Genomic DNA, 46,626 nt, shown 5'->3' with positions numbered 1-46,626 from the left:
TAAAATTATAACCAGGTGCTGTTGCATCTACTGCAAGAGTTACTGTCTCTCCGTACTTGTACTCTGCCTCTTCTGGAAGGACTGTTGCTCCTGCTGGTACTGGATCATTTGTGTAGCTGTAGGTTACCTTGAAGCTCTTTCTGTTATAGTACAGCTTTACTACAAGACTTCCATCTCCCTGTACTATTGCTGCATCAAGTTCATCCTCTCCTGCAAAGTATCTGTTTCCGCCTTCGACGTATTCAAATCCGTCTACTGTCTTTACAAGTCCTGCAAGAGTTTCTGCGCTCAGTTCTGTATCTGTTGTTCCTTTGTTTCCTGTCGTTGTATATGTGCTATCAATCTCATATACTTCTTCATCTTCAAGTGTCTGGAAGTAATGCTCTACTGTGTACTCTACATCTTCTCTTGCCTTAAAATAACCCACTAATTTTACATTCTTGGCTGGCATCTCAAATGTATCGCTGATAGTTCCTTCAATATCATCAGATGTCCATCCCTCAAATGTATAGCCAGCTGGAATAGTCTCTACAGAAAGAACCTGAACTGTATCGCCTTCCAGATATTCATCTTCATCTGTAGGAGCTACTGCACCATGCGCATCTCCCGTGATCTCGTAGGTTACTGTATAAGTTGGAAGCTTTTCCCATACAGCATATAGTGCATGGTATGGCTGTTTCTCATCAGCTGCTACCTTCTGTACACTCTTATTGTTTGCTGCTGGATCATAATAGCCTCTTTCTGCATCATAACCAATCCAAAGAGTTTCAGACTCTGTAGTTGTTTGTACTTCGCCATCTACAACTTCTACTTCTCTTGCCCATCCAAGGAATTTATATCCCTTTCTAGATGGAATAGTCTCACCCTCTCCTAATCCGTAAATAGGAACTTCCTTGTTTACTTCTAATGGGTCATATGACGCATATACTCCGCCATCATAGTTATTATAGAATGTGATGTGTGTCGGAACTGGTTTCTCAACCTTTACATATTCTGCACGAAGCCGAACAGTATAAGTCTTATTAGGCACACCATTTGTCATACCTGGTGCATCTTCCACTCGCGCATCTGCCTTTAAAACCTTAAAAGTAGCGCCAGGAAGGACTGTTGTAGTTGTATCTACAAACTTACTCTGAGCAGAATCCCACTTCTGTACTACCCAGTGTGAGAAACGTGACTCATAAGTATTTCCGTTCTCTGTTATAGCCGGTGTTGTTGTAGGTGCAGCGCCTGCAGATGCCATTGCTTTATCAGCATATAGATTTGTATCAGTAGGTGCTGGGCTTCCACCATTTGCGTCATATATGAGACCTATACCCTTAGCTCCTGTAGTAGTCTCACGCCAATTTGCGTAAAGGTCAAGTTTTCTGGTGATCCAGAAGCGGTCTTCACCATTATTTCCTGTTATATCAGAGTTAGTTGTTGCATTAGCATTGCCCCACTTATCTGATGGATCAGTAAAATCTTTGGTCTTATCATATTCTGCAGTAACTGTTTGATCATTTAGAACAAATGCATCTTTGTTAAATCCATTCTTTCCTTCAGGATCTGTACTCCAACCCGCAAACTCATATCCATTTCTTCTTCCTGAAGGAGTACTTACCTTTCCACCGTAAGAAACACGGAAGTTTGTTTGCTGTGTAGCAGAACCCCAATCAAGAGTATTATCTCCATCTGCCATAGAATGGAGGAATACACGGTACTGTATCTGACGCCACCTAGCGTAGACTGTGATACCATCCTTAGGCATCTTGTCGAATTCATACTTTGATGTACAAGCATCGTCTACATACCATCCTTCAAAAACGTATCCTGCCGGAGTATTTGAAGGTTTGTAGTTGTTAAATGAAGATACATTTGCCTGATATGAAATATTTGGCTCTTCGTGTATCTGTCCAGAACTTACCTCAGAAGTAATCCTATTATCATTACCATCATAGTAGGAACCATCCATAAAGTTGATGGTATACATCTTACGGGTATAGTAGCAGCTAACATTTGCTGCTCCGCCACTGCCCCACGCGTTACTTGGTGAATAACCAGCTTTTTCAAATCCTGGAAGCTCTAAATAATCTTCGGCCTGAGTGAAGAAATAATAATTACACTGTAAGGATTTGTAAATAACATAGGTCTTTCCATTGTAAGAGTAAGTAGTTTCTGTTGTGCCTGGAAGTGCTTCCACATAGTAAGTAATTGTTTTGTAATTATCAGCGCCCGGTCCACCATTATCTATGTGGAATGTAACATCCGCATCGGGCATAATATCAATATATGACAAAACTTCATTATATGGTGTGTTACTCTGTGGGTCCCATCTTGCTGCAGTATAAGTAACACCATTTGTTCCAACTATAGGGAACTGGTCACTAATGGACTGTCCAAAAAGGGCTGTTATTACCTTAACAGTCGTGTAACTTGAAGCAATGTAAATTGGGCCATCATATCTGTTGGAATAATTATATCCAAAAATCCAACTGCCTGTACGCGTTCTATAAAACGCACCTTCATGATAATAGACTCTTACATATCTACCATTATAATATCCATATTTATCAGGATTATCATCATTATCACCAGTCACTTCCTCATATGATTGTCCTGGAACCTGGAATTTTAATGTATGCTGATTTCTATCGAAATATACATTTACTACGGTGTTTCCCTCAGGAGCAATTTTCTTTTGTGCCTGGTCATTACTTACGAAATGGAATCCTTCATAACGCTTTTGACCTGTAACACCAGTTATTGTTATATAGGCATCATTTCCAGACCCATGAGTTACTACAGTATTTACTGTTGAACCAACTCTACCGGTAAGCTGTATGGATTCCTCAAAATCATAGCCATTTCCGGCAAGGTTCTGTCTCCAAATCAGAATTGTATATTCTGCATCATTTTTTGATATCCACTTCGCATAGATAGTTGTCAGGTCAGAAAGTGTACCACCAAACTCGAACTCCTGTCCGAGTTCGACTGTTACATTTCCATCATCATCCTTAACCTCAGTTCCATAATACCAGCCACCAAATGTATAGCCATTGCGAACCATCTCTGAGTCATCGCATGGTGGCTCTGTTGTAAAACCGGATTTTACAAACTGTGGTGCATTATAAGTAGCACCTTTTCCGTTTTCATTGAAAACCAACCAGTGGCCAGCTGGCAAATCAACCGAAAGGATAACGTTACCCTTTATCTCGATTTCTGTATCAACTGGATAGCTTTTACCTTCTGTATATCCTTTAACTACATCTTTTCCTTGGCTAACAAGCCAGCCTTCAAACTTATGCTCGTTATCGGCAGGCGTGAACTGCATATCAATGGTATATTTCTGGTACTCTGCTGGGGCGTCTGCGCGGAACAGCACCTCACTTGATCCTAAAGATGCACCGAGGTCGTCAATATAGGATACTGTGTATGCCTTAAACAGCATTGCGTAATATATCAGTTCATCACCTTCAGTGACACCATTATTTAACTTTGCTCTGATCTGCTCACGGATATCATCAATAGTCAATGCTGGTGTTGAAGTTGTATAAGCGGCATCTGTTGTCCAGCCTCTGAACATGACGCCGTCTCCAAGATTCCCAACACCTGGATCGTAGATAATATCATTGAAATGGCTTGCTGTTTCACCAGATCCCGGATTAAGATCGTTCTCTTTTACATTAAGAGTAACAATCTCAGCATTGCCGTTCATAAACTTAACAGCTAATCTGGCATCCGTTCCCTCTTCTACTACGATAAATACTGAGAACTGGTTAGAATCAAATTCAACTGCCTCAGCATTACCCTGAGAATTAGAACTTACGCTGGCATCAATCTTTTCAACATCATCACCATGATCATGAAGAACTGTAAGATTTTCTGTAGCGATTGTCTCTTCGATATCAAGTTTTACGTGAACATACTTATTATTTGCAGGCTGAATCTCATTTCCTTCAAATACGAAAGAAATGTCAACGCCCTTTGCTTTATTTACTTCTTTTCCAAGAGTCTCTTCTGCAGTAGCAACGGCCTGCTCATCAGAGATTGCGCTGATCTTTAATTCTGTACCAGCTGGGAAAAGACCTTCCTCAGCCTGAACAGAAACGATAAGGCCGCCTGCGTGCACTTCATTTGCCTCTATTGAAGGCATTGTCTCAGAGATATCTTCGGCAGCTACAAAGTTAGCTGTGAATTCTGCATCCTCTTCAATTCCTGAAGGCACGAAAGTAGCATCTGTAGATACCTGATTACCATCCGCATCAGTCCAGTCTACAAATGTATATTTATCATTCCAGGCTGTGGCTGTTGAGCCCTCAAACTTGGAATCCTTGTCATTAATATCAACAGTCTCTTTATTAGAAGAAACTCTACCACCCTTGGTAGCCTTGTATCTTACTGTTACAAGTTTTTCTTCTACGACTGCTTCTGAAGTTGCAGCTGTAGCTGCCTCTTCAACTACTTCCTCTGAGCTTGCATTAGTTGCAGCATCTTCTGAGGAACTCTCAGTAGAAGCATCTGTCGCCACTTCTTCTGTAGAACTTTCAGTTGTGGCCTCTGCTGCCGTTGTTGCCTCCGTCGTCGCTGCATCTTCCCCTGCAGCGCCAGACTCTTCAGCAGCCTGATCAGTTACTTCAGTAACTTCTTCAGGTACAGTCTCTTCTTGAGACTGTTCTTCCTGAACTGGCTCTTCTCCTTCCTGTGGAATCTGCTCCCATTCAGCAGTCTGAATTTCATTTTCCAGCTGTGCAAGTTCCTCTTCGCTTTCAACAGCGAAAGCTCTTGTACTGGCAATATCACTACCAAATGTAGTTGTTACCAATGCAAAAGCTAAAATAACTGCCAGCAATCTGTTCCATTTCTTCAACATCTCTATCTCTCCCTCCGTTAGAAAATATTTTTGAAATCGAATGGATTCTGTTTTCTGCAATATGGATTAGAAGACTTGTTTCCTATATTTTGTATTATAAAAAACGAGCAATCATAAACCCTATCATATTTTGCAGAATTTGTGAACTTTTTTTCACAATTTCTTGTTATAATTATAAACTTTATTTCACTGTATTTACAGACTTAATTAAGTTTATATTATAAATTTTTTCTTAAGCTTATAACCAAAAAATAACGAGAAACCACATATTGTAGTTTCCCGTTATCTATTAACTAAATATACTAATCACTGATTTTTTATTTCAAATCAGTTTTCTTCATTCTCCTCTTTCTTTTTCCCTGCAAAGAGAAGTGCTACTGTAGCAGCTACTGATACAAGGATTACAAGGACTCTTGATGCATCATTGGTTGTATCTTCTGTTCTTGCTCTTCTTGCTCCGAGTACTGCCTGTCCACTAGTTTCCTCACGTCTTGCTCCGAGAACTGCCTGAGCTGGTGCTGGAGGTGTAGTTGTAGGAACATCCGGAGGAGTAGGTGGTGTTGGAGGTCCTGGTGGTGGAGGTGTAGGTGGTCCAGGAGGCGTTGTGCTCTCTGTGATTGTAAGGATTCCAGGATTGGTCTCGAAGGTATAATTTGTATACTTCGTTTCAAGGTCATCCTTATTCTCTTTTGTTCTGATCTGATACTGGGCACCAACTGTTTCGCCTGGATCTCTTTCATAGGTGAGGTCAATCGTATCTGTACCCTGAAGACCTGTGATAGTTGATGTAAACTCAGGATCGCTAGCACCTACAGTCTTAGTCTTATCATCTACATTGATAATTACATGAACTTGTGTAATAGAAAGCGTTCCAAGTTTATTCTCTTCGTTCTCTGATAATACGAAGAGCTCTGTTACATCTACCCTGTCTTCACCCTGACCATGATAGATTGCGTATCCATCTGCCAGTTTAAACGGTTCTTTTCCAACATCTTTTCTTGTAGCAGTAGCCTTGATGTTTTCAACCTCGTAAGTTTCAGTACCGATACTAAATGTTGTATCGAAATCGCCCGCCATAGCTACAATACCAAACAACCTCTTGAACATGCTGTACATACGTTGTGGGATTGTTGCTGATCTAGGTTCAATTACAGGCGGAAGTGGCACTGAGGAAATTTTAACTGGCATATTGAAGGTCTGTGGTTCGCCGTTATATGGAGATGTTACATCATCTGATTTGATATACAGAGTTACTCCCATCTCTGAATAAATCCTAAGCTCTCCATCCTCTACACTGGATTCTTCCTCGTCAAGCTCAAAATTATCATCCTCGACTGTAAACATTGCAAACTTAAGACCCATGTTATAGGTGGCTGGTAATATACCTTCTGCGTGTGCATTTGTATCATCAAAGGTTATCTTATCCCAACTAAAGAGATTCTCAGCATCACCTTCAAGTTCTTCTACCACACCTGCTTCGGCTTTTTCGAGACCATCTACAAACTGCTTACTGCCATTAAATTCTACATTGGCTTTATTTCCTGCTACATCAATCTTAACTTTACGAGGAGTGATAACCAGGACAATCTCTCCGCTCACATCCCAGATAATATCGCCATCAATTTCACGGGTTATTGTGAACATGTCCTCTGTAAGAGTTATTGGATATCTTCCAACATTTGTTCCACTTACCTTTATTAGAGAATTGCCTTCTTCATCACGCACTGGAACAACATCGCTTGATGTAAGTCCATCTACTACGTCTTCGGGATCTGATGTTACTGTAATGGTATAAGCAAGTGGTTCTTCAGATCCTTTTATTTCCAGTATCTGCTCGTTTCCATTATATGGACGCTCAACCTCTGATCCTTCAGTAGATACTCTGATAGTTATTGTATATGTAGTTTCCTGCTCCCACTGTGCATAAAGTGTATTGGCCTTACTATTTGTTTCTGCAGGGTTATCAAGGTTATCTGCTGCTATAAATGGCTTATCAAGCTCAATTTCAAGTCCGGATCCATCTGGCATTGTATTCCAGGAAACCATCTTCCAGCCATCTGCTGAATAGATTTCTCCAAGGGCTGTAACCTTTTCATTTCGTTTAAGTTCCGAAATCTTAACCTGCTTTCCTACTATTGTTTCTTTGTCTGATGCAGGTGAATAGTCAAGAACTGCAGTCTCTGCCTGCTGACCTGGATCATAAATGATAAATGTCTTTTCTGTTGATGGATTCTCGCTTTTCTTCTCATAAACAGCATCCAATACTACTGTATTGGCATCCGAGATTGCTTCGTCTTTGATCTTGGCTTTTGCATTAGGAACATAAGTATCTGTATCTGTTCCCTTATGGAACTTCCATCCCATAAAGATATACTCTTCGTTTACCTTTGTAGGAGGCGCTGCCATTACAAATTCAGAATTGCTTGCATAGTCAAATCCATCTGAATGTGTTGTTCCATCGTCAAATTCGCCGTATGGTGCATCTGTAGGAGCTGCATCAAATATTACCTTAACAGCTTCAAGCCTACGCCAATCAGCCTTTAATATTATGTCTCGATGAATCTTTCCATAGAGGAATGTTTTTCCTGCATCTGGATCTTCATCGTCATAGTAGTAACCTGTAAAGGTATAACCTTCTTTCTCAAAGAGCCCTACTATACCAGATTCAAGAATCTCTGTATCTGGGTCTACATAGAAGAATGGATTACCATCGGTATCAAAATCTTCATCAGGATTCCATCCTGACTGAGGCACGAACTCACCGCCATTTGCTTTCAATGTAACCTTATACTGAACAGGTTTCCAAATTCCATATACCGCCTTGTTACTTGCAGGCATCTTGGAGCTGAAATTAAATGGAACAGTACCAGTCTTGTCTTCATACCATCCGTCAAAGATGTATCCTTCATGTGTCTTAGGATTTGTCTGTGATGCATAAGAAGCTAATGGAGCTTCGTATTGGACTTTTATAGCATCAATAGCATTCTGCTCTGTATTATCTGTAGGATCTACGTCAATAAACTGAAGGTCATAGCTAAGTCTCTTATAATATATCTCAAGTGCTGTACCATTTATCGAGATAGTAGTATTAAGAGTAGCATTACGTCTGCCACTACCATGATCATATTGATAGAGTTCAAATCCATTGTACTTATTGGTCAGATGGAAATTAGAATTCCATGGTACATTAGTCTCATTAGCCTGAGTATATCCGTTTTCTTCACCAACATTTTGTTTGTGGAATCCTACATGAACACTTCCACCCTCAACATCATTTCCATAGAATGTTATAGTCTCAAGAAATGCATCAAGGAAAGTAGTATGTGTTCCTGTTCCTGTTCCTGAATTATTATGACCATTATACCAGTCTGCACTTGTTGGCCATGTGTATCCGGCATCTAAAAGAGTCTGGCCATAAAGGCCTTTTATTTCCTCTACAACATACCACTCATTTGCAGCGCCAGCTACTGTTTTATATCTGGCACCTGTATAAACATCTCCACTAGGCCCAACCCAGCTAGTTTCTGTATTCACATTTCTATTTATAACTCTGTAACCACCGTCAATATACCCATAATAGGTAATGTTTCTTGAATAATCTTTTATTTCTCTATATCTTCTGCTTCTATACTCGTATACAGTACCGGTATATGGCTGACTATTATATGTAAATGAGTATGTTGTAGTAGTCTTCTTAGAGATTTTAAAGAAGCTTTCACCACCATCATCTGTTCCATAGTACTGTGTTCCAGGGTTATCCTCTACTGTCTCATAGTACTGAGAAGCAGGTATGCCATATCTGGTAAATGTAATTGTCATAACCTTTCGGTCATAATACACATTTACAACAGTATTGCCACGAGGCTCAGCTACTGTAGTCTCACTATCAGTGTGAGTATCAAAAACTGTATATGTCCTGTACTCAAAGCCCTCGTCGCCATGAGTCTTGTAATTTACTGATAATTTTTCATTTAGGAATGCATCTGTAATCTCTGTTCCAGTATCAACGTCCTTTATTACATAGCTGTCCTTATAATCATAGGTTCGTTTTGCTTCTTCTGTATCCCAGGAATCTGTGATCTTCTGCTGCCAGAATACTACGCTTACAGTGGTCTTACCCTCAGGAGTCCATACAGCATAGAGTCTGAGAACTTTCTCAGCATCAACCTGCTCAATCTCCTCAATCTTAAGAGATGCAAGTTCAGCTTCTGTCATAGCTTCGCCGTTTGCTGTAAGAGACCATCCTGCAAATTCGTAGCCGTCACGGGTTGCCGTAATATCTTTTACCTTAGAAAGGGTATCACCCTTTACAAGATATGTAGGCTCTACATAGGAAGCACCTGATCCGTTTCCTTCAAAGTGGATCCAGTATGCTTCTACAATAACAGCATAGAGATTTCTGTTCTCTGGCTTGGTTACATCTGCATAGTTCTTGGTTCCGTTGTCCTGTACGTATGGTCTTGTTCCCTTAGGAGTCGCATTAGATGTAGACCAGCCATCGAAAGCATTGCCGCTATCAGCTTTCAGATAGTACTCATCAACAGTATTTACATACTTATCTTCTTCTGGACTTTCGTCCGTGAGGACATAGTCTTTTACTAAAGCTATCTCATCATCCAGTCCATGGTACTGGATATAATATGTTGTCTGTATTACCGGAATAATATTTACAACATCAGGTGTTTCTGCGGTGATTCCGGAGATGGTCTCGTATTTAACATCTTCTCCTTCCTCTGTTTCCCACTTGATAAACACCTGATTTTCCGCATTAGATATAGAAAGCGGAACACCCGGATTTGAAAGAGAGTCGCCATTTTTAACAAGCTGAACGTTGAATGGTTCGCCTGTCATTTCTCTATTATCATAGAATCTGAATTCTACAACCTTTTTCTCTGATGCAGAAGGATCATCTTCTTCTGCAATAATGAAGATCGAGAACTGATTTGCGTCAAAAGATACAGCGTCAACGTTGCCTTCTGCATTTGTACTTACATTTGCATCAAGGGTTTCAACATTTCCTTCATGATCATGAAGAACGCTGACATTTTCAAATTCAGTTGTGTCTTCTAGTGCAAGGGTTACATGAACATATTTGCTATCTGCAGGCTGAATAACATTTCCTTCGAATACAAAAGAAATGTCAACGCCCTTGGCTGCTGATACCTTATCGCCAAGCTCTCCTCTTGCTGTAGCAAGGGCATCATCTTCGGGAACTGCGCTGATCTTAAGTTCTGTACCAGCCGGGAAAAGACCTTCCTCAGCATTTACAGATACGATCATGCCGCCCTCATGGACGCCATCAGCGATAATAGCAGGCATCTTTTCTTCAATATTTTCTACTGCCTTAAAGTTGGCTGTGAAGGTAGCGTCTGCTTTAACATCTGCAGGAACAAAAGTAGCTTCTTCGCAAACTACATTACCTTCTGCGTCGGTCCAGTTCACGAATGTATACTCATCGTTCCAGGCAGCTGCTGTTGCACCAACAAATTTAGCAGATTCATCATTAAGGTTTATTGTTTCTTCTTTATTAGAAACACTTCCGCCTTTTGTAGATCTGTAACTAACAGTTACCAGATTTTCTTTTACTTCCTCTTTGTTTTCCTCAGAAGAAGCTTCTGTAGCAGCTTCAACTGATGTCTCTGACGTAGCTTCTACTGCTGCTTCTCCTGTAGAACCTTCAGTTGCTGCTTCTTCTGATGTTTTTTCTTCTGTCGCTGATCCACCTGTAGCTGCTGCATCATCTCCTGCAACATCTGCTAAAGTGGCAGCTTCGTCAGTAACCTCAGGCTGTACCTCTGGTTCTGACTTCTCTGGTTCTTCAGGAACTTCTTCCTGAACTTCCTCAGGTTGCTGCTCCTGTGGCTCTTCCACAGTTTCAGTTGCTGGCTCTGCGCTTTCCACCTGCAAAGTCGGCTCTTCACCCTCTTCGGCAAAGGCTCTTACACTTGCAAAGTCGCTACCAAGCATGGTAAAGACTAGCGCAAATGCCAAAAGAATTGACAGTGCTTTGTTACATTTCTTCAACATCTTATCTCTCCCTCCGTTAAGAATGTTTATGAAACTGAGTTCTGTGTCTTTCTTTCGCTGTCTTTCTGTGCCTGCTCAAGTGCGTCGTTCATCAGCTGCACCATTTCCAGTGCGCTTCTGAAATTAACCTTTTTGTTTTCTTCAGCCCAAGTGATCTTTCCCTGCCAGGTATTGTTCTGGCAGTATTCCACTTTTACGATAAAAGTTCCCTTTTTTTTATCGCCTGAAGAGTTTCCTTCATTTTGCTTATGTTTTTTATTCATAATGCTCACCCTCACACTTGTGATTATAGGAAACTATCTATCATAAAAGTAATCATATTTAGGATAATTTGTGAACTTTTTTTCAAGAATTGCACTTATAATTTTAAATTAAATTTCAGTTGTTGAATATATTTTAATGACGCAAAACTGATTAACTTTTCATAAAATACCGGTAATTGCACTTGTGCTCTATATTTCGTTGGAAGTTTTATGCGGAAACGCATACTGATGTTTAGAATCATTTTATAAATAAAACGGCACTGGTAAGGAAACCAATGCCGTTCATAATTTGTTTACAATTAATTAAAAGAATGGTTACTCAGAATCATCTTTTGGACACATCCTCTTGTTAATATAATATTGTCAGATGAGTTAAGACAATACCAATTTTAAAAAACTTTTTCATAATATGCCAGGTAAGGAAGCTTACCTGGCATCCTCCCTTTTATAGGGACTTTTTTTAATTAATCGTTCTTACCCTGAAGAAAGTTCTCAAGATCTGCTACTGCTGCCTCTTCGTCAGCACCTTCAGCGATAACTGTAACATTTTCTCCAGACTCAAGTGTGAGCGTCATCATACCCATGATGCTCTTGGCGTTGACCTTTTTGGACTGAGCCTCAATGTGAAGAGTGCTGTCATACTTGCTTGCAAGCTGAACAAGCTCTGCAACGGGTCTAGCTTCCAGGCCTCTAGGCAACTTGATTTCGATAGATTTTGTAATCATAATTCCCCTCCTAAATCTTAATCGGTTACTATCCTTTTATCTTGTCTGCTAACTCGCTTAATTTCCTAAGTCTATGATTAACTCCTGACTTGCCAACTGGAGGATCAAGGAATTGTCCCAGCTCCATAAGCGTTGCGTCAGGATGTTCCAGCCTTACTTCTGCCATTTCCCTGAGGTTAACATGAAGATTCTCAAATCCATAGTGGTCTCTTAAATATGTTATATCTTCTATCTGCTTGGTAGCTGCATTTACAGTCTTGGTAATATTGGCTACCTCGCAGTTAACCCTTCTGTTGATGGAGTTACGCATCTCTTTAACAATTCGGAGATTTTCAAGATTCATAAGACTCACTGGCGCTTCCATTATATTAAGAAGATCCACAATTCCGGATCCTTCCTTGATATAAAGGACAAAGTACTTCTTACGACGAACGATCATAGCCTTGATATCAAAGCTCTCAATCATCTCCTGAAGTCCCTCTGCCTGCGACTGTGTTGTACAGACAAACTCCAGATGATATCCCTTATTAGGATCGCTGATGGAACCTATGCACATAAATGAATCTCTAAGGAACGCTCTCTTACAGCAGGAATTTCTGGTAACCTGACGACTAATTCCATCTGAAATATCTCGAATAATGCTATCCTGATCTATCATCCTGATGGCACCCAAAACTGAGTGGATCGCCTTCTGATCTGTCACTACCGGCCTATATATTCTGCCGTTTTCCTTAATGTTGGGAACGCCCTCCAAAATGCTAGTTCCTATATTAAATGCTTTTTTTAATAATGTAAAGAACTTTCTAACTACTAGGGTATTGTCATCCTGCAGATACAGCGTAATCTCGCCGTTTTCAGCCTTTCTGATGTAGCCTGCCCCGTCAATTATGGCAGCAATTTCTGCAAGCCTACAGTGCCTCGATGAACCTATGTGTTTAGAAAGCTCCTCTTTTACTTCAAGAGAAAAAGACATGTCTCACCTTGCCTGTTTAACATCCCTGTGGGAAATCTTGATACCATAGTTGCCACCTGCTTCCTTGAGCCTTTTATAAAGCTCATTGGCAATTGTGACACTTCTGTGCTGTCCGCCAGTGCAGCCAATTCCTACAACCAGCTGATATTTACCTTCCTGAACATAGCCAGGTATCAAAAACTGTAGCATATCTGTGAGTTTATCAAGAAATTCTCCACAAGCAGGAAAACTTTTTACATAGTCCTGAACGCCCTTATCATTACCAGTCTGATGCTTGAGTTCATCGATATAATAAGGGTTTGGAAGGAATCTTACATCAAAGACAAGGTCTGCGTCTGAAGGTATTCCATACTTAAAGCCAAAGGAAAGTATTGTTACCATCAGTGAATTGTACCCTTCGTTCTTAACGAAGATCCTGTCAAGTTCCTCTTTAAGTTCTCTTGTAAGAAGCTGGGATGAATCAATGACATAGTCTGCTCTCTTTTTGACTTCTGCCAGCACAGCTCGTTCCTTGGCTATTCCATCCTCAATTCTCTTTCCAGTATCGTTGACATTCATAGGATGTACACGTCTGGTTTCTTTGTACCTTTTTATAAGTACCTGATCACTGCAGTCCATAAATAGGACTTCTACAGGAATTCCTCTTTCCTTGAGAGAATCGATCATGCCTGCTACTTCTTCTACAGCCTGACCAGCTCTTGCATCTATTCCAAGAACTACCTTGTCGATCTCATTTTCTGGCATTGTGATAAGGTCTGCAAATTTCTCAATAAGTGATACTGGAAGATTATCAACGCAGTAAAAACCTGCATCCTCCAACATATGTATTGCTGTGGCCTTTCCACCGCCGCTCATTCCTGTAACAATGACGAATCTCATATCCTGTCCTTCTCGATACCTTACGTATCGCCAACTGATAAAAATGACTTTTAATATAGTTAGAACTTGCCAAGCATGATAACTTCCGGCTCAAGCTTAACACCAAAGTCATCATAGACTTTCTTTTGAACATCACAAATAAGCTTATAGATGTCTGAAGATGTAGCATTTCCTTTGTTGATCACAAAGCCGCAGTGTTTCTCTGATACCTGTGCTCCGCCGACTGAATATCCTCTAAGGCCTGCATCCTCGATAAGTTTGCCAGCAAAGTAACCTTCTGGCCTCTTAAATGTAGAGCCAGCACTTGGATACTCAAGAGGCTGCTTATCTTTCCTCTTAAGAGCCAGTTCCTGCATCCTTGATGTTATCGCCTCTTTGTCCCCTTTTTCAAGTTCCAAAAGAGCTGACACAACCACAAATTCCTTGCCCTTTAAGGCGCTTGTTCTGTAGCCAAATTGAAGTGAATTGTTATCAAGTCTGATAACTTCTCCCTGTGGAGAAAGAGCTCTCACTTCTTTTGTTACAAGCTTCATCTCTCCATCGTACGCTCCTGCGTTCATGATCATTGCACCACCGATGGTTCCTGGTATTCCAGCAGCAAACTCAAAACCGGTCAAAGAGTTATCCCTTGCAAAGGCTGCAATCCTGGAATTCATAGCCCCCGCTTCGGCATATATCTTGTTTTCGTCTTCTAAATGTATATCGGCTAATTTATCAGTTGAAATAATAGCTCCATCAAAGCCCTTGTCTGAGACCAGCAGATTACTTCCATTTCCTAAGATAAAATAAGGAGTTTCTGCTCTTCTTAAGATAGAAATTGCTCCCTTTAATTCATCAAGGTTTGCTGGTCTTATAAACAAGCTTACAGGCCCACCAGTTTTAAACGTGGTGTGCCTGCTCATTTTTTCATTTTTATTTAGTTCCAGACCTGGAGCGATCTGGCGTATAGCATCAATAATATCCTGATTCAAAAAATAACACTCCCTAATTAATAAAGTAGCATCTTGGCTGCGCCATAAACTCCGGCATCGTTACCCAGCTTTGCAAGAGCAAACTTCACATCCTTGCAGCCTGAGAATACATACTTCTCATAACTTGGCTTTAAAAGGTCAAAGAGCATCTCACCAGCCTTGGATACACCTCCACCAAGAACAATGATTTCTGGATTTACAACTGTTGCTGTAGCTGCAATACCCTTTCCAAGATAGTAGCCGTATCTTTCAGCAATCTCTTTGGCTACCTTGTCTCCAGCCTTGGCTGCATCAAAGATATCCTTGCACTGGAAGTTGTCGATATGTCTAAGTGTGCTGTCCTCTTCAGTAGCAGCGAGGATTCTCTTTGCAAGTCTTACAGCACCTGTAGCGCTGGCATACTGCTCAAAGCATCCATGATTACCACATCCGCAAACATCTGGCTCATCATCCTCTAAATGAATATGACCAATCTCTCCGCCTGATCCCTTGCTGCCTGCAAGAATCTTGCCTTCGTTGATGATTCCACCACCTACACCTGTTCCAAGTGTTACAAGAAGCATATTCTGGTAGCCCTGTCCGCCGCCCTTCCATGCTTCTCCAAGAGCTGCAACGTTAGCATCATTACCAGCCTTAACTGGGAGCTTTAACTTAGAGTGAAGTTCATTCACTACATTGATCTTCTCCCATCCAAGGTTAACAGCCTGATAGCAAAGTCCGTCTACATTAACTGCGCCTGGAACTCCGATACCTGCACCGATAACTTCTGTATCTTCAATTCCTCTCTCTTTCATCTTGGCTCTGATTGCTTCTGCCACGTCAGAGAGAATGTACTGTCCGTTATTCTCTGTTCTTGTGGGGATTTCCCAGAATTCTACCTTTTCTCCGCTTTCTGTCAGAAGTCCGATTTTTACTGTTGTTCCCCCAAGGTCAATACCGAATACGTATCTAGCCATTGTGTATTTACTTCTCCTCTATTATTACTATATATTTTTTATATTATTATCTACTCGTCATCCTCGTCGTCGCCGCGTCTTCTTGCGAGAGAATTCTGAACTCTATTGTAAAGCTCCTGGGCTGCATTATAGCCCATAGCTTTCTGTCTGTGGTTAACTGCTGCTGATTCACAGATGACTGCCAGGTTTCTACCTGGACGAATTGGAATACGGTGGCAAACTATCTTGTTGCCAAGGTACTCAGTGTATTCTTCTTCCAGACCAAGTCTGTCATACTCTTTATCTTTGTCCCAATCCTCAAGCTTGATTACAAGGTCGATTGTCTGAGTCTCTCTAACACTTGAAACACCGTAAAGTGTCTTAACATCGATGATTCCGACACCTCTCATTTCGATAAAGTGCTTGGTTATATCAGGCGCTGTACCGATAAGTGTCTCTTCACTTACTCTTCTAAGCTCAACAACATCATCTGATACAAGACGATGTCCTCTCTTGATAAGCTCGATAGCTGTCTCAGACTTACCAATTCCGCTCTCACCAGTAATGAGAACGCCGACGCCATAAATATCTACTAAAACGCCATGGATAGAAATGCATGGTGCAAGCTTGACGTTAAGCCATCTGATGATTTCAGCCATAAATGCAGATGTCGACTTCTTGGTGATCAGAACTGGAACCTTCTCCTCTATTGCTATCTTTATAAAAAGAGGATCTGGAGTAAGTTCTCTGCAGAATACTACACCTGGAATATCAAAAGCCAGGAATTCTCTGTATTTCTGCTCTTTCTCATCCTCTGGAAATGATTCCATGTAAGTATATTCTACGAATCCAATAACCTGCAGTCTTGTTGCCTCGAAATGTTCAAAGTACCCTGCAAGCTGAAGGGCTGGTCTGTTAATATCCGGCTGACTGATCCTGATCTTCTTGATGTCAAGCTCTGGAGTCAGATTCTCAAGCTTCATTTTCTCAATGATAGTTTTAAGACTTACACTTGCCATGATTTCCTCCTGGGTTGGTTTGTTGTTGTGGATTATTTGTCATTATTGATGATATACGGATTGCTCCGTACTTTGTACTCTCGCAATCCTACAAACACTCAGAAATCGATATGCTCATTTCATTCGCATATCTTTTTTCCTCGTGTTTGTTCGCATCCTGAGGTCACAAGGACATTTGTGCTAGCACATGTCCTTGTGACTTCCGTCTGCTATATCATCACATGTTTACATTAAATAGATTTCTAAGTTCGTTAACGATGTCTTCTGTGTCTGCATCGATGCAAACTGCCTCGTTGATCTCTGAAAGAGTCTGCAGATCTTTTTTGTCAGAACTATTCATCTCATATCCAATAGTATATACCGAAATTCCAAGACCACCAACTATTGGCGTGATTCTCTTAAGTTCATAGCCAGCATTCTGTGCTCCGTCTGAAAGAACAAAGAGCATAAGGTTGGCATCAGGAATTTCCTTGCTCTTATCAAGAAGCATCTGCATTCCTACAAGTACTGCATCGTAAGTAGCTGTCTGTCCGCCTACCTCAAGGTCTTTGACAGCACCGCTGAAATAAGCACGCTGCTTGTTGTCAAACTGAGCGATAGGAAGATTAATAAATACTTTGTCACTGTAACTAACAAGTCCAATGTAACTGCTGGAATCTATGTACTGCATTGTATTAAGAAGAGAGTTTTTAAGGGACTTGATTCTTGTGCCGTTCATAGATCCTGATACGTCTGTTACAAATACTGCGATAGTAGGACGTGTACCGTTCTTGTTGGTCTTCCATACCTTCTGAGCTGAAAGATAGTCAGCACCTGTCATACCATAGTTTTCTGAAACGTAGTCCTCATGAAGGTTAAAGCCTCTTTCATTGGCCATATCCTGACATTCAGCTGACTGGCAATACTCAACAAACATCTTGGCAACTTCCATCTCGTCATCATCTGTCCAGCCAAAAGCGTAAACAGGGTGATCATGGCGAACTCCTGCTGGAGTATAAACATAATTCTTAAGTTCTGGAGTGTTGATATAAGTCTGCTCTTCCATTACCATAGCATCAATGATTCCCTTGGCAGCTGAATCCTTGAGGATTGATGTGGTATAAGCTGCAGTAGGCGCATTGTTCTGGTACTGAATAAGCTGCTGAACTGAGTTATCTGAAAGAGGATTCTCATTGTCAAATGCATGAAGCATTGAACAGAGAATATTCATACCTGTAGCTGATGTGTATGGGTTAGTATAAGCAAATACAAGGTCTCCTGCGATAGCTGCCTGAAGAACGCCATCTACTGTAACATCGCCATATTTAGCTGAGTACGAATCATATACATCCTTGGACATAAGGATACCTGCTGTGTTTCCAGCAATCCTATCTGCCAACTTAACCGTTTTAACACCGCTTGCCTGAAGCATTTCGCCCCACATCTCATTGGAAGGGATATAAAGATCTGGTTGATATCCACCCTCTGCTATATAAGTAAGTGTTTCACCAGATGAAATCTTTCTGATAGAAACTGAAACACTCTTTCCATCTACTGTGTAGCCTGCCTTGTTGAACTTCTGTCCAACTGCCACAAGCCACTCATCTGGATAAGACTTGCCACTAAACTCTGAAGGAGCAGCAATCTCAATGTTGATGTTACCAGATCCCTGAAGCATCATTTCAAATGTGTCGATGCTTGCAAGTGAATCTGCAACTGACGCATCCGCCATATCTACGTCTATTCTGGCAGGTATTGTTGTAGGATTGATCTTTTTAACAAAAGTATTCAGCTCTGTTACAGCATCATCATAGCTAAGTGAATTGTTAAGTGTGTCATTGTTTGTTACATTTGATGAGCATCCTGTTACAGTAAGGGCAAGGACTGCTGCCATAATACCCTTCAGGAATCTGTTCTTTTTCATATTTCTTCTCCTCGTACATATTTATATTATTAGCTTTACCCCAAAACCTTATTCGTAAGTATGTCTCAGGGACTGACCGATCGCATCAGCATAATCCTGGATCATTGTAACTGCGTCAGTATCTTCATTCTGCTCGTTGGTGTATCTTGCAAGCTCAAGAAGGAACTTCTGTGCATTGTTTAAAAGCTCGTTGTTACTCTGAATGATCTTGTCCGCTTCCCCGTTAAATTCCTCAGAAGTTTCAAGTGCCACATAAAGATTAACAACCCCGCGGCAGTTATGGTAAAGAGCATTCTTGGCCTGAGAAATAATTTCCTTCATGCTCTCAAATTCTGTCATATCATTATAATTAAAGAGCTTGTCATTTCTCTCCACAAACTCATCCATGTCTTCCATCTCCTTTAACAGGATCTGTCCAACTGGTGCAAAGTCTGCCTCTTCATCCATAAGCTGGTGTACAAGGCCCTTAACATCCTCTTTCTTTTTACGGATAGCCTCTTCCTCAGCCGCTTTCTTTTTAGCGAGGGCTTCTTTCTCTTTTTTATCTTTTACAAGCTTGATGATCAGTGGAATAAAGGTTAAAAGAAATCCCGCTCCCACAGCTGCAAAGCCTATGATTGCAAGGATTCTGAATATTCCGATTCCAAGTGTGATAATAAGGTCTCCCGCGTTAAGCCCAAGACCTACAGCTGCTGCAATTCCTACAATTAACAGCAATACTCCTACTATAGGATTAAATTTCTTCTTCATAATGTATATCCATCTCCCTTTTCTATCATTGCAAGAAGATTAACTACGTCAAATGTCTTTTTCTGTTTCTGCGCAAGTTTAAGTTTCTCAAGTGCAACCTGAGCCCCATCCAGCTGAGCATCAATTGATCTGCGGTAGGTCTCAACTGTGGCCGCCGCATGCTGAAGCTGTACATGACTAAGCTGAAGAGATTCCTTGGAATCATCCTCTCCATTCCATGACTCCTGCATCAGCTCTTCAAGCCTTTTAAGGTCCGCATTTATAAATTCACTTATTTTGTCAAAAGAGCCGCTGTTGACCTTGAGCTGTAAGATATATGCGTTAAGCCCCTTTATGGCCGACTCTATATTGTTGGCCTTTGGCGCCCTCACAAGAGCATATCTTTTTTGCATCTTGTCAATCCGCTCTGGATAATCTGCTATCTTGCGCTGTAGCAGAATGATTTCCGGATTCATCATTGCACTAAATATCAAAAAATTTCCTCTCAACAATCTGTGAGATATTATATATTATTCATCCAAAATTTGCACCCACTTAACACTCTTTTCTTCACCAGAATAATTAAGTTTTGAAAGCTTGGATTCCATAGCGGATTTAGACACAACACTGATCCCTGCTTATTAGTTTTTCTCCTACCTAATAAACAGGGATTCCCCCTTAATTTGTTGCATTTTCGTCAGTTTTCTGACTATGGAAGAAATCATAAATCTTATTTGCCACATTTTCCGGAATCTCAGGAACTTCCATGAGCCTTTCTACGCTGGCATTTTTGATATCTTCTATGGATTTAAAGCTCTTCATAAGAGCCTTTCGCCTTGCAGGACCGATGCCAGGAATATCATCCAGAGAGCTCTTTACCTGAGCCTTGGATCGTAAGGACCTGTGGTACTCTATAGCAAATCTATGGGCCTCATCCTGAATCCTCGTTATCAGTTTAAAACCTTCTGACCTTGTATCTATTGGAAGTTCAACGTTGTTATAATATAGTCCTCTTGTCCTGTGGTTATCATCTTTGACCATACCGCAGACAGGGATGTGGATTCCAAGTTCATCCAAAACCTGAAGACAGATATTGACCTGGCCTCTTCCACCATCCATAAGAATAAGATCCGGGAACTTGGTAAAACTGCCGTACTGAGCATCTATATCTCTTACCTGAAGGTCATGTCTTTCCTCTATTCCGTGAAGGAGTCTTCTTGTGAGCACCTCATGCATGCAGGCATAATCATCAGGGCCTGCTACCGATTTAATACGGAACTTTCTGTAATCGCTTTTCTTGGGCTTACCTTTTTCGTAAACTACCATGGATCCTACATTTGCAAAGCCGCTGATATTGGATATATCATAAGCTTCCATTCGCTCAAGGCCTTTGATTCCCAGAAGATTCTCTATCTCTTTTACCGCTCCAATGGTTCGGCCTTCCTCGCGTTTGATTCGCTCCTTGTCTTTGGACAATACAAGCTCAGCATTCTGAGTTGCAAGCTCCATGAGCTTTTCTTTTTGGCCCCGCTCAGGCACTGTAATGTAGACTTTACTTCCCTTTCTCTGAGAAAGCCACTCTCCTATGACTTCCATATCTTCTATCGCCTCTGGAAGCATAAGCTCTCTCGGAATAAAAGGTGTTCCTGCATAAAACTGTTTAACAAAGTTTAAAAGTATCTCAGCCTGGGGATTTTCTGACACATGTGTCATATAGAAATGCTCTCGGCCAATAAGTCTTCCATCTCGCACAAAAAAGACCTGAATTACCGCATCCTTGTCATCTGAAGCTATTGCTATAATGTCCTTATCCTCCATGGAGGAGTCAGTCATCTTCTGCTTTTGAGCCACCACTTTAACGCTTGCAAGAAGATCTCTATACTTGGCTGCTGACTCAAAGTCAAGTTCCTCGGAAGCAGCTTCCATCTTTCCTTCCAGATCTTTGATAATTGCTGCATAGTTTCCATTAAGGAAATCCAATGCTTTGTCTATGCGCTGCCTGTACTCTTCCTTGGAAACCTCTCCAGTACAAGGTCCGCAGCACTGTTTCATATGGTAGTTAAGGCAGGGTCTTTCTAGGCCTATATCCCTTGGAAGGGTGCGATTGCAGGTTCGAAGCCCGTATATCTTGTTAATAAGTTCAATAGTGTCCTTCACCGCTGCTGCACTTGTAAAGGGGCCAAAGTATCTGGACTTATCCTTTTTCATGAGTCTTGAGAAAAGAACTCTTGGATAATCTTCTGAAACGGTCACTTTAATGTATGGATAGGTCTTATCATCCTTTAGAAGTGTGTTGTATCTTGGGGAATTTTCTTTTATCAGATTGTTCTCAAGAACCAGTGCCTCAAGTTCTGAATCCGTTACGATATACTCAAATCTTGCAATCTGTTTCACCATCTGGTCTATCTGCGGACCACGACCTATATTTGCACGAAAATAAGACCTTACACGGTTGTGAAGGTTTATCGCTTTTCCCACATACATGATTGTGTCATTTTCATCTCGCATGATATAGACACCTGGCTTATTGGGAAGTTTTTTCAGTTCTTCTTTTACATCGAAATTGCTCATCTTCCACCAGAAAACCCTGCCCTAGAAAAGGGCAGGGCTCGAAAAAATAAGTTTTTTAGTTTTTGTCAAAGTCATCTGGTACATTTGAGAATCTTCCACGATTCTCACTAGAAGTATTGCTGTCTTCAGCTGGGGTATTACCTATTTCCTGACCTGGAGTCCAGTTTATCTGGCTTTGAACACCATTATCAGTAACCTGAGCATTAAAAAGGCTCTGGAACTGGCTCTGGTCTTCACTAGGCTGTTCCTGTGAAGGATTCTGATCATGAGGTTTTTCTTCTTCCTTCTTGCCTCTTATAGGAACATTTTCTCCTACAATAGCTGACTCTGGACGAGTTGCATATAGTCTCTTGGCCTTAGCTGATTCTTTTTCTTCTTCTGTAGGTTCAGGAATGTTCTCAGCCTCTCTATAGATCTTCATAAATTCCTTACCAGTAATTGTCTCTTTTTCAATAAGGAACTGCGCAATCTTGTCCATAGTATCAAGATGGCCGCTGATGATCTCCTTGGCTCTCTCATAGCACTGAGCAATAAGCTTCTTGACCTCTTCATCAATCTGAGTTGCTGTCTCATCACTACACTGAAGGACTCTGTTTCCGTCAAGGTATCTGTTCTGGATTGACTCAAGCTGCATAAGACCAAATCTATCACTCATACCGTATAAAGTGATCATACTTCTTGCAATTGAAGTTGCCTGCTCTATATCCTGGGCTGCGCCTGTTGTTACAGTATTGAAGATTGTCTCCTCAGCTGCGCGTCCGCCCATTAGCTCAGTAAGCTCATCAAGAAGTTCTTCCTTGGTCTTAAGATGATTCTCGTCCTCAGGGACGTTGAGCACGTATCCAAGAGATCCCATTGTTCTTGGAACAATTGTGATTTTCTGAACTGGCTCTGTATTTGAAAGAACTGCGCTGACAAGTGCATGTCCAACCTCGTGGTAAGATACGAGCTTACGCTCTTCCTTGCTGAGGATTGAATCCTTTTTCTCTTTTCCGGCAATAACCTGCTCGAAGGCCTCCATAAGGTCCTTCTGGCAAACGAACTCTCTGCCTTCCTTAACTGCGATGATAGCAGCCTCGTTTATCATGTTGGCAAGGTCTGAACCAACGGTTCCACCTGTGGCCAGGGCGATTTCCTTAAGATTTACAGTTTCATCCATCTTGACATCCTTGGAATGAACCTTGAGAATCTCTTCACGTCCCTTTAAGTCAGGCTTGTCCACAATGATTCTTCTATCGAAACGGCCTGGACGAAGGAGAGCCTTATCAAGTATCTCTGGTCTGTTAGTTGCTCCCAGAATAAGAACACCCTTAGAAGAATCGAAACCATCCATCTCTGAAAGGAGCTGGTTAAGGGTCTGCTCTCTCTCCTCATTGCCACCGCCATACTTGTTATCACGGCTACGACCTATCGCATCAATCTCATCTATGAAAATGATACATGGTGCATTCTTGCTGGCTTCGCTAAAGAGGTCTCGAACTCGGCTGGCACCAACACCAACATAAAGCTCGATGAAATCAGAACCTGCAAGGGAATAAAATGGAACATGAGCTTCACCTGCAACTGCCTTGGCAAGAAGTGTCTTACCTGTTCCTGGAGGGCCTACAAGAAGGGCTCCCTTAGGGAGCTTGGCACCAATCTTGGCATATTTGGCAGGATTATGAAGGAAGTCAACGACTTCTACTAAAGACTCTTTAGCCTCATCCTCACCTGCAACGTCCTTGAAGGTAACTCCTGTTTCCTTCTGAACATATACCTTGGCATTGCTCTTGCCTACGCTAAGAGGACCGCCGCCTCTGCCCATTTTCTTAAAGATCATGGAAAGAATGAACCACATGAGTAGAATTGGTGCAATGTAATAAAGAATAAATGTAAGAACAACACCTGAATTATCAGGAACTTCGCTCTTAACATCAACTCCAGCATCGAGCATTCTCTTGGTCAGTTCGGAATCCTCTTCTGCCTTACCTGTATAATATGTGATCTGATTGCCACCGCCAAAAGCTCCTACAAAGCTAGGCTGTGAATGTTCCTCATCTTCCTCAGATACAGGAATTATCACTATTCTGTCATCCTCTATCACAACGCTCTTAACTTCGCCGTTTTCAACCATTGCGATAAATTCAGAATAAGTCTTCTCCTGAGTTGTATTTTCTGAGAAAGCTCTTAGAAAGTATGTCATACAGATCATGGTAACAAGAGCTGCTACTAACAGAAGAATTATGTTCTGTTTTCTAGGTGAATTTGATCCATCACCCAGTGGATTATTATTTCTCTGATTTTGATTATTATCCATACCTTTTTTCCATTTCTTACATTATAATTAATAATGTTATGATAATTGATCCTTTTAGTCAAACGCCTATTACTATTTAAACAGTTAAACACAGTAGTTTGATGCATCTTTATTTTTATTTTGTATGATTATATAGCGTACAATTTATTTTTTCAAGTTAATGTTCCTAAAAGTTTTTTAAAATTAATTTCAATATTACCTAGATTTTCTTTCGGTTAGTATATATAATAAGACGTTGTTTTTAAGAGCTTATTTTTCTTACAATTTCATTTTACTTTCACAAATTTAGTCTCGTCATAAGATCAGGAGGAAATCAGAATAATGGCAGTTAAGTACATTTTTGTTACAGGCGGTGTTGTATCCGGTCTAGGAAAGGGAATCACAGCGGCTTCACTAGGAAGACTACTTAAGGCTCGTGGCTACAAGGTTACGATGCAGAAGTTCGACCCCTATATTAACATTGACCCCGGAACTATGAACCCTGTTCAGCACGGTGAGGTATTCGTGACTGAAGATGGTACTGAAACTGACCTCGACCTTGGTCACTACGAAAGATTTATTGACGAGAATCTAGATAAAAATTCAAATGTTACAACCGGTAAGATTTACTGGTCTGTTCTTCAGAAGGAGCGTCGCGGCGACTATGGCGGACGCACCGTACAAGTTATCCCCCATATTACTAATGAAATAAAGAGCAAATTCTACAGAAACTTTACTGATGATGAGACACGTATTGCAATCATCGAAGTTGGTGGTACTGTGGGTGATATCGAATCACAGCCTTTCCTTGAGGCTATCAGACAGTTCCAGCATGAGGTTGGCCATGAAAATGCCATGCTCATCCTTGTATCTCTTATCCCCTATCTTCGTTGTTCACAGGAAATCAAGACCAAGCCTACTCAGTCTGCAGTTAAGACTATGCAGGGAATGGGACTTCAGCCTGATGTTATCGTATGCCGTACAGAAATAAAGCTTGATCAGGAGACTAAGGACAAGATAGCTCTTTTCTGTAATGTGCCTAGCAGTCATGTTCTCAACAACCTTGATCTTGAGTACCTCTATGAGGCTCCTCTTGCAATGGAAAAAGAGCATTTGGCTCAGGTAGCCTGTGAGTGTCTGAATCTTGATTGTCCAGAGCCGGATCTTGGAGACTGGAAGGAAATGGTCAACACTCTCTACTCTCTTAAGCATGAAGTTAAGGTTGCACTTGTTGGAAAATATACACAGCTTCACGATGCTTACATTTCTGTTGTTGAAGCCCTCAAGCACGGTGGTATTTCTAATCACACTGCTGTTTCAATCAAGTGGGTTGATTCAGAAGAAGTTACTGAGGAAAATGCAGAGTCCTTCTTTAAAGATGTAGATGGTATCATTGTTCCTGGCGGTTTTGGTGACCGTGGTATAGAAGGTATGATCACTTCTATCAAGTATGCAAGAGAGAACAATGTTCCTTTCCTTGGCCTTTGCCTTGGAATGCAGCTTGCCATTATTGAATTTGCCAGAAATGTTATAGGTTATAATGATGCTCACTCAATCGAGTTTGATCCTAATACTACTCATCCTATGATAGCTCTTTTACCAGATCAGAATGGTGTTGAGGACATTGGCGGAACACTTCGTCTTGGTTCTTACCCTTGTGTTCTTGATAAAGATTCCAAGGCTTATGAGTTGTTTGGTACAGAGAATATCACAGAGCGTCATCGTCATAGATACGAGGTCAACAATGATTACAGAGCAGTGCTTGTTTCTAACGGCATGAAGCTTTGTGGCCTTTCACCAGATGGCAGAATTGTTGAGATGATCGAGCTTCCATCTAATTCTTTCCATATGGCTACTCAGGCTCACCCAGAGCTTAAGTCTCGTCCTAACAGACCTCATCCATTATTCTCCGGATTTATCGGAGCATCACTTGAGCATGAAAAGAATCGCTGATAATTTAAAGGGAGCAGCTAAAAGCCGCTCCCTTTTTGAATACCACGCTTTATTTAGTTGTTCCTATTTTGGAGAGTTCAGTCCTCTTCTTCCTCTTTTCTTTTGCCGATAAGAAGGAGCGTTGCTGATGCTGCCGCTGCTGCAAGGATTACAAGAAGTCTTGCTGGAAGGTTTGTGCTATCTTCTGTTCTAGCTCTTCTTGCTCCAAGTACCGCCTGACCACTATCTCTACGTGCTCCAAGAACTGCTTCGCCTGCTGGTGCTATTGCTGCTGGAGCAGGTGCTGGTGCAGGTGTTGGTGCTGTAGGTGTTGGATCATCAGGGATTGGTGTAGGTGTTGGGTCTGGAGTTGGATCAGGTGTTGGTCCTGGCTGTGTTCCCTGGATAATAAGTCTGCCAAGTTTGTAGTTTACCTTGAACTGCTTAGTCACATCTACTCCATCCTTGCTGATCACTGGATTTCCAATATGTGTGAAGTCATAAGTTCCAACCTCTGTACCTTCTGCAGAAATTATTACTCCATCTATTGTGTATGTGACACCGTCGATGTCAAAAGTAATGTCTTCTGCTGCAGAAGCCTTGAGTGTGAACATGTTTGACAGTGCATCCCAGATCCAATCGAGAATGGTTGTGTTCTCATCAGGATTGATAGAATATCCACTTACGTATCTGTGGAGATTTCCGTCATAGTCGATAATGATGTCATCATTTGCGATTGTGATCTCATATGGATTTGTTCTGTCTTTAATTGTAAGCGTTCCAGGCTGAAGAGTTATTGTGTAGTTATCTGTAGTAATTTCTCCATCGCTTGTTATCAAGACTGAGCCTTCTTTGATATTCACTATCTGGCTTCCTGGAAGTGTTCTCTTATTGTTCTCAAGTTCTGCTGTAAGGGTCTGACCTTCTACCAGGTCGTCTCCACTTATGGTGTAGTCAGTTACTTCTACTTCTGTTCCATCATATTCATGGTCTTCGCTGCTGCCTGCAGTTACAGTTATTATTCTAGGAGTGATCATTACTGTTGCACTTGCAGTTGCCATCTCATAATTGTCATTTTCAGCCTTTACAAAGATGGTGATAGCTTCTTCAGTAACATTTGTATACTCATATTCACTAAGATCTGTTACGAAGTTTTCATTATCAAGGCTGAAATAGAGTGTTGTTCCTTCCTCTTCTGTGACAGTTACTGTGATTGTATGTGGCTGACCATCGTACTTGCCGTTGTAGTTTTCAGCTGTAAGTCCAAGCTTGTCAGCTGGGGCTTTAGTAATTTCAAAGTCACCAGGAATGTATTCTACGTTGTAGTTGCCCTGCTTGACATCGCCAGATGGGATAAGGTCTCCTTCGTAATATCCTACATCTTCTGCTGGTCCTTCTTCTGTTCCAGTACCCTTTCTTGTTACTTCATAAGTTATTTCGTCGCCGTCCTTAATACCTGTTACTGTTGCAGTAAACTTTGCAGGATCTGGGTCTCCATATACTTTAGAAGCATTATCTGCTTTAACTGTAACTGTAAGAGGCTTGATTGTAACTGTTGCTACATCAGTTGCTGTCTCATAATTTGGATTTTCAGCTTTGATATAAGTTGTAATGCTTCCACTTGGCTCATCTGTTGTAATGTTCTTATACTTAGGTGCTTCTGTTGACCATGTAATGTTATCTTCACTGAAGTAGATTGTTGTACCTTCCACTACGCTTGCTGTTGCCTTTACTGAATGTGATTCTCCATCGTAGTAGTTTTCATAAGATATTCCTGTTACCGAGAGAGTTGCTGCCTTTGTTATTGAGAAGTCTGCCTTTATATAAGTCACTTTGTAATTGCCCTGGATTTCTTCTCCATATGGCTCGATAACTCCTATGTAGGTTCCAACTTCCTCGTCATCACCGTTTCTTCTAAGCTGATATTCAACAGTATCTTCGCCAAGTAGCTGGTTTTCTCCTGTTACAGCTTCGAATTCAGGATCATCTGCTCCGTATATCTTGCTAGCGTTCTTGGCAGTTACTGTTACTGGTCTGTAGTCGATAGTTACTGTAGCTTCTGCAAATGTATCATCATAATTTGGATTGCTTCCCTTTACATATACTGTAGCAGGGTTATCAACATTTACATTTGTGAAGGTTGGAAGTTCATCGCTCCACTGCTGGTCTTCACTTGTCCTGTACTGGAAGGTTGTTCCTTCTGCTCCGCCAGATACTGTGATTGAATGTGCCGCTGCATCATATATTCCACTGTATGGAGCTGCTGTTATTATGTTTGTTCCTGCCTTCTTAATTTCAAAGTTGCCAGGTTTATAAGTTACTGTGTAGTTGCCCTGTGCTTCCTCGCCAGAAGCTACGATTGCATTTGGATATGTTCCAACAGCTTCGTCTGTTCCCTTTCCTGGTCTGTTAAGGTCGTATTCGATCTCAGCGTTATCGATAACTCCGCTGACACTTGCTGTAAACTGTGGATCATTAGTACCAAATACCTTTGATGCATCATTTGCTTTTACTTCTACAGGTCTTGGTTTAATCTTTACAGTTGCCTGTGTAGTTACTGTCTCGTAATAAGGATTTTCTACCTTAACGTATACTGTTACCAGACCTTCACTTACATCCTTGACACCAATATTTGCTGTACTCCAATTTTGGTTGTCGCGGCTGTAGTAGATTATTGAATCTTCTTCTACACTTGGATGTACTGTGATGTAGTGATATTCTGCATCATATGTGCCTTCATAGCTGTCAGCCGTCACATCCATTGCTGTTCTTTCCCATACTGCGAACATTGCCTGGTATGGTTTATCTTCATCTGCTGCCACCTGAGCTACTGCATCTCCAGTAAATTCGTTGTTCTGATAATATTTGCCATCTTCTTCGTTGTAGAAGAATTCAGCTGTCAGGTCTGTCTTTTGCCAATTTCCAGAGTCTCCCATGAAGTCTTTTGCTTCCTGGAAGCTTTCGCCCATGTCTACTCTTCTCCAACCAACGAACTTATATCCTGTCCTGGTCTGTGCACCAGCCATATTAACTGCTTCGTTAATTTTAAGTGTACTAGCCAGGTAATCAGTAGCGTTATCAATGCGGAAAGCATATGATCCGTCATTCATAAACCAAGGAATAAATGTTGGAGTCGCTGTCTCTTTTTCCTTGAAGCTAGGACGAAGCTGGATTGTGTAGCTGGCTTCTTCTATTTCTCCTTGTTCGTTTTCTTTAATAACAACTATGTGGGCATTTGCTGCGAGGATCTTGTATTCCTGTCCTGGATAAATCGGTGTTGAATCTGCGTCTTCATATGCTGTTCCATTCCACGTCTGCATTACCCAGTGATCAAATACATATCCTTCTGGTGCTGTGATTGCTGGAACTGCAATCGCATTTGCATTATCTACATATTCGTTATTGTCTACTGGTGTTCCTGTTCCAGGAGTTTCAATAGCTGGATCTTTCAATGTGTACTGAACCTTGATTCCATCTGCTCCATTCAGGATTTTTCTCCACTTAGCATAAAGGTTAAGTTCCTTGGTTATCCAGAATCTGTCCAAATCCTTGTTATAAGTTGCACCGTTACCATATTTGTTCGTGTCATCTGTCATGTGGGTTGTTTTGTCGTAATCTGTGGTAACAGTTGTTTCATTGAGAACATATGCACTTGAATTGAATACTCTGGTAAATCCTTCATCGAAGTACCATCCAACGAACAAGTAATCATCTCTTGTTCCTGTTGGTGTACTTACCTTTCCGCCGTAAGCAACACGGAAGTTCATTGCCTGTTCTTCAGATCCCCATTCAAGAGAAGTATCGCTCTCATCTACGTTTGGATGAAGGAATACACGATATTCTACCTGTCTCCACTTCGCATAAACTATGATTCCTCCAACTGGCATCTTGCCAGTAAATGAATACTCAGTTGTACATGTAGAATCTGTATACCATCCCTCAAATACGAATCCTTTTCTTCCACCCTGTAATTCAGGTTTATAATTCTTTACCTCGTCTGGTATTGCAGTTCCCTGATCTATAGGATCACTACTCTTTATGTTAAACTGGTCATTACCTTCTATGAGGTTTCCGTTACCATCTACATACTTGCCATCCATGAACTGTACTGGGTAAGACAAACGCTTATACAGATAGTTGATATGATAGATAGTAGGATTGTTGGTTGACCATCTGCTACTATTAGTCCAGTCTTCGTTGCGTCTTGTGTAATACTCATAACCTGTGTACTGAGGTGCATTCTGTTGATTAACGTCTGTGTTACTGGATCTTGGAGTAACTATGTGATCTTCGTAATATGTAACACCTTCATAAGTGTGTGTAGGCTTTCCTGTATAGTCTTCTCCAGGCACTGCCTCATACCAGATGTGGTAATTCCAGTTGTTGTAGGTCTGGAATCTTACGATCAGGAAGTTACCATCTGCATCATTTGTGGCGCCAAGGATCTTTTCATCAAGAATTGTGATATTACCCTTGATTGTTCCGTCACCGCCAGAAGAAGGATTAGGCTTAAGACCTGTTCCATTCATCATTACGAAACTTACTGGGGAGTTATTTCCTACTCCGGTTATCTGACTATACTGTGGCCATCTTCCTTCGATATTCTCTCCGTAATATGCATGAAGTATAAAATAATGACCTTCATATCCATCTATATTTTCTACGTTATCAGCTCCATAGGTCTGAGTAGGGTGGCTAGTATCACTTGTATGCCAGCTTACAATACCCCATGTATTCTGACCTGCTGCAGAATTGTTAGCATATGAGAACTCGTCCTTGTCAACTCTGCCTTCTCTTACTGTTCTGTGTCTGTAGTAATAGAATTTAAGATCATATTCTATTCTGTCAAAATAGATGTTAAGAACTGAATTACCTTCTGGAACTATCTTTACATCTGCTATAGAAGTCCTTACATTGAATCCTTTATAATGTTTTTCAACATTTTTGTTATTGCCGATCTTTACATAGCCTTCGTCACCATTAGCCACGATTTCGTAAGGAATGTTTTCTCCAACTACTCCATCATTCTGAATGTAGGCTTCTTTAAGATCATATCCATCTCTATCTATATTCTGGGTCCAAAGGATTACTGTATATGCAGCTGTTTCATTTGGTGTCCATTTAGCATAGATAGTTGTATTTTTCTCAAGCTCCTGTCCGAATACGAAAGGCTCGTCCCTGAGAACTATTTCTTTTTCTTGCGCTTCGCCTTCCTGAGGTTCCGCCTCTGGGTCTGTTTCAGCATCTTCTACTGCTTCAAACCATCCGCTAAAGGTGTATCCAAACCTTGTCATTTCTGAATCTTCACAAGGTCTTGCTGTTACATTTCCTGTCTTAACGAACTGAGGAGCATTGTACTTACCGCCTTTTCCGTTCTCATTAAATACAAGCCAGTGTCCTCTTGGTGCATTTACAGAGAATACTACGTCACCAACTATTGTGATATTATCCTCATTTTCGAAGATATCATCATCGTTATAAGTATAAACTTCACCTTCTTTTTCAACGATGTTATTCTTACCCTCTTTTACTGTCCATCCCATGAAGTTGCACTCATCAGATGTAGGAGTGTAAGCCATGTTGACTTCATATTCCTGTTTGAGGTCATCTCCTGTAGCGTCTGCTTTAAACTCAACCTGCTTCTGTCCAAGTGATGCACCATTTTCATCAAGGTAAGTTACAATATACATTTTTGAGAATACTGCGTAATAATTTACATTAGTTCCTTCTACTATTCCAGCCTCAAGAATATTTACTATATCCTCTCTTACCTGCTGGATTGTCATGGCCTCTGCATTAACATCATAATCCTCATTTTCTGACCATCCCTTGAAGTTAATGCCTTCTGCCTGTGTTCCTACGCCCGGATCATAGATAACTGTTTCCATGTCATCATCTTTCTTGACATACATGGAAGCTATCTCTTCTTCGCCATTCATGAAGTGAACTAATAATCTTGCATCAGCGCCTTCACTTACAACTACATAAATTGAAAAACTATCTGTAAGGATTTCTGCTGTGATTCCCTTTACTTCACTATCTACTACATCAGCGTTTCCTGCGTCATCAATATGTACAACACTTGTGTCGTCAGGATTTTCAATTGCTGTTGTTGTAAGCTTAACCTTGATCTGCTTGGCTGGCTGAATCTCTTCGCCATTGTATCTGAAAGTAATATCAACCGCCTTTGCTTCTTTTACTGTTCCATCAACTGCGTCTGCTGCCTTTTCCAGAACATTCAGATCATTTACTTCAGAAACTTCCAATACTGTGCCCTTAGGGAAAGCGCCTTCTTCTGCTTCTACATATACGCTCACACCGCCGGCATAGCCATTAAATCTCTGAGCTGGCATCTCTATTTCTACTTCAGCTTTTTTGAAATTAGCTGTAAAAGTAATGTCTTCAACTACACTTGAGGGAATATACTCTGCGCTTTCAGAAACCACTTCTCCGTCAGCATCTTTCCAGCTTACAAATACGAATCCATCATCAGCTACTGCTGTTGAGCCTTCTATCTTAGGCTCTTCTTCATCAGCATTTAACTTCTCTTCTGACTTTGTTACTGATCCACCTTCTGTAGCCACGTACTTAATTGTTATGAAGTTTTCCTTTTCTTCTTTATCTTCTGAAGAAGCCTCTGTTGCTGCATCGTCTTCTGATGAGGCTTCTGCTGCAGCGTCTTCCTTGGATGAACTTTCGCTAGCCGCATCTTCTTTTTCTTTGTCAAAAGAACTTTCGGTTGCAGCTGCCTCTTTGGGCTCCTCAGGTATTACTACATCTGTAGATTCAGCATCTGGAGTTGCAGGCTCTACTGCTGGGGGATTTGGATTTTCTGCCGGAGGATTCTGTGCAGGCTCTTCAGCTGGATTCTGCTGATCTGCATTCTGCTTAGGTTCCTCAACGGGGTTCTGTCCAGGTTCTTCAGACGGAGGTGTGATTTCCTGACCACCTTCTTCCTGGTATTCACCGCCATTATTCTCTGGCTGAGCCTCTTCTCCACCGCTCTCCTGCTGTGGCGCTTCTTCTGCTGGCTGCTCTACTGTTTCTTCTGGAGCATCGTCAGCAAATACTCTTACACTTGCTAAATCACTATTAAAGGTAGTTGCTACAAGTGCAAATGCTAATATGAATGCTAAAACTCGATTCCATTTTCTTAACATAAGCATTTCCTCCCTCATAAGATTTGCTTTTGTCTTTTGTTTCTTACCTACTTATTTATACGAATATCACTGAGTGATAGAAATATGATTAGCTTGAGGCTTTAAACCCCTCATCCTCTGATTGAGAGCTTACTGCTTCATCAATCAGATTGATCATCTCCAATAGGCTTCTGAAATATTGAATCCTGTTTTCATCAGCATAGGTTATTCGGCCTTGCCATGTTCCGTTTTCATTTCCTAGGATCTTTACTACGAATGTACCTTTTTTCATAGGCTATTCCTCGCTGTTAGCAATAAACTACGTGTTATTATGATGTTTCATGGTCTTATTTTAGAAATTTTGCAATCATAAAAACTATCATGATGCGTCAGAAAATTGATGAGTTATGATTAAAATTGTCTGAATATTGTGAATGAAAAATAAAGAAATCGATTAAGAAAAATAGATTTTGAACAACAAAATAAGGGTAGATTCCCGTAGGAATCTACCCTATATTGTGTTTATATTTAGTTTATAAGCTTTCTAAACTATTAAAGCTGAGGACCAGCTGATACAAGTGCCTTACCTGCATCATTTCCTGTGTACTTAACAAAGTTCTTCTGGAATCTAGCTGCAAGGTCCTTGGCCTTCTCTTCCCACTCAGATGCATTTGCATATGTATCTCTAGGATCAAGAATTGTAGGATCAACTCCTGGAAGAGATGTAGGAACTTCGAAATCGAAGTAAGGAATCTTCTTTGTTTCAGCCTTAAGAACATCTCCGTTAAGGATAGCATCGATGATACCACGTGTATCCTTGATAGAAATTCTCTTACCTGTTCCGTTCCAACCTGTGTTTACAAGGTAAGCCTTAGCTCCTGACTTCTGCATCTTCTTAACAAGCTCCTGAGCATACTTTGTAGGATGAAGCTCAAGGAATGCCTGACCGAAGCAAGCTGAGAATGTAGGTGTAGGCTCTGTGATTCCTCTCTCTGTTCCAGCAAGCTTAGCTGTGAATCCTGAAAGGAAGTAGTACTGTGTCTGCTCTGGTGTAAGGATTGATACTGGAGGAAGTACTCCGAATGCATCAGCTGAAAGGAAGATTACGTTATCAGCGTCAGGACCAGCAGAAACCTTATTTACCTTCTGAGCGATCTTGTCGATGAACTCGATAGGATATGAAACACGAGTATTCTCTGTTACGCTCTTATCATCAAAATCGATCTTGCCGTTAGCATCTACTGTTACGTTCTCAAGAAGAGCATTTCTCTTGATTGCGTTGTAGATATCTGGCTCAGACTCTTTATCAAGGCCGATAACCTTAGCGTAGCAACCACCTTCAAGGTTGAATACACCGTTGTCATCCCAACCGTGCTCGTCATCACCGATAAGAAGTCTCTTAGGATCTGTTGAAAGAGTTGTCTTACCTGTTCCTGAAAGACCAAAGAAGATAGCTGTGTGCTTACCTTCCATATCTGTATTAGCTGAGCAGTGCATAGAAGCCATGCCCTGAAGAGGGAGGAAGTAGTTCTGCATTGAGAAAAGACCCTTCTTCATCTCTCCGCCGTACCAAGTGTTAAGGATTACCTGCTCCTTGCTTGTTACGTTGAAAAGAACTGCTGTCTCAGAATTAAGTCCGAGCTCTTTATAGTTCTCAACCTTAGCCTTAGAAGCGTTGTAAACAACGAAATCAGGCTTGAAGTTTGCCTGCTCTTCTTCTGTAGGACGGATGAACATATTCTTTACAAAGTGTGCCTGCCAAGCTACTTCCATGATGAAACGTACTGAAAGACGTGTATCAGCATTAGCTCCGCAGAAACCATCGATTACATAAAGCTTCTTGTTTGAAAGCTCTTCAACAGCAAGCTTCTTACAAGCGTCCCAAGCAGCCTGTGATGCTCTGTGGTTATCGTTAGGATATTCCTCAGATGTCCACCATACTGTGTCCTTAGACTTCTCATCCTCAACGATGAACTTGTCTTTAGGTGAACGGCCTGTGTAAATACCAGTCATAACGTTGACTGCTCCAAGCTCTGTCTCTACACCCTTGTCATAACCTGTAAGACTTGGATCCATCTCATCTTTGAAAAGCTGCTCGTATGAAGGATTGTAAACAACTTCTTTTACACCTGTGATGCCATACTGGCTTAAATCGATATTTGCCATTTTGTGACCTCTCTTCTTTTAATATTTTTGTTACGAAAAACCTGAAAGCACCGTCCTAGCCGGTCTGACCGAATTGATGTCAATTTGTATGCAATATTCAGATAATTCGCAGATACACTATGAAATTCATGGGCAACTTGCGCCCACTACTACATTTATACTACAAAGTCTATCTTTTAACAATGTTTTTGGGGCATTTTTCTATAAAATTACTGTAAATATTATCATAAAAAATATTAGCTTTTACTAACAGTTTCCCCTGTCTCAATCTCGAAACATCTTACGCTATGAGGCTTGAGCACAACTTCCTTTTTATCCTTTAATGTATACCTGCTGCCTTCCCATATGTCTACTGCAGGAAACTCTTTCTCTGTATCGATTCCGATTTCCTTAAATTTGATCTTGGCCTTGTTCTCTTTTTCTCCAATATTAAACACTGCTACATAGACCTTTCCATCCTTGGTCTGGCTCTTCCAGATGACCATATCATCTTTCCTTAAGACTTCTCTGGCCTTTCTGCCATGCTTGTGCATATTAAGGAGTTTTTTATTGGTCAAAAGAGATAATGTAAACTCATCATTGTCTCTCATCTCTGCACCAATCATCAGAGGAGATCTGAAGATGCACCACAAAGTCATCATTATCTTCTGCTCATCCTCAGTAAAATTGGTGTAATGGCCTTTGTTTGCCCTTTCTGGATCATCAGATAACTTTTTATCTGTATTATCCCCGTTTTCCTGGCATACGCACAGATGTCCGATTGGAAGCATGTCGCAATCTGGCCAGTGGTCCTTGCATCCAATGCCTTCCCAAGCCTTACATCTTTCAAACATGCCATAGAGAAGCTTCCACTTATCCCAGAAATCATCTGTCATTCGCCATAAATTTGCATTTTCCAGCAGGAAATCCTTCTGCTCGACTCTGGCTGGTCCTGGAGAAAGTGAAAGAACTATGTCTCGACCGCTGTTTTCAATAGCTTTTTTGATCATAGCAATCTCAGAAAAAGCTGCTCCGGGCGCTTCCGGTCCGCAGTCTTCCCTTGCTATATCGTCTACCTTGACATAATCAACGCCCCAATCAGCGTACATCTTAAATATAGAATTATAATATTCCTGCGCACCCTCACAGTTTGCATCAACGCCGTACATATCTGTATTCCACAAACATATAGAAGCCGGATGTGCAATATCTCTTGCAGTCCTGTTAGTTCCAAGAAGTGGTGTATTTCTGTGAACGGCCTGTCTTGGAACACCTCTCATTATATGAATACCAAACTTAAGTCCCATATCGTGGATTTTCTGGGCAATTGGTGCAAAACCTTTTCCGCCCTCAGATGATGGGAATCTGTCAATTGCAGGGATCAGTCTTGAATACTCATCCATTTCAAGTTCTGTAAACTTGTGATATTCGTGGGAATCTGCCCCCTTCTCATACCACTGTATGTCACAAACCACATACTCCCATCCGTATTCCTTGAGGTTTTCTGCCATATATTCAGCATTCCCCAAAAGCTGCTCCTCGTTTACTGCTGCCCCATAACAATCCCAGCTATTCCAGCCCATAGGCGGACGCTTGGCAACATACTTTTTTTCTTCCATGCTTTACCTCCAGTTTGCCTTACTTCTAGCGTATATAATAATTTTCTATATCATTTTTCTGATTCTAACAAAGCCTGGTAGATTTCTCTTTTTCCTACACCCCTGTCTGCTGCTACCTTTTTCATAGCTTCCTTGTGAGAGATACCTTGTTCTTCATAATATTTCATGTGGTCTTCGATAGTCATCTCATTCCAGGACTGCCTTTTTTCTTCATCCTGCTCCTGCAAACTTTTCCCTTCGATTACCATTACATATTCGCCACGGGGCTCATTCTTCTGATAAAAAGAAATAGCTTCTTCGATAGTTGTAGGAACTACCTCCTCAAACTTTTTAGTAAGCTCCCTGCATATTGAAATACGGCGGTTTCCAAGGGTTTCATAAAGGTCATCAAGCGCGGTCTTAAGATGATGAGGCGCTTCATAAACTATTATTGTTCTGCTCTCATCCTTGAGATCTTCCAGAATTCTCTTTCTTGCCTTCTTATCATCTAATGATGGCAAAAAACCTTCAAAGCAAAAACGTCTTGTTGGAAGCCCTGAAAGTGTAAGGGCTGTAATACATGCAGCAGGTCCTGGAAGTGAAGTTACAGTTATTCCGGCCTTATGGCATTCTGCAACCAGTACTTCTCCAGGATCAGAAATGGCCGGGGTTCCAGCGTCTGTTATAAGTGCTATATTAAGTCCCTCCTGCATTTTGCCAATCAGGTACTGCGCCTTGTCGTATTTATTATATTCGTGATAGCTAGTCATTTCTGTGTGTATATCGAAATGATTCAAGAGTTTTATGCTGTTTCTTGTATCTTCAGCAGCTATCAGATCAACAGACTTTAAAGTCTCAAGAACTCTAAAGGTCATATCATCCAGATTGCCAATGGGAGTGGCGCATAAATATAATTTTCCTGCCATATATAATCTTCTTTCTTTTCCTCAATGATCACAACAATGATCAAATACACTTCAATATCTTTTATTCATCGGCATATCTGCATTTGCCTGCGCAATCATGTCTTTTAGTACCCATAAATATCATATATTTCTCTGGTGTACTTGCCCTGTTCCTCATAGATTATAAGCGGACTCTCTACAGTAATCCTGGATTTCCCTCCACGAGCTCCCTCTATAAGGACCATGCTTGGCTCTTTATCCACAAAAGGATATACTAGCCGCATCCTCTTAGGCTCCACTTTGTACTGGTGCATGAGCACCATTATCTCCGTAAGTCTAAAGGGTCTGTGAACCATATAAAATTTGCCACCTGACTTAAGCAGTCTTGCTGCTGTCCTTATAACATCCTCCAGGTCGCACATTATTTCATGCCTTGCAATTGCCTTAGGCGCATCTGGATTCTGAAGTCCATGGCTTCCCTTCATGTAAGGTGGATTACTTGTAACAACATCAAAAGAGGCAGCCTCAAAGATTTGATCTGCCTCCTTAATGTCACCTTGTACAATTTTTACTCTGGTCTCAAGGTCATTAAGGATCACACTCCTATTTGCCATTTCCGCGGATGTCTCCTGGATTTCAAGACCAATTAGCTCTCTGGCACTGGTCTTGGCAGCCATGAGTATTGGAATTATTCCAGTCCCTGTTCCCAGGTCTAAAACTCTCCCTCCCTCTGGAGCATCAGCAAAACCAGACAAAAGAACTGCATCCATTCCAAAACAGAATTTCTCCGGATCCTGTATGATCCTGTAGCCATTTCTCTGTAGATCATCCAACCTCTCGCCAGGCTTTAGATCAATTGTCCCCAAGTTTTGACTTTCCTTCCTGTTTCTCAATCTTCTCAAGAGCCTCAAGTTCTTTCATCTCTTCGTCTTCCTGAGAGTTCTTTTTGCCATTGTTATTCTTTTTCTTTTGTTTCTTCTTTATAAATTCAAGTTCCTCGAGTTTATACTCATGAACTTCCTTCTCATCGTCAACATCAACAAGAATCTTTACCATCTGCCTCAAAATATTAACGCTTGAAACCTCACCCTCAAGTCCGTCCTTGGCTCTGCAGAAATCACCAACTCCAGGCATCTTTCTGTTGAGTTCTTCATATACGTCCTCTTCATTCTTGAGACAACACATCAGTCTTCCACAAACACCTGAAATCTTGGTTGGATTCAGTGAAAGACTCTGTTCTTTTGCCATTTTGATAGAAACTGGCACAAAATCTGAAAGATATGAATGACAGCAAAGTGGTCTTCCGCAAATACCATAACCACCGATAATCTTGGTCTCATCGCGGACACCAATCTGTCTAAGCTCAATCCTGGTCTTAAAAACAGCTGCTAAATCTTTTACCAGTTCTCTGAAGTCAATTCTGCCGTCAGCAGTAAAATAAAATAAAATCTTATTATTATCAAAGGTATACTCAGCATCTATAAGTTTCATCTCAAGATTATGTTTTCTAATCTTCTCAAGACAAATCTTAAATGCCTCTTTTTCTTTTTCCCTGTTGGTTCTCTCCTGCTCGTCATCCTTGGTACTTGCAGTTCTAAGTACTGTCTTAAGGGGCTTGATGACCTCTTCGTCTTCAACTTCTCTAGGGGCTGCAACTACTGTTCCGTACTCCACTCCCCTTGCGGTTTCTACGATAACGTGATCACCCTTTTTAATCTCATATTTACCTGGTGAAAAGAAATATATCTTTCCGGCTGTTCTAAATCTTACGCCGATAACTTTTGTCATAAATTCTCCTTAATGCCAAGGAGCATCAGCTCCAGAGCTAAATCTATATTAACATTGGAGTTTATACGGTTTCTGGCAATCTCCATGTCATTAATAATACGATTAATTCCATCGTATGTACACTTCTGTGTAACATCTCTAATATACGATAATTTATCCGAGAAAATCAAGTGTTCCACTTCATCAGTCGCCTTGAAAACCAGCATGTCCCTAAATAGAAACAGAAGAACATCCATAAAATCTTCAAGGGCATGCATATCTATTCCTTTTTTGGCACTTTTCTCATTCTCCTCGGATGATGCCAGAAGCTCATGTACCCTATCCATCATGTCATGGATTTCCAGGTTTTGAAGCTTTGATACAAGCTCAATTGTGCCATTTTTCAATTCATCAAAGCTGCTATTAGAAGCAAGCGCAAGTGCTTTGCCCACATTTCCTCTTGCAAAAGAAGCGCACAACATTGCTTTATAATCCACTACATGGCACTCCTCCATCAGATATTTCTTAATTGAATCATCCTGCACTGGTTTCATCGGAAGCACTATGCACCTACTTGTGATCGTAGGTAGAAATGCATTAATATTATTCGTAAGGATAATAATTACTATATAAGCCGGTGGCTCCTCAAGGGTTTTTAAAAGCGCATTTTGCGCAGCCGGTGTCATCTTTTCCCCTTCTGGGATGATATAAATCTTATAATTGCTCTCATAAGGTCTTATGACAACATCGTCCCTAAGTTTTTCCCTAATGTCGTCTACACCAATGCTACCCGGCTTCTCATGCGTAATTGTTATGATATCAGGGTGATTATCACTTAAAGCCTGAACGCATGAATGACATTCGTTACAGGCTTCTTCGTATCCATTCTTATTCTCTTTGTGTTCGCACTGCAATGCCTTGGCAAAAATCTTGGCAATATACTCTTTTCCTGATCCGTTCTCTCCGGAAATAATATATGCGTGGGAAACCTTGCCAGTTCTAAGCGCATTCTGCATGTGCTCTTTCATCTGTTTCTGATCTATGATGTCGGCAAAATCTGCCATTTCCTGTCCCCTTATCTATCCCCACTCAAAACATTTACGTAAATATATCAAGCAATAAGCCTTGTATCTGTCCAATCTTGGCTAATATTGCTATGTTGTCCTTTTCATCCTTGACCAGCTCTCTGGCAAGTTCATCAAGTTCGTCATCAACCTGCCTGATTATGCCATATACTCTATGCCTTCCCTTCCTATCAAGGAAGTTCTCTCTGGAAAAAACGTGGGATCTGGTCACTACTTCATTCATAAAGTCCTTGATCAGGATTCTGTATCTCTGCATGTCCCTGATATCATTCTTTTTGGAAATGCGCTCTCCCTGTTGAACAATATCCTGCATCATCAGATTCAGGCGCTCTGCAAGAGAAGCATCTTCAAGTTTACTGGTAAGAACAAACTTAAAATCGCCAGTTGCCTCCTGAACCTGCTCCGGTGCTGGTGCCTGTGGTGTCTGAGAGATATTACTAATTTTAATATCCATACTGCACCCTCCTGAACTATCCACTCATGAAATCTGCAAAACAGTACTAATAATATAATTATCGTTCCAAAACACTAATTTACTTTACACCTATATCATTATATCGTGAAATAAGGCTTATAATCAAAAGTTCTCTTTTATATATTCCTTTATCTCTGCAATACAAATATCTATTGTATTGTTATTATCAAATCTTCTAACTATGCCTGCGCAGGCAATCTTTTCCTCACTGAAGTCATCTTCATCTGCAAGAAATCGTCTGCACATTTCGTCATACTTGGGATTTTCCTGTTTGTCCTCTCTATCAAGAGCTCTATGCAGTCTTATCTTCGTGCTGACTTCAATAAGAATTGGCTCAACATTTTGAGAACCAAAATAATCTCTAAATGAGCAATAAGATTCCAGCGTTCCAATCACCAGATAATTACCTTTACTAAGATCTATCTGCCCATCGTCAGCTGTAAAATATCTCCATTCCCCGTATTTTGTGTGATATGTTCTTTCTTCTATTATCTTTTTTAAAGCTCCAAGCTGAATGTACTCATCTTCGCTCTTAAAGAAATACTGAACTCCGTCAGTTTCTCCGTCTCTCATAGGACGCGTGGTGTATGGCACTACCTTTTTTAATCCCAGTTCCTCATCCTGAATAAGGTTCTTGTATATACTATCCTTACCAGATGTACTCTTTCCCATCAAAAGAAATATTTTCCCCATTTTACTACCATTCTCTCTTTTTAATAATATAGTCTGCTATCACTTACCCCTAGTAATAGCAGACTAGTAGTTACTGTTTACATGCCTGTAGCTTGTTTCAGTAGCTAATATATTCGTATCTTTAAATTTCTTCTACTCGGATCATATTGGTTCTTCCTGGAATACCAAGAGGAACGCCTGCTGTAAGAACAACTTTATCTCCAGCCTTGAGATAACCTGCATTCTTGGCTGCATTTATTGCCTCTTTGAAGAGTTCATCCGCAGTATCTTCCTGTCTTATATGAAGTGGTGCTACACCCCACATAAGATTAGCCTGTCTGCACACTGTAGGATTTATAGTACATGCAATAATCTGGCAATTTGGCTTATATCTTGAAACCATGCTTGCTGTGAATCCTGACATTGTAACTGTAAGAATTGCATCAGCATTAACTTCTGCTGCGATATTACAAGTAGCATGTGAAATTGCAGTTGTAGAATCACTTGGCGCGTAATCTCTTTTACGAAGTCTTCCTACATAATCAATATCGGCCTCTGTTCTCTCTGCGATTCTAGCCATAGTCTTAACAGCTTCAATAGGATAATCTCCATTAGCTGTCTCTCCGGAAAGCATTATAGCTGTTGTACCATCATAAATAGCATTAGCTACGTCAGTAACCTCGGCCCTAGTTGGACGTGGATGATGAATCATTGAATCAAGCATCTGAGTAGCTGTGATAACATACTTGCCCTCTGCTTCTGCCATCTTAATCATTTCTTTCTGAATGACTGGAACATCCTCAAAAGGAACCTCTACTCCCATATCGCCTCTGGCTACCATGATACCATCAGCCACCTTAAGAATTGACTTAAGGTTGTTGATACCCTGAGTACTCTCAATCTTAGCAATAATCTTCATCTGGCTATTCTTGGCCTTTAAGATCTCTCTTATTGCCTCAACATCATCCTTGGTTCTTACAAAAGAAGCTGCTACAAAATCAAATCCCTGGTCACAGCCAAATTCGATATCACTTCTATCCTGTTCACTAAGGTAAGGCATAGTAAGCTCAGCGCCTGGAACATTTACGCCTTTCTTATCTGAAATAGGACCACCATTAACTACTGTACAAACAATATCTGTATCACTGACTTCTTCTACTCTAAGCTCGATAAGACCATCGTCAAGAAGAATTGTCATTCCCTCTTTGCAGTCGTTTGTGAGTTCCTTGTAAGTAATTGCTACTTCATCTTTTGTTCCCATGATATCGCGAGAAGTAAGAGTGAATCTCTGGCCTGTAACAAGCTCTTCCTTGCCATTCTCAAAATCTTTTAATCTGATCTCTGGTCCCTTTGTATCAAGCATAACAGCAATAGGAAGCTCTAATTCGTCTCTGAGCTTCTTGATCCTATCATACTTTCTCTTGTGCTCTTCATGTGACCCATGAGAAAAATTGAAACGCGCTACGTTCATACCAGCAAGCATGATCTCTCTTAGTTTCTCTTCACTCTCACTAGCTGGTCCTATAGTACAAATTATTTTTGTTTTACGCATAAAACTCCCTTTCTAATTATATCCTGTGATTCCATATCATTATCCCCAATACAAACTATCCCCTGCACATTCATACAATTATCCAAATAATGACATACCTCGTCTATTATTGCCCTGTTAAATATCTCCCCTGGCGCAATAAGTGGTATACCCGGCGGATATAAATTAATAAATTCCGCAGAAACTCTGCCTTCAGCCTCTTGCAACTCTACTACTTCGCTGTCAGCATCCCATGCATTCCTTATGCTCATAAAAGCATCCGGAAGCTCGTATATCTTCTCGCTAGAAGACACACCATTATGTTCATCGCTTGAATTATTATGTGAATCTTCAAGAGTACCTATAGACTGTTGTAGCTTATTATCTATCTCCAGAATAGCTCTAATAAGCCTATCAACCCCATTATCCGTATCCCAACCAGAAATGATTGCCAAAGCATATCTATCTCCTGCCATCTCTAATTGTAGATGATATTCTTTTCGAAGTATATCATATAAATCCTGACCTGTCATTGTACCAATATTGACATAAATCAGTACTTTTGCGGCATCTTCTATTGCATTTTTTCCCGGAACAATTATATACCTGCAATTATGTGTAGCAGTTTGTATTTTATTTCGGAGTTGTAAAAGCCTATTAACAAAGCTCTTACCATTATCCGTAATTTCCTTCACGCATAAATCTATAGATGACATCAGCACATATGATGGACTACTACTCTGATAAATCCTAAGAAATCTCTTTAGCCTATTTCTATCTACCAGATTACCCTGCACATGTAAAAGAGCAGTCTGAGTCATTGAAGGTAATGTCTTATGAACACTATGAATTACCAGATCTGCTCCCTGTGCAACTGCACTTTCTGGAATGTCATCATATAAATTATTAGTATAATCAATAGCGCTAGCAGTATCCTGAGTAACCATACTGTCATCTAAGACTTTCTTGTCTGCTCTATTATTTAGAACAAAGTGTGCCCCATGAGCTGCATCGACAATAAGTGGTATTCCTCTACTATGACACACCTTGGCAATTTCTCTTATTTCTGAACATTTTCCTTCATATGTAGGAGATGTAATAAATACGCACTTTATGCCAGCTTCAAGATTATCTTCAATCTCTTTTGCCGTATATCCTGTAGGTATCCCATAATTCTGATCAAGCTTATAGGGAAGATACTTTATTTTTAAATTTCTCATGTAAACAGCATGATAAAAAGACTTATGACTCCCTCTTGCAGCTAACACTGTATCACCTTCGCCTGCCGCAGCAGAAATGGCTGAAAGAACTCCACATGTACTGCCATTAACAAGAAAGAATGTCTCTTCGCTTCCATATAATCTGTTGGCTCTCTTCTCTGCCTCTAAAATGATTCCACTGGCATCATGAAGATTGTCATAATCATCAATTTCTGTTATATCACAACGAAAAGCACCCTTCATCGGGGTGCTCTCTAAATTGCGCTTATGACCTGGCATATGAAATGGATACATATCTGAATCTGCCAGTTTACATAGTTCCTGGTATAAATCAGGCATAATTTACTAAAATCTTTCCCTTTCTCAATTTGAGAGTCTCTAATGTAGATGAATACTTGTCCGCAATACAAACAATCCAAGCCTCTCTACATCTAGGCGGATTAATAGTTAGTGGCCACATGTGCTTTCTGATTATATCTTTCTCTCTCTCAGATAAGACAAAATCTCTCGTAGCATTTCTTAATGCTATTCCTGGATGGTAGAATCCATGTAGTTTAGGATGAATATTTCCAGGCGCCTCGGAATTGTGCCAATCATACAGAAAATAATCATGCAATAGAGCACCTCTTACAAGTTCTCGCTCCTTACAATGCACTCCCAAAACCCTTCCTAACTTGATTGCACATAACGCTACATGTAAACAATGCTCATAAACTGTCACATTTCCATGCTGAATAAAACTTTTTAGTTTAATATACTCTTCTGATTGGAGAATATCCTGTCCATGCTTCCTGATAATAGACTTATACTCCTCGTTAGCCTCTAACTCATCTAAGACCTCAGGATTAAATGTATCTGGATCGTAATGTTTTATATCCAATACCTTTTTAATGGCATTTCTATCTTCCGCTTCTAATCTATACATATACTTCCCTCACAAGCATCTTCCTTGATTGTTATATATTAACATAATTATGTGAGAAATAAATAAAAAACAAGAAAAAATAGGATTAACTCATATAGAATTTGCGATTTTATTTCAAAAAATGGAATGATCATTGAATTTTAGACATAAAAAAGATGCCTAGAGTCGGAATCGAACCAACGACACGAGGATTTTCAGTCCTCTGCTCTACCAACTGAGCTATCTAGGCATAGTAGCGGGGACAGGATTTGAACCTATGACCTTCGGGTTATGAGCCCGACGAGCTTCCAGACTGCTCCACCCCGCGTCATTATAAATCCGTACCTCGTACGAATTATATGATTTTCTGTCTATAAGACAAAAAAATAAATGGATGGCGGTGGATTCGAACCACCGAAGCAATTTGCAGCAGATTTACAGTCTGTCCCCTTTGGCCACTCGGGAAGCCATCCATATAAAAGCCGATGAGCGGACTCGAACCGTTAACCTGCTGATTACAAATCAGCTGCTCTGCCAATTGAGCCACATCGGCTTACACACGAATTGTGTTCGTTGTATAGTGGGGCCTACAGGGCTCGAACCTGTGACCCTCTGCTTGTAAGGCAGATGCTCTCCCAGCTGAGCTAAGACCCCATACAAACATATAAGCCAAACTATATTTAGTTTGAACGACCCGAAGGGGGTTCGAACCCCTGACCTCCGCCGTGACAGGGCGGCGCTCTAACCAGCTGAGCCACCGGGCCATTTGTGAAGTATTTGTACCTTCAAAACCGAACACTGATAATCTAAATCCTTTTTTCAATCGTTCCTAACCTTCTTGGATAAGCCCTCGACCTATTAGTACACATCAGCTGAACACGTTACCGTGCTTACACCTTGTGCCTATCTAACCTCATACTCTCTAAGGGGTCTTACTGGACAAGCCAGGGATATCTCATCTTGAGGGGGGCTTCACGCTTAGATGCCTTCAGCGTTTATCCCTTCCGGACGTGGCTACCCAGCCTTATGCATCTGGCGATGCAGCTGATACACCAGCGGTCCGTCCATCCCGGTCCTCTCGTACTAAGGACAGCTCCTCTCAGATATCCTACGCCCGCGCCGGATAGGGAC

At 40.9% G+C, this 46,626-nt stretch carries 28 protein-coding genes, 6 tRNA genes and 1 rRNA gene; 1 reads left to right on the top strand and 34 read right to left on the bottom strand.

All coding sequences use genetic code 11. The annotated features are described in order from the left end of the window. The 14 genes from G631_RS0115100 to ftsH all read right to left on the bottom strand — a co-directional run. Window positions 1–4,852, bottom strand: a 4,852-nt coding sequence (locus G631_RS0115100; protein ID WP_026490158.1) for an InlB B-repeat-containing protein, incomplete at its 3' end; no start/stop codon positions are given. Window positions 4,853–5,179: 327 nt separating this feature from the next. Further along, window positions 5,180–10,879 carry an MBG domain-containing protein gene (locus tag G631_RS0115095; protein ID WP_026490157.1) on the bottom strand — a complete coding sequence of 1,900 codons (5,700 nt, stop codon included), beginning with the start codon at window positions 10,877–10,879 and terminating at the stop codon, window positions 5,180–5,182. 26 nt (window positions 10,880–10,905) lie between these two features. Further along, window positions 10,906–11,142, bottom strand: coding sequence for a hypothetical protein (locus tag G631_RS19425; protein ID WP_035789888.1), 237 nt, complete (start codon window positions 11,140–11,142; stop codon window positions 10,906–10,908). A gap of 464 nt (window positions 11,143–11,606) precedes the next feature. After that, window positions 11,607–11,867, bottom strand: a complete 261-nt coding sequence (locus G631_RS0115085; RefSeq protein WP_026490156.1) for an HPr family phosphocarrier protein — start codon at window positions 11,865–11,867, stop codon at window positions 11,607–11,609. Window positions 11,868–11,895: 28 nt separating this feature from the next. Further along, the gene (gene whiA / locus G631_RS0115080; RefSeq protein WP_026490155.1) at window positions 11,896–12,840 is read right to left on the bottom strand and encodes a DNA-binding protein WhiA; all 945 of its coding nucleotides are present in this window, start codon (window positions 12,838–12,840) and stop codon (window positions 11,896–11,898) included. A gap of 3 nt (window positions 12,841–12,843) precedes the next feature. Then, window positions 12,844–13,719, bottom strand: a complete 876-nt coding sequence (rapZ, locus tag G631_RS0115075; RefSeq protein ID WP_026490154.1) for an RNase adapter RapZ — start codon at window positions 13,717–13,719, stop codon at window positions 12,844–12,846. A 59-nt stretch (window positions 13,720–13,778) separates the two neighbouring features. Next, window positions 13,779–14,690, bottom strand: coding sequence for a UDP-N-acetylmuramate dehydrogenase (gene murB, locus G631_RS0115070; protein ID WP_051197305.1), 912 nt, complete (start codon window positions 14,688–14,690; stop codon window positions 13,779–13,781). 17 nt (window positions 14,691–14,707) lie between these two features. After that, window positions 14,708–15,646 carry an ROK family glucokinase gene (locus G631_RS0115065; protein ID WP_026490152.1) on the bottom strand — a complete coding sequence of 313 codons (939 nt, stop codon included), beginning with the start codon at window positions 15,644–15,646 and terminating at the stop codon, window positions 14,708–14,710. 50 nt (window positions 15,647–15,696) lie between these two features. Beyond that, window positions 15,697–16,644, bottom strand: coding sequence for an HPr(Ser) kinase/phosphatase (hprK, locus tag G631_RS0115060; RefSeq protein WP_026490151.1), 948 nt, complete (start codon window positions 16,642–16,644; stop codon window positions 15,697–15,699). A gap of 217 nt (window positions 16,645–16,861) precedes the next feature. Further along, complete coding sequence (locus tag G631_RS0115055; protein WP_026490150.1) at window positions 16,862–18,547, bottom strand: substrate-binding and vWA domain-containing protein; 1,686 nt, start codon at window positions 18,545–18,547, stop codon at window positions 16,862–16,864. A gap of 48 nt (window positions 18,548–18,595) precedes the next feature. Beyond that, window positions 18,596–19,297 carry a hypothetical protein gene (locus G631_RS0115050; protein ID WP_026490149.1) on the bottom strand — a complete coding sequence of 234 codons (702 nt, stop codon included), beginning with the start codon at window positions 19,295–19,297 and terminating at the stop codon, window positions 18,596–18,598. Beyond that, window positions 19,294–19,770 (bottom strand): hypothetical protein, encoded by a 477-nt coding sequence (locus G631_RS0115045; RefSeq protein WP_026490148.1) that lies wholly within the window; start codon window positions 19,768–19,770, stop codon window positions 19,294–19,296. The genes G631_RS0115050 and G631_RS0115045 overlap by 4 nt, the downstream gene beginning before the upstream one ends. 184 nt (window positions 19,771–19,954) lie before the next feature. Beyond that, window positions 19,955–21,847 (bottom strand): excinuclease ABC subunit UvrC, encoded by a 1,893-nt coding sequence (gene uvrC / locus G631_RS0115040; RefSeq protein WP_026490147.1) that lies wholly within the window; start codon window positions 21,845–21,847, stop codon window positions 19,955–19,957. Window positions 21,848–21,902: 55 nt separating this feature from the next. Further along, a complete protein-coding gene (gene ftsH, locus G631_RS0115035; protein ID WP_026490146.1) occupies window positions 21,903–24,143 on the bottom strand; it encodes an ATP-dependent zinc metalloprotease FtsH in 2,241 nt (746 codons plus the stop codon). A gap of 321 nt (window positions 24,144–24,464) precedes the next feature. On the opposite strand from ftsH, the gene G631_RS0115030 reads away from it, so the two are divergent. Next, a complete protein-coding gene (locus tag G631_RS0115030) occupies window positions 24,465–26,075 on the top strand; it encodes a CTP synthase (protein WP_026490145.1) in 1,611 nt (536 codons plus the stop codon). Between the two features lie 77 nt (window positions 26,076–26,152). Here the strand turns inward: G631_RS0115030 and G631_RS0115025 are convergent, their stop codons facing one another. The 20 genes from G631_RS0115025 to G631_RS0114930 all read right to left on the bottom strand — a co-directional run. Further along, complete coding sequence (locus tag G631_RS0115025) at window positions 26,153–33,214, bottom strand: MBG domain-containing protein (RefSeq protein WP_196803885.1); 7,062 nt, start codon at window positions 33,212–33,214, stop codon at window positions 26,153–26,155. Between the two features lie 88 nt (window positions 33,215–33,302). After that, window positions 33,303–33,485, bottom strand: a complete 183-nt coding sequence (locus G631_RS0115020; RefSeq protein ID WP_026490143.1) for a hypothetical protein — start codon at window positions 33,483–33,485, stop codon at window positions 33,303–33,305. A gap of 260 nt (window positions 33,486–33,745) precedes the next feature. After that, window positions 33,746–35,359: a phosphoenolpyruvate carboxykinase (ATP) gene (gene pckA, locus G631_RS0115015; protein ID WP_026490142.1), complete on the bottom strand. Its 1,614-nt coding sequence runs from the start codon at window positions 35,357–35,359 to the stop codon at window positions 33,746–33,748. Between the two features lie 236 nt (window positions 35,360–35,595). Continuing rightward, window positions 35,596–36,957 (bottom strand): alpha-galactosidase, encoded by a 1,362-nt coding sequence (locus tag G631_RS0115010; protein WP_026490141.1) that lies wholly within the window; start codon window positions 36,955–36,957, stop codon window positions 35,596–35,598. A 50-nt stretch (window positions 36,958–37,007) separates the two neighbouring features. Beyond that, complete coding sequence (gene rsmI, locus G631_RS0115005; protein WP_026490140.1) at window positions 37,008–37,862, bottom strand: 16S rRNA (cytidine(1402)-2'-O)-methyltransferase; 855 nt, start codon at window positions 37,860–37,862, stop codon at window positions 37,008–37,010. Window positions 37,863–37,966: 104 nt separating this feature from the next. Beyond that, entirely contained in the window at window positions 37,967–38,611 is a 645-nt protein-coding gene (locus G631_RS0115000; RefSeq protein ID WP_442855814.1) for a tRNA1(Val) (adenine(37)-N6)-methyltransferase, read from the bottom strand. A gap of 82 nt (window positions 38,612–38,693) precedes the next feature. Beyond that, entirely contained in the window at window positions 38,694–39,629 is a 936-nt protein-coding gene (locus G631_RS0114995; RefSeq protein ID WP_026490138.1) for a PSP1 domain-containing protein, read from the bottom strand. Beyond that, window positions 39,626–40,672, bottom strand: coding sequence for a DNA polymerase III subunit delta' (gene holB, locus G631_RS0114990; RefSeq protein WP_026490137.1), 1,047 nt, complete (start codon window positions 40,670–40,672; stop codon window positions 39,626–39,628). The genes G631_RS0114995 and holB overlap by 4 nt, the downstream gene beginning before the upstream one ends. A gap of 34 nt (window positions 40,673–40,706) precedes the next feature. Next, window positions 40,707–41,147, bottom strand: a complete 441-nt coding sequence (locus G631_RS0114985; RefSeq protein WP_026490136.1) for a YaaR family protein — start codon at window positions 41,145–41,147, stop codon at window positions 40,707–40,709. A 123-nt stretch (window positions 41,148–41,270) separates the two neighbouring features. Next, window positions 41,271–41,861, bottom strand: coding sequence for a guanylate kinase (locus G631_RS0114980; RefSeq protein ID WP_026490135.1), 591 nt, complete (start codon window positions 41,859–41,861; stop codon window positions 41,271–41,273). Between the two features lie 121 nt (window positions 41,862–41,982). After that, on the bottom strand, window positions 41,983–43,392 hold the full coding sequence (gene pyk / locus G631_RS0114975) for a pyruvate kinase (protein ID WP_026490134.1): 1,410 nt from the start codon (window positions 43,390–43,392) through the stop codon (window positions 41,983–41,985). Then, window positions 43,374–44,930, bottom strand: a complete 1,557-nt coding sequence (locus G631_RS19420; RefSeq protein WP_081671377.1) for an aminotransferase class I/II-fold pyridoxal phosphate-dependent enzyme — start codon at window positions 44,928–44,930, stop codon at window positions 43,374–43,376. Before G631_RS19420 ends, pyk begins: the two co-directional genes overlap by 19 nt. Beyond that, window positions 44,923–45,516, bottom strand: a complete 594-nt coding sequence (locus G631_RS19415) for an HD domain-containing protein (protein WP_026490133.1) — start codon at window positions 45,514–45,516, stop codon at window positions 44,923–44,925. The genes G631_RS19420 and G631_RS19415 overlap by 8 nt, the downstream gene beginning before the upstream one ends. Before the next feature lie 156 nt (window positions 45,517–45,672). After that, window positions 45,673–45,745 (bottom strand) — tRNA-Phe (locus G631_RS0114960). Between the two features lie 4 nt (window positions 45,746–45,749). After that, window positions 45,750–45,823 (bottom strand) — tRNA-Met (locus G631_RS0114955). Window positions 45,824–45,886: 63 nt separating this feature from the next. Beyond that, a tRNA-Tyr gene (locus G631_RS0114950) sits at window positions 45,887–45,968 on the bottom strand. 7 nt (window positions 45,969–45,975) lie between these two features. Beyond that, a tRNA-Thr gene (locus tag G631_RS0114945) sits at window positions 45,976–46,048 on the bottom strand. Window positions 46,049–46,076: 28 nt separating this feature from the next. Beyond that, window positions 46,077–46,149 (bottom strand) — tRNA-Val (locus G631_RS0114940). Between the two features lie 36 nt (window positions 46,150–46,185). Then, window positions 46,186–46,259, bottom strand: a tRNA-Asp gene (locus G631_RS0114935). A gap of 74 nt (window positions 46,260–46,333) precedes the next feature. Beyond that, a 23S ribosomal RNA gene (locus G631_RS0114930) occupies window positions 46,334–46,626 on the bottom strand; the annotation flags it as partial.

Source organism: Butyrivibrio sp. XBB1001, assembly GCF_000424505.1.
In the GTDB taxonomy this organism is placed as follows: Bacteria; Bacillota; Clostridia; order Lachnospirales; family Lachnospiraceae; genus Butyrivibrio.
Note: the sequence above shows the minus strand (reverse complement) of the source record. Positions and strands in the feature narration are given on the sequence as shown.

What these genes read in the sequence shown, in the direction of transcription:
- G631_RS0115095 (WP_026490157.1), bottom strand. Translation starts at nt 10,879, where the DNA reads ATGTTGAAGAAATGTAACAAAGCACTGTCAATTCTTTTGGCATTTGCG.
- G631_RS19425 (WP_035789888.1), bottom strand. Translation starts at nt 11,142, where the DNA reads ATGAATAAAAAACATAAGCAAAATGAAGGAAACTCTTCAGGCGATAAA.
- G631_RS0115085 (WP_026490156.1), bottom strand. Translation starts at nt 11,867, where the DNA reads ATGATTACAAAATCTATCGAAATCAAGTTGCCTAGAGGCCTGGAAGCT.
- whiA (WP_026490155.1), bottom strand. Translation starts at nt 12,840, where the DNA reads ATGTCTTTTTCTCTTGAAGTAAAAGAGGAGCTTTCTAAACACATAGGT.
- rapZ (WP_026490154.1), bottom strand. Translation starts at nt 13,719, where the DNA reads ATGAGATTCGTCATTGTTACAGGAATGAGCGGCGGTGGAAAGGCCACA.
- G631_RS0115065 (WP_026490152.1), bottom strand. Translation starts at nt 15,646, where the DNA reads ATGGCTAGATACGTATTCGGTATTGACCTTGGGGGAACAACAGTAAAA.
- hprK (WP_026490151.1), bottom strand. Translation starts at nt 16,644, where the DNA reads ATGGCAAGTGTAAGTCTTAAAACTATCATTGAGAAAATGAAGCTTGAG.
- G631_RS0115055 (WP_026490150.1), bottom strand. Translation starts at nt 18,547, where the DNA reads ATGAAAAAGAACAGATTCCTGAAGGGTATTATGGCAGCAGTCCTTGCC.
- G631_RS0115050 (WP_026490149.1), bottom strand. Translation starts at nt 19,297, where the DNA reads ATGAAGAAGAAATTTAATCCTATAGTAGGAGTATTGCTGTTAATTGTA.
- uvrC (WP_026490147.1), bottom strand. Translation starts at nt 21,847, where the DNA reads ATGAGCAATTTCGATGTAAAAGAAGAACTGAAAAAACTTCCCAATAAG.
- ftsH (WP_026490146.1), bottom strand. Translation starts at nt 24,143, where the DNA reads ATGGATAATAATCAAAATCAGAGAAATAATAATCCACTGGGTGATGGA.
- G631_RS0115030 (WP_026490145.1), top strand. Translation starts at nt 24,465, where the DNA reads ATGGCAGTTAAGTACATTTTTGTTACAGGCGGTGTTGTATCCGGTCTA.
- G631_RS0115025 (WP_196803885.1), bottom strand. Translation starts at nt 33,214, where the DNA reads ATGTTAAGAAAATGGAATCGAGTTTTAGCATTCATATTAGCATTTGCA.
- G631_RS0115020 (WP_026490143.1), bottom strand. Translation starts at nt 33,485, where the DNA reads ATGAAAAAAGGTACATTCGTAGTAAAGATCCTAGGAAATGAAAACGGA.
- pckA (WP_026490142.1), bottom strand. Translation starts at nt 35,359, where the DNA reads ATGGCAAATATCGATTTAAGCCAGTATGGCATCACAGGTGTAAAAGAA.
- G631_RS0115010 (WP_026490141.1), bottom strand. Translation starts at nt 36,957, where the DNA reads ATGGAAGAAAAAAAGTATGTTGCCAAGCGTCCGCCTATGGGCTGGAAT.
- rsmI (WP_026490140.1), bottom strand. Translation starts at nt 37,862, where the DNA reads ATGGCAGGAAAATTATATTTATGCGCCACTCCCATTGGCAATCTGGAT.
- G631_RS0115000 (WP_442855814.1), bottom strand. Translation starts at nt 38,611, where the DNA reads ATGGATGCAGTTCTTTTGTCTGGTTTTGCTGATGCTCCAGAGGGAGGG.
- G631_RS0114995 (WP_026490138.1), bottom strand. Translation starts at nt 39,629, where the DNA reads ATGACAAAAGTTATCGGCGTAAGATTTAGAACAGCCGGAAAGATATAT.
- holB (WP_026490137.1), bottom strand. Translation starts at nt 40,672, where the DNA reads ATGGCAGATTTTGCCGACATCATAGATCAGAAACAGATGAAAGAGCAC.
- G631_RS0114985 (WP_026490136.1), bottom strand. Translation starts at nt 41,147, where the DNA reads ATGGATATTAAAATTAGTAATATCTCTCAGACACCACAGGCACCAGCA.
- G631_RS0114980 (WP_026490135.1), bottom strand. Translation starts at nt 41,861, where the DNA reads ATGGGGAAAATATTTCTTTTGATGGGAAAGAGTACATCTGGTAAGGAT.
- pyk (WP_026490134.1), bottom strand. Translation starts at nt 43,392, where the DNA reads ATGCGTAAAACAAAAATAATTTGTACTATAGGACCAGCTAGTGAGAGT.
- G631_RS19420 (WP_081671377.1), bottom strand. Translation starts at nt 44,930, where the DNA reads ATGCCTGATTTATACCAGGAACTATGTAAACTGGCAGATTCAGATATG.
- G631_RS19415 (WP_026490133.1), bottom strand. Translation starts at nt 45,516, where the DNA reads ATGTATAGATTAGAAGCGGAAGATAGAAATGCCATTAAAAAGGTATTG.